General features: G+C 40.1%; 36 protein-coding genes and 3 tRNA genes. 36 read left to right on the top strand and 3 right to left on the bottom strand.

The annotated features are described in order from the left end of the window. The 15 genes from Q7O55_RS06280 to Q7O55_RS06210 all read left to right on the top strand — a co-directional run. On the top strand, nt 1-2,066 hold a 2,066-nt coding region (locus tag Q7O55_RS06280; protein ID WP_303929270.1), incomplete at its 5' end, for a hemagglutinin repeat-containing protein. Between the two features lie 12 nt (nt 2,067-2,078). Continuing rightward, the gene (locus tag Q7O55_RS06275; RefSeq protein WP_303929268.1) at nt 2,079-2,456 is read left to right on the top strand and encodes a hypothetical protein; all 378 of its coding nucleotides are present in this window, start codon (nt 2,079-2,081) and stop codon (nt 2,454-2,456) included. A gap of 149 nt (nt 2,457-2,605) precedes the next feature. Next, entirely contained in the window at nt 2,606-3,373 is a 768-nt protein-coding gene (locus tag Q7O55_RS06270) for a M48 family metallopeptidase (RefSeq protein WP_369691712.1), read from the top strand. 12 nt (nt 3,374-3,385) lie between these two features. Next, nucleotides 3,386-6,793, top strand: a complete 3,408-nt coding sequence (locus Q7O55_RS06265; protein WP_303929265.1) for a DNA polymerase III subunit alpha — start codon at nt 3,386-3,388, stop codon at nt 6,791-6,793. Between the two features lie 170 nt (nt 6,794-6,963). After that, nucleotides 6,964-8,712, top strand: coding sequence for a pyruvate kinase (pyk, locus tag Q7O55_RS06260; protein WP_303929263.1), 1,749 nt, complete (start codon nt 6,964-6,966; stop codon nt 8,710-8,712). A 35-nt stretch (nt 8,713-8,747) separates the two neighbouring features. Beyond that, complete coding sequence (locus Q7O55_RS06255; RefSeq protein WP_303929261.1) at nt 8,748-9,491, top strand: Bax inhibitor-1/YccA family protein; 744 nt, start codon at nt 8,748-8,750, stop codon at nt 9,489-9,491. Nucleotides 9,492-9,504: 13 nt separating this feature from the next. Further along, the gene (locus Q7O55_RS06250; RefSeq protein WP_303929259.1) at nt 9,505-10,416 is read left to right on the top strand and encodes a LysR family transcriptional regulator; all 912 of its coding nucleotides are present in this window, start codon (nt 9,505-9,507) and stop codon (nt 10,414-10,416) included. 394 nt (nt 10,417-10,810) lie between these two features. Beyond that, entirely contained in the window at nt 10,811-12,214 is a 1,404-nt protein-coding gene (locus Q7O55_RS06245; RefSeq protein WP_303929257.1) for a DASS family sodium-coupled anion symporter, read from the top strand. A gap of 103 nt (nt 12,215-12,317) precedes the next feature. After that, nucleotides 12,318-12,587: a citrate lyase acyl carrier protein gene (citD, locus tag Q7O55_RS06240; RefSeq protein WP_004696923.1), complete on the top strand. Its 270-nt coding sequence runs from the start codon at nt 12,318-12,320 to the stop codon at nt 12,585-12,587. After that, on the top strand, nt 12,587-13,552 hold the full coding sequence (locus Q7O55_RS06235) for a CoA ester lyase (protein WP_303929255.1): 966 nt from the start codon (nt 12,587-12,589) through the stop codon (nt 13,550-13,552). Before citD ends, Q7O55_RS06235 begins: the two co-directional genes overlap by 1 nt. Next, a complete protein-coding gene (citF, locus tag Q7O55_RS06230; RefSeq protein WP_303929252.1) occupies nt 13,542-15,089 on the top strand; it encodes a citrate lyase subunit alpha in 1,548 nt (515 codons plus the stop codon). The genes Q7O55_RS06235 and citF overlap by 11 nt, the downstream gene beginning before the upstream one ends. 249 nt (nt 15,090-15,338) lie before the next feature. Next, complete coding sequence (locus tag Q7O55_RS06225) at nt 15,339-15,845, top strand: hypothetical protein (protein ID WP_303929250.1); 507 nt, start codon at nt 15,339-15,341, stop codon at nt 15,843-15,845. Nucleotides 15,846-16,002: 157 nt separating this feature from the next. After that, on the top strand, nt 16,003-16,878 hold the full coding sequence (locus Q7O55_RS06220; protein ID WP_303929248.1) for a DUF4261 domain-containing protein: 876 nt from the start codon (nt 16,003-16,005) through the stop codon (nt 16,876-16,878). A gap of 188 nt (nt 16,879-17,066) precedes the next feature. Continuing rightward, nucleotides 17,067-18,380: an MFS transporter gene (locus Q7O55_RS06215; protein ID WP_105086977.1), complete on the top strand. Its 1,314-nt coding sequence runs from the start codon at nt 17,067-17,069 to the stop codon at nt 18,378-18,380. Nucleotides 18,381-18,526: 146 nt separating this feature from the next. After that, the gene (locus tag Q7O55_RS06210; RefSeq protein WP_303929245.1) at nt 18,527-19,144 is read left to right on the top strand and encodes an SAP domain-containing protein; all 618 of its coding nucleotides are present in this window, start codon (nt 18,527-18,529) and stop codon (nt 19,142-19,144) included. 149 nt (nt 19,145-19,293) lie between these two features. On the opposite strand, the gene Q7O55_RS06205 is transcribed toward Q7O55_RS06210, so the two are convergent. Beyond that, nucleotides 19,294-19,722, bottom strand: a complete 429-nt coding sequence (locus Q7O55_RS06205) for a hypothetical protein (RefSeq protein WP_038125714.1) — start codon at nt 19,720-19,722, stop codon at nt 19,294-19,296. Further along, the gene (locus Q7O55_RS06200; protein ID WP_008602616.1) at nt 19,722-20,645 is read right to left on the bottom strand and encodes a LysR family transcriptional regulator; all 924 of its coding nucleotides are present in this window, start codon (nt 20,643-20,645) and stop codon (nt 19,722-19,724) included. Before Q7O55_RS06200 ends, Q7O55_RS06205 begins: the two co-directional genes overlap by 1 nt. Nucleotides 20,646-21,031: 386 nt before the next feature. Here Q7O55_RS06200 and nifJ point away from each other — a divergent pair, with 386 nt between their 5' ends. The 3 genes from nifJ to Q7O55_RS06185 all read left to right on the top strand — a co-directional run bounded on the left by nifJ (nt 21,032) and on the right by Q7O55_RS06185 (nt 27,767). Further along, nucleotides 21,032-24,568: a pyruvate:ferredoxin (flavodoxin) oxidoreductase gene (gene nifJ / locus Q7O55_RS06195; protein ID WP_303929242.1), complete on the top strand. Its 3,537-nt coding sequence runs from the start codon at nt 21,032-21,034 to the stop codon at nt 24,566-24,568. Between the two features lie 196 nt (nt 24,569-24,764). Continuing rightward, nucleotides 24,765-26,381 carry a methyltransferase regulatory domain-containing protein gene (locus Q7O55_RS06190; RefSeq protein ID WP_303929240.1) on the top strand — a complete coding sequence of 539 codons (1,617 nt, stop codon included), beginning with the start codon at nt 24,765-24,767 and terminating at the stop codon, nt 26,379-26,381. A 357-nt stretch (nt 26,382-26,738) separates the two neighbouring features. Next, nucleotides 26,739-27,767 carry a YafY family protein gene (locus tag Q7O55_RS06185; protein ID WP_303929238.1) on the top strand — a complete coding sequence of 343 codons (1,029 nt, stop codon included), beginning with the start codon at nt 26,739-26,741 and terminating at the stop codon, nt 27,765-27,767. Nucleotides 27,768-27,813: 46 nt separating this feature from the next. On the opposite strand, the gene putP is transcribed toward Q7O55_RS06185, so the two are convergent. Beyond that, complete coding sequence (gene putP, locus Q7O55_RS06180; protein WP_303929236.1) at nt 27,814-29,301, bottom strand: sodium/proline symporter PutP; 1,488 nt, start codon at nt 29,299-29,301, stop codon at nt 27,814-27,816. A 323-nt stretch (nt 29,302-29,624) separates the two neighbouring features. Between putP and recQ the strand changes: the two genes are divergently transcribed. The 18 genes from recQ to Q7O55_RS06090 all read left to right on the top strand — a co-directional run bounded on the left by recQ (nt 29,625) and on the right by Q7O55_RS06090 (nt 48,625). Then, the gene (gene recQ / locus Q7O55_RS06175; protein ID WP_303929234.1) at nt 29,625-31,493 is read left to right on the top strand and encodes a DNA helicase RecQ; all 1,869 of its coding nucleotides are present in this window, start codon (nt 29,625-29,627) and stop codon (nt 31,491-31,493) included. 126 nt (nt 31,494-31,619) lie between these two features. After that, nucleotides 31,620-32,411 carry a thymidylate synthase gene (locus Q7O55_RS06170; RefSeq protein WP_303929232.1) on the top strand — a complete coding sequence of 264 codons (792 nt, stop codon included), beginning with the start codon at nt 31,620-31,622 and terminating at the stop codon, nt 32,409-32,411. 21 nt (nt 32,412-32,432) lie between these two features. Then, nucleotides 32,433-32,927 (top strand): dihydrofolate reductase, encoded by a 495-nt coding sequence (locus tag Q7O55_RS06165; protein WP_303929230.1) that lies wholly within the window; start codon nt 32,433-32,435, stop codon nt 32,925-32,927. Continuing rightward, entirely contained in the window at nt 32,924-35,236 is a 2,313-nt protein-coding gene (locus Q7O55_RS06160; RefSeq protein WP_303929228.1) for a Tex family protein, read from the top strand. Before Q7O55_RS06165 ends, Q7O55_RS06160 begins: the two co-directional genes overlap by 4 nt. Before the next feature lie 261 nt (nt 35,237-35,497). After that, nucleotides 35,498-36,982, top strand: a complete 1,485-nt coding sequence (locus Q7O55_RS06155) for an aldehyde dehydrogenase family protein (RefSeq protein ID WP_303929227.1) — start codon at nt 35,498-35,500, stop codon at nt 36,980-36,982. 154 nt (nt 36,983-37,136) lie between these two features. Then, nucleotides 37,137-38,684, top strand: a complete 1,548-nt coding sequence (locus Q7O55_RS06150) for a DEAD/DEAH box helicase (RefSeq protein WP_303929225.1) — start codon at nt 37,137-37,139, stop codon at nt 38,682-38,684. Between the two features lie 170 nt (nt 38,685-38,854). Continuing rightward, entirely contained in the window at nt 38,855-39,274 is a 420-nt protein-coding gene (locus tag Q7O55_RS06145; RefSeq protein ID WP_004695325.1) for a Fur family transcriptional regulator, read from the top strand. 200 nt (nt 39,275-39,474) lie between these two features. After that, on the top strand, nt 39,475-40,311 hold the full coding sequence (locus tag Q7O55_RS06140; RefSeq protein WP_303929223.1) for a deoxyribonuclease IV: 837 nt from the start codon (nt 39,475-39,477) through the stop codon (nt 40,309-40,311). 234 nt (nt 40,312-40,545) lie between these two features. Beyond that, complete coding sequence (locus tag Q7O55_RS06135) at nt 40,546-41,907, top strand: exonuclease SbcCD subunit D (RefSeq protein ID WP_303929222.1); 1,362 nt, start codon at nt 40,546-40,548, stop codon at nt 41,905-41,907. Then, nucleotides 41,908-44,991, top strand: coding sequence for an SMC family ATPase (locus Q7O55_RS06130; RefSeq protein WP_303929220.1), 3,084 nt, complete (start codon nt 41,908-41,910; stop codon nt 44,989-44,991). It begins immediately after the preceding gene. Nucleotides 44,992-45,083: 92 nt separating this feature from the next. Next, a complete protein-coding gene (locus Q7O55_RS06125; RefSeq protein WP_303929219.1) occupies nt 45,084-45,458 on the top strand; it encodes a VOC family protein in 375 nt (124 codons plus the stop codon). After that, nucleotides 45,458-46,165, top strand: a complete 708-nt coding sequence (locus Q7O55_RS06120) for a tRNA threonylcarbamoyladenosine dehydratase (protein ID WP_303929217.1) — start codon at nt 45,458-45,460, stop codon at nt 46,163-46,165. Before Q7O55_RS06125 ends, Q7O55_RS06120 begins: the two co-directional genes overlap by 1 nt. Then, nucleotides 46,162-46,596: a peptidylprolyl isomerase gene (locus tag Q7O55_RS06115; RefSeq protein ID WP_303929214.1), complete on the top strand. Its 435-nt coding sequence runs from the start codon at nt 46,162-46,164 to the stop codon at nt 46,594-46,596. Before Q7O55_RS06120 ends, Q7O55_RS06115 begins: the two co-directional genes overlap by 4 nt. Nucleotides 46,597-46,600: 4 nt before the next feature. Further along, nucleotides 46,601-47,230 (top strand): hypothetical protein, encoded by a 630-nt coding sequence (locus Q7O55_RS06110; RefSeq protein WP_302498681.1) that lies wholly within the window; start codon nt 46,601-46,603, stop codon nt 47,228-47,230. An 82-nt stretch (nt 47,231-47,312) separates the two neighbouring features. After that, nucleotides 47,313-48,152, top strand: a complete 840-nt coding sequence (speE, locus tag Q7O55_RS06105) for a polyamine aminopropyltransferase (RefSeq protein WP_303929213.1) — start codon at nt 47,313-47,315, stop codon at nt 48,150-48,152. Between the two features lie 218 nt (nt 48,153-48,370). Next, nucleotides 48,371-48,446: transfer RNA gene (locus tag Q7O55_RS06100), tRNA-His, on the top strand. Nucleotides 48,447-48,470: 24 nt separating this feature from the next. After that, nucleotides 48,471-48,545 (top strand) — tRNA-Gln (locus tag Q7O55_RS06095). A gap of 4 nt (nt 48,546-48,549) precedes the next feature. Further along, nucleotides 48,550-48,625: transfer RNA gene (locus Q7O55_RS06090), tRNA-Lys, on the top strand. Nucleotides 48,626-48,855: the final 230 nt, after the last annotated feature.

Genomic DNA, 48,855 nt, shown 5'->3' with positions numbered 1-48,855 from the left:
GTGGTGCATTAGCTGATAGTGTAACGAATGCAACGCGAACTATTAAACAAGCTGGTGGCCGTGATGACAAACGTTTAGCAGCACTTGAACTTAACGAAGCTCGGAAACAGTTACAAGATGGATATGAAGCTGTAGATAGTGCTTTACATGGAGCCAAAATACGAGATGCAGTGACTGGTAAAGTTGAAAAAGTAGATGGTAAAGCTAAACGAGGTCCAAAAAATATTGATAATGCTATTAATTTATCTGTATCAATTGGTAACACATCACAGAAACAAGGTCAAACTGTAGATACCGCAACTTATAAGGGAGGCGCTGTTATTAGTGACAGCGATGTTCGTATAACAGCTCGTGATGCTAAGAAAAATGGTATTAGCCTTACTGGTGAAAACATATCTGCTCAATCTATTAGTTTGGCTAGCGCTAGCGATATTAATATAGAGGCTAGTAAGAATACAGTAGATGTGAAAAATGACTATAAGAGTTCTGGTTGGAGTGCAGGCGCGAGTATTAGTTTAACTGGTGGTGGACTTCTCGATATTAATGCGAGTGCTCATATGGCACGACAAAATGGAGATACCCATCAAGAAAGTTATGTGCCAACAAAAATTAAAGCTGCTAAATTAGTACAACTTAAGGCTAAACGAGATACGAATATTATTGGCTCTACTGTAGTGGGTAAAAAGGTAGAGGTAGATACAGGTCGTGATTTACATATTCAAAGTTTGCAAGATGTAGATAACTTTAAAGAACATAGTAAATCTGCTGGGTTCTCTGTTTCTTCTAAACCAACATTTAAGGATCCAACTGGCAGTATAAATGCTAGTGTAGGACGAATTGATAGCAAATGGAAAAGCGTAACTCAACAAGCTGGTATTCTTGCTGGAGAAGAAGGCTATGACATTAATGTAGGTAACAGTACTACATTAGAAGGTGCTCTAATTAAAAGTAACGCTCCGAAAGCTAAGAATAAATTGACTACAAAATCTCTAGAGATGAAAGATATCCAAAACGAAGCTGAATATACATATAGTAAGAATGGTATTGGCTATAACTACTATGGTAGTAAAAAGAAACTCGAAGAGATGAAGACCAAGGATAAAAAAGGCTATGATAAAATTTATAACAGTATTGGTCTCGTTCCAAACTTAGGTGTAGGCTCTAAAGGTAAAGCAAGCTCTACTACTCAATCTGCTATCTCTAATGGTATACTAACTGTAGATGGTAAAGAAATTGATACTAAAACTATCAATACGAATACCGAAAATACATTACATCAATTAGATAAGATTTTTGATAAAAAGAAAATTGAAGAACGTCAGGAGCTAGCACGTTTATTCTCTAAAAACGCATTTGAACAACTACATAACTGGCAACCAACAACCAAAGATGGTAAAGTAGCTAAATCTATTGCACATGGCATCATTGGTGAGGTCACAGCTCGTATGGCTGGTAATGCACCTGGTAGCGGATTTAAAGCTACTATGACTAATGAGATGTTAATTAGCGAAATTAATAAAGTGGCTAAACATGATCCAGCTGTAGCACAATGGTTGAGTGCTGCCGTAGGCGGAGTTGTTAATAAGGCTAGTGGTGAAAATATAAACGTAGGAGCGGGAGTTTCATCTTATGCGACTAAGTGGAATGAAAACGATAAAAGCATAGGTGAAATTTGGGCTGATAAGAGTTTTAATGTAGTTAATGTAGGACAAGCTGCTACTGCGGGAGCGTTAGATTTTAAATCCGGTGTTGGTGCCGGTTCAGTATTAAATGCAGGGGCTACAATTTTAGAAGATAGTAATCTTGATAAGTATTCAATGCGAGATGCTAGAGCACGTGTTTTAGAGGATATTGTAGCAGTTCCTACTTCTATTGGTGCCGGTGTGTATGCTTCTGAACTTGGCACGCCTGCAGCCGGTGTTGCTGTATCACATACTATTGATCAAGGTGTTAATGCTTATCAGGATGTTTATCATCCTCCTAAAAATGCAGAGGAAAGACAAGCAGATAATATTGCGTATACGGATGAAGTTATTCAAAATGGTTTTGATGGTTTAAAAGATTAGTGAGGAGGGATTATGAACGCTGGGCGTGTTTTATGTAGTATTTTAATTGGTATGTATGCAATATATATTATACGGAATAATACAATAACTATTGCAGGCGCAAATACTAAGAGAAGCCTTGTTCTTACGATGATACAATTATGTCAATTATTAATGATTGAACTAATGGTTATTTTTGGGGGGATAATTTTACATAGTTTTTCTATTTTTTCGTTGATACTTGCGGGCCTTCTTTGGATAGAAATGTTTGCACTAAAGCAAAATCTGAATGAATATTTTATGTGCCAAGAGGGGAAAAGTTATAGTATTAGTATTATAGGTAAAGGTCGAATTGCTGTGTCTGTAGGACAGAGTATCCTTTTAATCTTTCTTGGAATCTGGAGTTGGTAAAATTTAATAAGCGCTAAAGTTAATAATGTAATATTTTAGTATTTACAGCAGATAGTTGATTATCTTTAATCAGCTATCTGTTATTTTTTATTATTTTATCTATATCGAATAATTCCTATTAAAATCACCAGATTTCTACGTTTTTATGAGTGTTTTATGATAAAATAAAAAGTATGAATACTTCAACAACTAGGTCTATTACCTATAATGGCGACAGAATTGAATATGAGTTAACCATCAAGTGTGTGAAGAACATGAATATGCGCATCACGAGGGATGGTGTGATCCATGTGTCGGCGAATGGGTATGTGCCGGATTATAGGGTGGACAAGTTTGTCATCGAGAATATGCCCTTCATTGAGCGGGCTCGTTACAAGATTGATGCATTGAATGCCAAGCGCGTCGATGCGTTGCAGTATGTGAATGGTGAAAGTTTATCCATCCTCGGCATTCCAGTTACGTTGCGCCTAGTTGAGCAGGATGGAAAGCCACATATCGGCTTCGATGGAAAAGCCATCCTTACCATGGTAGTACCTCGTGGTACGACCTTTGAAGCGAAGCATAAATTGATGCAGAGTTATTGGCGTAATTTAGGGGAGAAGGTTTTTGTCCATTGGGCGAAGGTCGTATATCAACGCTTTCACAAGCAAGGTATTGATGTGCCTATGCCAACCATAAAACAGCAGTGTATGAAGAGCCGTTGGGGTTCTTGTACCCCAGCAAAGCAGCTCATCAAGATGAATACCCGATTATTAGAGGGTCCACAGGCGTATATTGAGTACGTTATGGTTCATGAGTTTGCTCATTTTAAATATTTAGACCATTCCAAGAACTTTCACAATCTCGTGGCACAGTTTTTGCCAGATTGGAAGGCTCGTAAGAAGTCCTTGAACGTGTATTTTGCTCATCGCCCTTAAAGGAGGTGTACCATGCAGCCATTTGTACATTTACATAGTCATACAGAGTTTAGTTTGCTGGACGGCATCAGTCGTTTGCCTGACATGGTACGTCGTGCGAAGGAGTTAAATCAGCCGGCTCTTGCCATTACAGATCATGGCAATATGTACGCTGCTATTTATTTCTATAAAGAGTGTATGGCTCAAGGCATTAAGCCTATTATCGGTTGTGAGGTGTATGTAACGGAAAATAGCCGATTCGATCGTCCCGAAGGTCGCAGCCGTGAAAGATTAAAGCATCTCATCCTATTGGCTGAGACCATGGAAGGGTATCGTAATCTTGTTAAAATCGTATCGAAAGCATCTACGGAAGGCATGTTATATCGCCCACGTGCAGACCGCGATCTATTGCGTCAATATAGCAAGGGGATTATTGCCCTCAGTGCTTGTATTCAAGGAGAAATCCCTCAGTATATCTTGCAAGATAATATGGAGGGCGCGAAGCGTTCCATCGAATGGTATATTGAGACGTACGGTAAGGATAATTTCTTCTTAGAAATCCAAAATCACGGGTTACCAGAAGAAGCAAAGGCCCAAGAGGAGCTCATTAAGCTCAGCAAAGAGTATGGTCTTGGTATCGTAGCATCTAATGATTTCCATTATGTCTTAAAAGAGGATGCAGACGCTCAGGATATTAAGGTTTGTATTTCTACAGGCCGCCGTCGTGCCGAAGTGGACCGCTTAAAGTTCCCTAATGATGAGTTTTATTTGAAATCTGGGGATGAGATGGCTCAGTTGTTCTCTCATATTCCTGGGGCCATTGAAAACACATTAAAAATTGCAGACCGCTGTAACGTAGAATTCAACTTCGACGAACATCACTTGCCACACTTTGATGTACCAGAAGGGGAAACGTCTAAAACGTATTTACGTAAGGTTTGTGAACGAGAAATTCCACGCCTTTATGGTGAAACGTCTGAAGAGTTACAAAAGCGTCTCGACTATGAGTTAGATGTTATCGGTACGATGGGTTTTGAGGATTACTTCCTCATCGTGTGGGATTATGTGCGGTATGCCCGTGAGCACGATATCTTAGTAGGACCAGGCCGTGGTTCTGCGGCAGGTTCTGTAGTAGCGTACCTTTTAGGTATTACAGGTCTCGATCCACTAAAATACGATTTGCTCTTTGAACGATTCTTGAATCCAGAACGGGTAAGCATGCCCGATATCGATATTGACTTCTGCTATGAAAAGCGTGGTCAAGCCATCGAATATGTGACGAGAAAATACGGTCAAGCTCGTGTATCTCAGATTATTACCTTTGGTACAGAGGCAGCGCGCGCCGTTATTCGTGACGTAGGTCGTGTACTAGACTTGCCACTAGCCGAAGTAAACCGCATCGCTAAGATGATTCCTAACGAACTGGGGATTACCTTAGATAAGGCTCTACAAGGCAAAGAGTTAAAAGCTTTATACGAAGCCGATCCAAATGTTAAAGAGTTATTTGATTTTGGTAAAAAGCTAGAAGGCATAGCGCGAAATTCGTCCACTCATGCGGCGGGCGTTGTAATTTCTGCAGATCCTTTAGATGACCATGTACCGGTACAAAATGCCAACGATGAAGGCTTTGTAACGCAGTACGATAAGGACAATATCGAGGAGTTAGGCCTCTTAAAGATGGACTTCTTGGGCCTCCGTACCTTGACCGTTATGGGGGATGCCTTAAAGCTCATCAAGGCGAACCGTGGCATTGACCTCGACTTAGATGCTATCCCACTTGATGATAAGGCGGCTTGCGACCTCCTCACAAAGGGCGACACCTCTGGTGTATTCCAGCTCGAATCGGAAGGTATTACGAAGCTTGTAATGGATCTTAAGCCTGAGCATTTTGAGGACTTAATCCCGTTGGTAGCCTTGTACCGTCCAGGTCCATTAGGCTCTGGCATGGTGGCGGATTTTATCGATCGACGTCATGGTAAAAAAGAGGTTACCTACTTACATCCAATTTTGGAACCTATATTGAAAGATACCTTCGGGGTAATCTTATACCAAGAACAGGTTATGCAGATTGCCTCCGCCATGGGGGGATTCTCCCTTGGTCAAGCGGATTTGATGCGCCGTGCGATGGGTAAGAAAAAGGAATCTGTCTTAAAAGCACAGCGGGAGTCCTTTATTCAAGGCTCCGTAGCAAACGGTATTACCGAGTCCGTTGCGAATGAAGTATTCGACTTGCTCGTATACTTCGCTGGCTACGGCTTTAATAAATCACATAGTGCGGCGTATGCGTATATCGCGTACCAAACGGCGTATTTGAAAGCCCACTATTTCCCAGAGTTTATGGCCGCAACCATGACTAGTTTCATGCAGAATATGCAGAAATTGACTTATTATATCAATGCCTGCAAGAAGCACAATGTTAAGGTACTAGGCCCAGACATTAACTATTCTGAGCGCAGCTTCGCCGTGCAAGACGATGCTATTCGTTTCGGCCTTGGCGGCATCAAGAACGTAGGGGATAATGCCATCGATCGCTTGATTCGCGAGCGCAATGAGCATGGTCTGTATACGGATATCGTGGACTTCTGCAAACGGGTAGATAATCGAGTTGTGAATAAACGACTTCTTGAAAGTCTCATCCGTTGCGGCGCTATGGATGGTTTCCAGGAAAACCGGAATCAGTTGTTGCACATGTATGAAAGCGCACAAGCTGTTGGTGCTAAAGAGCAAAAAGATGCTGCTATGGGCACCATGAGTCTCTTTGGCGATATGGAAGAATCTGTCGATTTCATTCCTGTTCCCAATGTGGAGGATTTATCGGAAGACGATAAGTTAAAGGATGAAAAGGAATATACTGGCTTTTACATTACGGGGCATCCATTGCAAGGATATGCGAAGGAGTTGGAAGGCCTCTTTGAATTAGGGGCTCTCGTAGAAAATCCAGAGCAATACGATGGTCAAACCATTACCTTTGGGGGGCTCATTGAAAATAAATCTGACCGCATGACAAAGCGCAATGAGGTTATGTCCATTCTTCGCATCGAAGACTATTCTGGTGCGGCTAATGTAGTAGCATTCCCGAAGGTCTTTAGTCAAAGCCAACAATTCCTTGCGGTCGATATGATCGTTAAGGTAAAAGGCCGGGTTGATGCGGATGAAAAGGGTGTGCAAATTATTGCAGACCGTATTACTCCATTAAAGGTAAACTATAATCAGGCAAAACAGGTAGCAATCCATATTTATAGTCAATATGATACTCCAGAAAATAGTGAAGCCTTAAAACGTGTGCTAGTAAATACAGCAGGTTCCGTGCCAGCATCGTTATATTTACACCGTCAACGGAAACGCATTAATTTACCACCGAATATGTGCTTTGACCCTAGTGATGAATCCATCAAGGCTATTGAAGCTATTCTAGGCGAAGGCTCCGTAGAGGTACAGTAAACATATAAGATTAACACACGTGTGGCATGTAATAAGCATATACTTGATACAATAAGTGTATAAACGGTGTGGAAAAACATATGTTGCGTGGGGCATAGATAGCTTTCACCAACATTGATATAATAAGAAATGAACTATCCTATCTAGGGATTGCTTTCATAGGAGGGATTATGAAACGTACAAAAATTGTATGTACTGTAGGTCCAGGAACGGATAAATTTGGTATCTTGGAAGATATGATGCGGGCGGGCATGAACGTAGCTCGTTTTAACTTTTCCCACGGATCCCATGAAGAGCAAGCAGAACGCATGCAAATGGTGCGCGATGCGGCTATGATTGTGAATAAACCAATCGCATTATTGCTCGACACAAAAGGGCCTGAGGTTCGTCTTGGGTTATTTAAAGAGGGCAAGGTATTCCTCGAAGCAGGTCAACAATTTACGTTGACTACAGATGATGTGGAAGGTACAAAAGAGCTTAGCTCCGTGAACTACAAAGGTCTTGCAGGCGATGTGTCCGTAGGGGATAAAGTCCTCTTGGCTGATGGGCTTGTAACACTTATTATCGATGCTATCGAAGGTAATAATATCGTTACAACTGTTCAAAACAGCGGAGAAATCGGTAACCGCAAGCGCGTAGCCGTACCAGGTGTAGCACTAAGCTTGCCACCCGTATCTGAACAGGATGAAGCGGACTTGCGCTTTGGCTGTCAACAAGGGGTAGACTTTGTGGCCGCATCCTTTATGCAACGTGGCAAAGACATTGTAGCTATTCGCCGTATTCTTGAGTCTGAGAAAAAAGACATCAAGATTATCGCAAAAATTGAAAACGCAGAAGGCGTTAAAAATATCGATGAAATCTTGGAAGTAGCTGATGGCCTCATGGTTGCGCGTGGCGATCTCGGTGTAGAAATTCCTGCAGAAGAAGTGCCAGTACTTCAAAAGATGATGATTGAAAAATGTAATGACTTGGGGAAACCTGTTATTACGGCGACACAAATGCTCGAGTCTATGATTCAAAACCCACGTCCAACACGGGCGGAAGCAAGTGACGTAGCCAACGCCATTTTGGATGGTACCGATGCGATTATGTTGTCTGGCGAAACAGCCAATGGTTCCTATCCTGTAGAAGCTGTTGCAACCATGACTCGCATTGCAGAGGTAACGGAGAAGGCTGCAATTTATGATAGCTATAGCCGCGCTCGTGAGGATGAAGAAATGACTACCACAAGCGCCGTATGTTTGGCTAGCGTGCGCGTAGCTCAAAACCTCGGGGCCGCAGCTATTTTGACATGTACTGAATCTGGTCACACCGCACTTAGTGTGGCTCGTCATCGTCCAGATTGTAAAATCATCGCTGTTACACCTCATGAGGAAACTATCCGTCGCATGCAATTATGCTGGGGCGTAGAGGCTATTAAGGGGCATGAAATCATTAACTCCGATGAAATGGTTAAGCAAGCCATTACTGGTGCTCTTGGCACTGGCGCCATCGAGTCTGGTGACCTCGTAGTTGTTACTGCTGGTGTGCCATCTGGTGCCACAGGCACGACCAATATGATTCGCGTTCACATTGCAGGTCGAGTGCTCCTGTCTGGTAATGGTATTTTACGCAAATCCGTTACAGGTAATGTGTACATTGCGGCTAATCATAAGGGCAATTATGAAAGCTTTAAAGACGGCGATATCCTCGTGGTAGGTACAATGGAGCCTGAGTTGATGGTCATTGCCAAACGTGCTGGCGGTATCATCGCAGTAGAAGATGGTTATACATCGGACAGTGCTATCGCGGGCATTACGTATGGTATTCCTGTTATCTTAGGCGCTAAAAATGCCCATGAAGTGCTCCTCGAAGGTCAAGAAGTGACTATCGATGGAGAACGTGGTAAGGTATTTGCGGGCATTGCCAATGCTCGATAATCGCTATGAGTGATAATTAAATAAGGAGGAATAGTATGAATCCATATAATGTAACAGGACCTACTGCAGCTGAGGTTGCACAGGTTGAAAGTATCGTATCCCAACGATTAAAAGGCTCTTTCTTGTGGATGGTTGTAGGTTTGCTTACAACCATCGGTATTGGCTTTGCCGCATTAGCGAATCCAAACTGGTTACGTTTTGCGTATCAAAACTTTAATATCATTTTATTAGTAGAGCTTGGTGTGGTATTCCTATTTAGTGCTCGTGCATATTCTGCTAATATAATGACGTTACGTGGTATGTTCTTCCTCTATAGTGCTTTGAATGGTCTCACATTGACCTTGGTATCTTTGCGATATGATGTGTTTGATGTAGTTATTCCAGCCTTAGTAGGTACGTTAGCATTCTTTATTGGCTTTGCTGTGGTAGGGGCTACAACTAAGCGTAATTTATCATCCCTTACACCATATGTATTGGCTGCCTTAATTGGTATGATTATCGTATCTGTGGTCATGATGGGGGCCCGCTTCTTTAACTGGACTGTACTCAGTGGCTCTAGTGATACTGTTAGTTTAGTTCTAGGTTATGTAGGTGTTGTAGTATTCTCTATCTTTACAGCTATCGATGTGAACCGCATTAAAAATAATGTGACACAAGTGGCGCTCATGGAGGATGAAACAATTTTAGACCGCATTGAAATCACTGGTGCTTTGAGCCTATATTTAGATTTCATTAACTTATTCTTATCCTTATTACGCATCTTTGGTAATAAGCGATAACAAAGGAGTTTGTATGGACGATAGAGAATGGCAAACCTTTGTTACTGTTGTCGATGAAGGCAATATTACAAGGGCTGCAGAAAAATTATTTTTATCGCAACCAGCGTTGAGCTATCGGTTGCGCCATATAGAAAAAGCCTTGGGCCATTCTCTGTTGTTGCGAACTGCTGAAGGGATTGCCCTCACGGCACAAGGCGAAATTTTCTATGATTACTGCAAGCGAATGATGCAAGAACAAGAGGCCTTGGAGAATGCTATGAATTCCGCTTCTGGCAAGATTCAAGGGACATTGAAAATTGCGTCATCTATTAACTTTGCAGACTATGAACTACCAGCCTTATTGAGATCTTTCCGAGAACAATATCCAGATGTTCACATTCAAGTGAAGACTGCTTTCAGCCATCAAGTGGTAAAAATGTTTAATACCGGTGACTGTATGGTCGCCTTTGCTCGTGGTGGTTATGATGTGTCTGGCAAGTCTGAATTGTTACTAGCAGAACCATATTGTTTAGTATATAAAGAATTAGTGCCACCTGAATCCTTGGTAAAAGTACCATTCATTAAATATCAAACAGATGCATCGGTGGCAAATATTATCGAAACTTGGTGTGCAGAACATTTTGATGAGCCTCCAAGTGTGGCGATGGATGTAAACTCTATGAGTACTTGTCGCCATTTTGTTCGTGCTGGCCTTGGTTGGTCTATCTTGACCTATATGGGACTTGGATCTTGTAAGGATAAAGATATCTATGTGAGTCCATTGCGTAGCAAAGATGGTGAATACATCACCCGTGATACGAATATGGTGTACACAAAAGATGCGGAAAATTTGGTTGTAGTAAAAACGTTTATCGAATATGTTCGTCATTATTACAAAGAACATACCGTAGTGGATGACAGTATATTTAGAGAATATAAAGCATAGGACGCATTATAATAGAGTATATCTATGAGATTTTCTAACTGTTTATCCATGCTGTTTCAGCATTGGACTTTTTCGATATAATAACTCATAATATAGATTAAGATTAATATAGTACCATGTAAGTGCATGTATATCCCCTTTGGGGAGGTATACATGCATTTTTTTCATTTGAAACTACAATTCTATGCTTAAAATGCATAAAAAGTATGATTAGTAGATATAAAAGTTTTTATAACCCCTATAAAGGTAATCTATTATTCATATTTCTTTTAAACATATATAATGAGTGTAGACAAAAAATCCTAGAGTTCAATAGATGATAGTCGCGTATTAAGAATTTCTGGGGTAGTGTTAGGATGATATATATGCCTATGTTTTTAAGAAAGGAATAAACATGGAAAGATTCTTAAAACTAGCACTTATTGTGCTAATCCCTGTTATCCTCTGGTTTACAACTCCACCAGAAGGACTCACTGATACGGCGTGGCGCCTTTTAGGCTTCTACATTGCAGGTATCGTAGGTTTGATTTTAAAACCATACCCAATTCAAATTATTTTATTAGCTGTATTATCTGCATCTGCATTATTCTTAGACAATGCAAAAGATATCTTGGTAGGTTATGGCTCCACAGCATTGTGGATGATTATCGCTGCATTCTCCTTGAGCGTTGCATTTGGTAAAACTGGTCTTGGTCACCGCATTGCTTACCATTTGATTAATGCATTCGGTTCTACTGTATTACGTCTTGGTTATGTAACAGCACTTCTTGATTTAGTATTATCTCCAGCAACACCTTCTAATACAGCACGTGCAGCTGGTATCGTATATCCAATCAATTTATCCATTGCTGAATCCATCGGTTCTTATCCTGGTGATACTGCTAAACGCGGTGGTTCCTTCATCTTGATGAATGGCTATTTCGTAACAAAAATTACATCCTTCATGTTCTTAACAGCTATGGCTCCGAACGTGTTGGCATTAGACTTTGTTACTAAAATTACTGGTCTAAACATGACTTGGGCTGAATGGGCTTTGGCTTTAGCTCTTCCTGGTTTTGTAATGTTGATCTTCGTACCACTTGTAGGTTACTGGATCGATCGTCCTGAAGCAGTAAAAATTGACAATAAAAAATTAGCTGCTGACGGTCTTGCAGAATTAGGACCTATGAAAACGTCTGAAAAAATCTTGGCTGTTGTATTTATTTTTGCTCTTATCGGTTGGGCATTGCCTTCCATCGGTTTTGACTTGAGTCCAACAGCAGTAGCTTTAGTAGCTATGACTATTGTATTCTTTGCTGGTATCATCACTTGGGATGATATGGTTCAAACTAAAGCTGTTTGGAACACATTCATCTGGTTTGGTGCTATCCTTGGTTTATCCACTGCTTTGACAAAAGCTAAATTCTTTGCTTGGCTTGCAGCATACATGCAAGCAAACTTGGCACTTGATGTGTCTCCGCTCATCGTTGTATTGATTCTTTCTGGTATCAGCGTTGTAATTCGTTACTTGTTCGCTTCCAGTACTGCATACATTGCGTCTATGCTTCCAGTATTCTTAACTGTAGGTATGGCATCAGGTGTAGACCCAGCTATGTTTGGACTTGTATTGCTTGCAACAAATGCGTTTGGTGGTCTCGTAACTCACTACGGTGCATCCCCTGGTCCAATCATCTACTCTGCAGGTTATAACAACTTGAAAGATTGGTGGACTGCTGGTGCTATCTTAGCGGTATTGAGTTGGATTCTACTCTTCGTAGTAGGTATCCCTTGGTGGACTTTCATCGGTATGATTGGCTAATCATACAATCTTATAATCATTATTGTTTTAACAGCACGGACCAGACATTCGCGACACGTCTGGTCTTTGCCATTTGATATATTTATTAGTGAAAGGATGCAACATGGCACAATTAGTAAAAGCTGCACAAGCTGGCTTCGATGAAAAAAATGATGCATTAGTAACGGTTGAACCGATTGCTAGCGGTATCGAAATTGAATTAACATCCAAAGTTATCCGCCAATACGGCGACCAAATTAAATCCGTTATCTTGAACACAGTGAAAGAAGCTGGTTATGATGGCGTAAAAGTAATCGTACAAGATAAAAATGCTTGGGATTACACAATTAAAGCTCGCGTATTAGGTGCATTGGAAAGGGGGAGCAAAGCATAATGGCTAACGATAAAACATTCCTAGAAGTTAAAACAAACCCATTAACAGAGGCTGCTAAAAAACGCTTGTCTCGTTCCATGATGTTTGTACCGGGTAATACACCTAAAATGATTAACAGTGCAGATATTCACGGTGCTGACTCCATCATGATCGATATCGAAGATTCCGTGCCAATTACAGAAAAAGACACAGCTCGTCTTTTAACTGCAGAAGCATTGAAATCCCGTAAATTCCGTGCAGAAACAGTTGTTCGTATCAACCATCCTACACAAACTCCTTATGGCTATGACGATCTTGATGTCATCGTTCCAGCTAAACCTGATATGATTCGTTTACCTAAAACTGAAGATGTTTCTGAAGTTGAAATCGTAGCGAAGAAGATTGAAGAAGTGGAAAAAGCTAACGGTTGGCCGGAAGGTACAATCAACATTATCGTGGCTATTGAATCCGTCCGCGGCTTATATAATGTTCGTGAAATCTGCCATGGCCCTCGCGTAGTTGCTATCGCTCTTGGCGCTGAAGACTATCGTGCAGATCTTCGCACAGGTAAACATAAACCAGCTGTTGAATTGTTGTTCGCTCGTCAAACAATCCTTCATGCAGCGCGTGAAGCAGGTATCCGCGTAATCGATACTGTATTCTCCGACGTGAAAGACGCACAAGGCTTCCGCGAAGAAGTTGAATTCATTAAAGCTTTGGGCTATGATGGCAAATCTTGTATCCACCCAAGCCAAATCAAAATTATCCACGAAGTATTCACTCCTGACGAAAAAGAAATCGCTCATTCCGTTAAGGTATTGAACAGCTATGCAGATGCATTGCGCAACAATAAAGGCGTAATCTCCGTAGATGGTAAAATGATCGATGGTCCTATCGTAGTTCGTGCACAACGCGTAGTTGATAAAGCACGTGCAGCAGGCATTAAAGTTGAATTAGAGGAAGGAGCAGAATACGATGTTAAATAAAGTAGGTCGCGATATCCCGACAAATATCCCAGCACTAGAAGGTCGCGAAGTATATCAAGGTGAACTCGCTATTGAACCTAAAGCTCATCGCACAGGTAAACCTGTACATATGAGCCGTGTTGGTACTAATAAAGTACTTGCTTCCATCGATGAAGCAATCGAAAAAGCTGGCGTAAAAGATGGCATGACTTTGTCCTTCCATCATCATTTACGCAACGGCGACTATGTAATGAAAATGGTTATGGAACGCGTTCAAGCAAAAGGCATTAAAGATATTACAATTGCGTCTTCTTCCTTGTCCCCATGCCATGAATTCTTGGTAGAAATGATTCAAGACGGTACTGTAACAGCTATCGAAACATCTGGCTTGCGCGATCGTCTTGGTAAATTCTTAACTCAAAACCCAGGCGTATTGAAACGCCCTGTAGTGATTCGTTCCCATGGTGGCCGTGCTCGTGCTATCGAATCTGGCGAAGTTCATATCGACGTAGCTTTCATGGGTGCACCTACAGCTGATCCACGTGGTAATGCTACTGGTCGTATGGGTAAATCCGCATGTGGTGCACTTGGCTATGCTAAAGTTGACTCCCACTATGCAGACACAACTGTTATCATCACTGATAATTTGGTTGATTATGTACACAACTATGCAATCCCTCAAACTGATGTAGATTATGTTGTTGAGGTTGAAAGCATCGGTGATCCAGAAGGTATCGCTTCTGGTGCAGTAGGTTTCACTAAAAACCCTATCCAAATTAAAATTGCTGAACTAGCTGGTGAATTTCTTGATCAAGCAGGCATCATTAAAGATGGTTTCGTATTCCAATTGGGCGCTGGTGGTGCTCCATTGACAGTTGCAAAATTCATCGCTGAAAAACTTCGCAAACGCGGTGAAGTAGGTGGCTTCGCTATCGGTGGTGCTACTGGCATCTTGACTGGGATGCTTGAAGAAGGCTTGATTCGTGCCATTTACGATACTCAAACATTCGATACAACTGCAGCTGCATCTTTGGATAAAAACCCTGCACACATCGAAATGTCCGCTTCCATGTACGCTAACCCATGGACAGACTGTACTACAAACTACCTAGATGTAGTATTCCTTGGTGCTACTGAAATCGACCTTGATTTTAACGTAAACGTGATGACTGACTCCAACGGTGTATTGATGGGCGCTTCTGGCGGTCACTCCGATACAGCAGCAGGTGCTAAATGCACAGTTATTACTTGCCCATTAATCCGTGGCCGTTTGCCAATGATCCGTGACAAAGTTGCAACTGTAATTACACCAGGCTCCTCTGTTGACGTACTCGTTACTGAATATGGTATTGCAATCAACCCAGCTCGTACTGATTTGATTGAACGCTTCAAAGATAGCAACTTGCCTATCTACACAATTGAAGAATTACAACAATTAGCATTTGACTTAGTAGGTAAACCACAAGATATCCCTGTATCCGACAAAGACGAAGATATCGTGGCAATCGTAGAATACCGCGATGGTTCTATCCTTGACGTGGTTCGTAAACCTCTATAATTGACTAGGGCTTGGATTCCGGTAGAGTCCGTTTGGATTCCGCTGTCAACTCACGATCCCATGCTAATAAGTTAATACAAAGACCCGCTCCATGAGTTCGAGGACCATGGAGTGGGTCTTTTTGAATTTATGCGTTGTTTTATTATTAACTTTAAAGATAGAAATAAAGTCTAATGTGGCAAATATGGTACATGATTATAGTTATACTTTTACTATAAGAAGATTGGAGCCCTTTAGGAGGTAGTTTTTATGTATCGTTGTATTGCCAATTTAGAGATTGATCTAGATGGGTTAGGTGAGTTTTATAGTGAGCTAGACGAATATGAAATGCTAAGTATGTACCAAATAATATCAGCGTGGTTACAGGATGATTTAGATGGGCCTAATCCAGAAAATACGGTGTTTGGTGTATCAGAGTATGCCTTAAACTGGATATCTGTATTACCTGGAGATATTTCTTATCGTAACCTATTTGATATGGGAAGTTGCAAGGTCGGTAATCGTTATGAAAGTATTGATTATTTATATGCAAAATTTCTACAAACATTAGAGAATAGTAAACAGCTTGAACCTGAATATGAATCCCTATGTTTAAATCATATAAACGTGATGTCACAGCATATAGAAATAACTCTAACCTGTAGTCAAAATATAGACTTTATATTATTTATAAAACATTGGTTACGTAATTGTAGTACTTATAAACATCCGATATACTATAAAGTAAAGGATGTATATTATGTGAAATTTAGTTGATGCTCATATAGATAATATACATATTATTTCTCCGGATGAACTTTATAGTTGGGCGAAAGAAAAAATAGAAGGTAATAGCTTTTTAATCCCTGAGGGTATTGTAAAATGGTATAAATTAATACATTCATCAAAAAATAGTTAAAAATTAGGAGAGCGTATGAGCCAAGTATTTCAACAGGATTTGACTGACACTTCAGTTCGTCCCGGTGGTTTATTTTTTATCGAGTTATTGATGGCGGAGCATTGTGATATGCCTGACCGCGATACAATGGTAGAGGTACTCACAAAGCATTTAGGTCCTATCGATTGTTTTGATTACCGTCGTGATTCCGCAGGTTTTGCACCTCAGAATTATAAGGTCCATTACGAGGATACTGATGCAGATATTTCACCGATGTTAATGGTGACGGATTGTGAGAAAATCGATAAACCCGTATTAGATGATTTTGAACGTAGTCAGGTGTGGGATTGTCCTAATGTGGATGAGGTGTTAGCAGAGTGTCAATATAGGGTGTTTGCTACGGATATGTTAGCTTCTGGTTTAGAGGCCAAAGAACGTGCAGATATGCTTGTAAGATATGTAGATGCATTGCTAGAGTTATATCCGTCTTGTAAAGCCGTTGTATTTGGACCGTCTCATAAGCTTTTAAGTCGTGAATCGATAGAAAATCATTCAGATAAAGCGGTAACTCGTTTTATTTATTATGCTGTAAATGTGCGTTATTTTAGTATTCAAGGTACCAATGATATGATGGTAGATTCTGTGGGTATGAGTACATTATTTTTACCTGATTTACAGTATCACTTTCACGGTGTAGATCCTAATCATGTAGTATTTCATGCTTATAATGTGTTGAATTACATTTTCGAACATGATAATCCAATAGGTGATGGGGAAACCATTGCGGGGTTACAAAATGGCGAGATGAATCAGGATATTCAGTGGAAAGTACAATATGAGGATTCTCTAATTCAATCGGTTCGAGAGGTTCTAGATATTAATATGGGTGAATACGCGTCTGGAACTCGGTAGTATAATTTGGTAATTGTTATTAAATATGAAAGCACCTTATGTAGTGTTTATGATCTCTTAATAGAGATGTATTGACACTATATAAGGTGCTTTTATTTTCTATTTTTCATATAATTCCATTGACAGAGGACGTTTGTTCTTTTAAGATGGTAAAGTATGTAATATTTTAATAAGTAGAAAGGAATTATATGAACTCATCTACACTAGAGCCTCAAAGTGGGGATATCAATTTCAGAGATTTTACGAAACGTCGTATGCTTCACGTAGTCTTACCATTGTTTATTGTTTCTATTATTGCCTTCCTGGATCGCGTTAACATTGCTTATGCAGGCTTGACTATGAAGGAGAATTTACCATGGTTGACGCCAGAAGTATTTGGTATGGGGGCAGGCATTTTCTTTATTGGTTATGTTTTGTTTGAAGTGCCTGCATCTTTAATTGCAGCTCGTTGTAATGCTATGCATTGGGTGGCGCGTATCATGTTTAGTTGGGGTCTCGTATGTATTCTTATGACGACGATGACCACTGAGTTGGAATTTTATGTTTATCGATTTTTACTTGGTCTATGTGAGGCTTCTTTATATCCTGTAATTTATTCATTACTCATTCCAAATTGGTTCTTGCCAAAGGAGCGCGCGAAGGCAATCTCCTTGATGTTGACATCTTTATTGTTCTCTAACATCATTGGTGGGCCATTGGCAGGTATTTTATTGGATACAACGTTCTTTGGTCTACATGGTTGGCGTACACTCTTTATCGTTGAAGCTATTCCTGCTGTGATCTTTGCGTTCATTTTCGCATTCTGGATGAAAGAGCGTCCTGAACATGCATCTTGGGTAACTGATGTAGAAAAGGTATATATTAAAGCCGAGCTTGAAAAAGAAGAGCAACAAAAGCAAGCCGTAAAGAAATATACTATTTGGCAAGCGTTAAAAGACCCAAAAGTATTGCGTTTAGCGTTAATCTATTTCTTGTGGGTTATTGGTTTCTGGGGCTTTAGTTTTTGGATGCCTCAAGTTCTTAAAAGCTTATCTGGATGGCCACCAAGCGTGGTAGCGTGGTCTATTGCTATTCCAATGACAGCAGCCTTACTTGTACAAATATACTGTGGTTACTCTTCTGAAAAGCGCAATGAAAAACGTTGGCACGTTGCTACTACATTGTTCATTGGTACTATTGGTTTCTTAGCAACACCACACAGTCCATCTCCAGAAGTTAGCTTATTCTTTATATGCTTAACTGCAGTAGGTGTTTACGGTGGTATGGGTGTATGGTGGACCATGCCAACAACCTTCTTATCTGGCGCTGCTGCAGCGGGGGCGATGGGACTCATTAACTCTTCAGGTAACATGGGGGGCTGGGTAGGTCCATATATGCTTGGATTCATCAATGGTCACACTGGTAGCTTTGCTTATGGTTACTATGTAATGGGGGCTTGTATGTTCCTTGCTGGTCTATTAATTTTGACACTTCCAAAATCTATGGAGCATAAAGAGGATTAAGTAGAGCTATATTATAGATAACTAGATTATAGACAACTTAATAGGAAAATATTTAACGAATGCTTCAATGGTGTGATTTTGGATACTATTCAATTTTATGTTACAATTTACAAAATAGTATTATTTAAACTTGAGGAGACAGAATATTGAAAGAGTGTAGACCTAAGTTTGATGAAATTACATCATTTGATGAATTTAATAAATATTATTGGTATCGTGATGAACTTTCACAAATATGTAAATCATTAGGATTAGAATATAGGGGAACAAAACAAGAACTCAATTATATTATTGAGCAGTACTTTAAAGGCGATTTAATTAAAAAATCATCAATAAAAAATAGAAGAAGGCAAGTGGAAACTATTACTTTAGATACACCATTACTTGAATGTAATTTTTCCTTTAATACGAAGTTTAGAGAATATTTCTCTGATTTAATAGGTGTTTCACGATTTAAATTTAATGCTGATATGGCTACTGCCTGGAGAAAAGTAAAAAGTGAAAAAAATACAAGCTTTACAATTGGAGATTTGCTGAAAGTATATTATGGTGAATCAGATTATGCAAAGTATGATAATTCGGTTTGTCAATGGAATCAATTTTATAAGGATTTTTGTGCAGATGAATGTAGTTGCAATTATTCGAATAAATTAAAAGTAGCATCTATTATTTGGAAAGAAGTTAGAGATTCAGAAAATGAAAAAATTTATTCAAATAATCTTTTAACTGAATATGCATATAAATTAGAAGCGTATCGCAAGTAGAAGCAATTCGTCATTGCAGAGACGTATGGGAAAACTAGCAATTAAATCTATCAAATAATAACGATAAAAGCACCTTATATCCTATGAGAAGTGTCATTTGTGATGACTTTTGTAGGTATGTAAGGTGCTTTTATTTATTCCTGATTTCTTTATTGATTTTGTTTTGTTACATCAGGCACTTTCCCAGGATTCATATCGAGGTTTAGATCTGTGGATTTGAATGGGCGTGGGTTTGCCTCTGGTGGTTGTACTTTGAGCTCTGGATGCAACCATTGCAGTTGTTTTAGTTCCCAGTCGTACTTGGCACCGTCATTTTGTAGTTGACGAATATCTTTTAGGATTTCGTCTAGTTGATCACTATGCTTATTAGCCATCCCTTCAAGAATGTAAAGACGACCTGCTACACTGTCGATGGTAGAGCCATCGTGGTCTTCATCGACACGCCATTGTAATTCAGAGATTTGTATTTGCTGGAATATGATAACGATAACCAGCACAATGATAACGCCCCACATGGGAGCTTCTTTAGCTTTCAAAAGGGCTCGCAATTTAGATGCGAGCCCAGATGGTTTGTTCATTATTGACGATCCTCGAGTTGTAATCCAGGTAATGGTAATTTGGAGTTTACAAAGTCTAACCACAAGCGAGAAGCGTGGGAGAGGTAATGACCCTTTTTCCAAATTACATAGAGGGTATGAATGATTTCAGGTACGAGAGGTCTTACGACAACCTTAGAACCAACCTCTGTATTTTCACCTACCTCAGGGCAGAGGCGAGATGGTAATAATGCGATAGCAAGGTTTGCACTAACCGTTTGTAACATGAGATCACGTTGGCTTGTTTCAAATACGATGTGCGGTTGGAAGCCGGTGTGTTTACAAGCTTTGATGATTTCATCATGTAAGTTGAAATCGTCTTTATGCAATACAAAGGATTCATCAGCTAGCATTTCTAGACGAATTTCTTTTTCTTTTGCTAAAGGGCTAGATTTTGGAATGATAACGGACAGTGGGTCACTCGTAAGGTAGAAAGATTCAAATTCTTTAGGGTTTGGTTTAGTACAGATGATGCCAATATCAATTAAACCTTCCTGAACGCTAATCTCAACCTTTTTAGAACCTTGTTCGTAGAGTTCCAATTCGATTTGTGGATATACTTTTTTAAATTCACCTAATAACTGGGCAAAAATGGGAGCATCCGTAATTGGTGGAATACCAATTCTGATGGAACCTTGCTCCAAACGAAATTCGTTTTCAAAATCAGTTTTTAGATGTTCAAACATAAACACAACGCGTTTAGCGTGGGTTAAGAAGATGGTACCCCCATCAGTAAGTTCTACAGATTTAGCATTACGCATGAAGAGAACAACACCAAGTTCGTCTTCTAAAGCTTTAATTGTACGGCTGATTGCAGATTGGGAGATGTGTAAATTCCTTGCAGCCTTACTAAAGCTTTTTTGATCAGCTACTTCAACGAAGTATTTCAAATGATGAAAATCCATAATTAACCCCCTAAAAATAAAACTTGGTTATAGGACGTGACCTAACTAAATGAGAATAGTTATTACTGTAATGCAATTAGCTATTACTTTATGTAAAGCATGGATAGCAATATTGGCAAAGCGACAGTCACTGTATGTGTTGCGTTGATAGGGCCCAGCACGTTATAATTAGCATATAGGGCTATATCAAGTTATGATATTAGGAATTATGGTTGTGCCCATCACAAAAAAGTATGCTCACACATAATGCCATATTATATATAACATATATATTATTGCATTATTTTTTCATGTGCGCAAGTTTGTAATGGTTGTTATTCCTAAACATAATGATAGATTAAGCAAGTGTTCTATTTTTGCTAAATGCTTAAGGAGGCAATAATCACATGAGTCGTAAATTTAAAACTATGGACGGCAACCAAGCGGCTGCTCACGTTTCTTATGGTTTTACAGAAGTTGCTGCGATTTATCCAATCACTCCATCTTCTCCAATGCCAGAACACATTGATGAATGGGCTGCATCTGGTCGAAAAAACATCTTCGGCAACACTGTTCAAGTTGTAGAAATGCAATCTGAAGCAGGTGCTGCTGCTGCAACCCACGGTTCTTTACAAGCTGGTGCATTAACAACAACCTTCACATCTTCCCAAGGTTTGTTATTGATGCTTCCTAACTTATATAAAGTAGCAGGTGAATTACTTCCAGGTGTATTCCAAGTAGCTGCTCGTGCATTGGCTGCACATGCTTTGGCTATTTTTGGTGACCATCAAGACGTAATGGCTGCTCGTGCAGCTGGTTGTGCTATGTTAGCTGAATCCTCTGTACAAGAAGTAATGGACTTGTCCGCGGTAGCTCACTTGACAGCTATTAAAACTCGCGTACCTTTCATCAACTTCTTTGACGGTTTCCGTACATCCCACGAAATTCAAAAAATTCAAATCTGGGACTATGAAGATTTAAAACCATTGGTTGACATGGATGCTGTTAAAGCGTTCCGTAAAAATGCTTTAAATCCAGATGCTCCTGTGACTCGTGGTACTGCAGAAAATCCTGACGTTTACTTCCAACATCGTGAAGCATCCAACAAATTCTACTTGAACGTTCCTGACGTTGTAGAACACTACATGAACGAAGTTAATAAATTGGCAGGTACTAACTACCAATTGTTCAACTACCATGGTGCTCCTGATGCTACTGATGTTGTTGTAACTATGGGTTCTTCCGCTCAAGTTGTAGAATCCACTGTGGATTACCTCAACAAATTGGGTCGCAAAGTTGGTTTTATCAACGTTCATTTGTTCCGCCCATTCGCAACAGATCGTTTGTTGAAAGCTCTTCCTAAAACTGTAGAACGCATTGCAGTTCTTGACCGTACTAAAGAGCCAGGTGCTTTGGCTGAACCATTGTTCTTAGACGTACAAGCAGCTGTAGTTGACGGTGGCCGTAATGTAAAAGTTATCGCTGGTCGTTATGGTTTGAGCTCCAAAGACGTTATCCCTGCAGACATCGTTGCTGTATTCGATAATTTAGCTGCTGAAAATGGTAAGAAATTCTTCACATTGGGTATCAATGATGATGTTACATTCTTGTCCTTAGATCGTGCTGAAGGCGTAGAAGTTGAAACTCCTGGTTTGACTGAATGTAAATTCTGGGGCTTTGGTTCTGACGGTACAGTTGGTGCGAATAAATCTGCTATCAAAATCATCGGTGACCACACTGATATGTATGCTCAAGCATACTTTGACTACGACTCCAAAAAATCTGGTGGCGTAACAATGTCTCACCTTCGTTTTGGTAAAAACCCAATCAACTTGCCTTACTTGATTACTGAACCTCAATTCGTAGCATGTCACCGTCAATCTTATGTACATGAATACGACTTGATTCGCGGCATCAAAAAAGGCGGTACATTCTTGTTGAACTGTACTTGGTCTCCTGAAGAATTGGATGAACATTTACCTGCTAAATTACGTCGTCAAATCGCAGAAAAAGAATTGAACTTCTACATCATCAATGCTGCGAAAATCGCTTCCGAAATTGGTTTGGGCGGTCGTATCAACATGGTGACACAAGCTGCATTCTTCAAATTGACTGAAATCATCCCTGTAGATGATGCTGTTAAATACCTTAAAGAATCCGTAGTAACTTCTTACGGTAAAAAAGGTCAAAATATCGTTGACATGAACAATGCCGCTATCGATCAAGGTGTTAACGCTTTGGTAAAAGTAGATGTTCCTGCTAGCTGGAAAGACGCTGTTGATAATGGCAATCATGCAGCTAAACCTGGTTGCGAATCTTGCCCATCTTTCGTTCAAAATATTGCACAACCAATCAATGCACAAGCTGGTTATGATCTTCCTGTATCCACATTCTCTGGCTATGAAGATGGTACATTACCTGCTGGTACTGCTAAATTCGAAAAACGCGGTCCTGCATTGTTCGTTCCAAAATGGTTGCCTGAAAATTGTATTCAATGTAACCAATGTTCCTTCGTATGTCCACATGCTACAATTCGCCCAATTTTGGCAACTGAAGCAGAAGTGGCTGCAGCTCCAGAACATTTCGATACAATCCCTGCATTGGGTGCTAAAGATCTTCAATTCCGTATTGCTGTATCCCCACTAGATTGCTTGGGTTGCGGTAACTGTGTTGATATTTGTCCAGCTCCTAAGGGCAAAGCTATCGTGATGACATCCATCGATACTGAAATCGAACAAGCTGAAGCTTGGAACTATGGTGTTAACCTTCCTGTAAAAGAAAATCCTATGAAGAAGGAAACTGTTAAAGGTTCCCAATTTGAACAACCATTGTTCGAATTCTCCGGTGCTTGCGCAGGTTGTGGTGAAACTCCTTACGCTAAATTGTTAACTCAATTGTTCGGTGACCGTATGATGATTGCCAATGCAACTGGTTGTTCCTCTATTTGGGGCGCTTCCATGCCTGCATCTCCATACACAACTAACCAACAAGGTCATGGTCCTTCTTGGGCAAACTCCTTGTTCGAAGATAATGCTGAGTATGGTTATGGTATGTACATCGGCGTTAAGAAAATTCGTCAACAATTAGTAGAATTGGCTTCTAAAGCAGTTGAAACTGCTACTGGCGAATTGAAAGAAGCTTTGGAACAATGGATTGAATTCGCTAACCTTGGTGCAGCTACTCGCCAACGTTCCGAACGTCTAGTGGCAGCTATCGAAGCTGAAGGCGCTACAACTCCTGAATTGAAAGAAATTCTTGAGAAAAAACAATTCTTAATCAAACGTTCCCACTGGATCTTCGGTGGTGACGGTTGGGCATACGATATCGGCTTCGGCGGTGTTGACCATGTATTAGCTTCTGGAGAAGACATCAACATCTTTGTATTCGATACAGAAGTATATTCCAACACTGGTGGTCAAGCTTCCAAATCCACTAATGTAGCAGCAGTTGCACAATTCGCAGCTTCTGGTAAACGTACTAAGAAGAAAGACCTTGGCATGATGGCTATGTCTTATGGTTATGTATACGTAGCACAAGTAGCTATGGGTGCAGATAAAAACCAATTGATGAAAGCTGTTGCAGAAGCTGAAGCATATCCAGGTCCATCCTTGATTATCGCTTACAGCCCATGTATCAACCATGGTATCAAAGCTGGTATGGGTAAAGCTCAAGAAGAACAACGTAAAGCTGTTGCAGCTGGTTATTGGGATCTTTACAGATATAACCCTCAACTTAAAGAAGAAGGTAAAAATCCATTCTCCTTGGATTCCAAAGAACCAACTGAAAGCTTCCAAGACTTCCTTAAAGGTGAAGTTCGTTACGCTTCCTTGGCTAAAGCCGCTCCAGATGTGGCAGAAGAATTGTTCGCTAAAACTGAACAAGACGCTAAAGAACGTCGCTTAAGCTATGTTCGCTTACAAAAAGGTTTTGAAGACGTAAAATAATTCGTTATTTAACGACTGAGAACTATATGAGGCACCCTTTCAAGGGTGCCTCTTTTGTATGTAATACTATATAGCTAAATGTGTTAATATCATATTATTTAGGTAATAACCGCTTTAAATGTAGGTAATATACTAGTAATTTGGTATAATGATAAATAACAATGTATATTTCATAAAGTTAAACATAGAGGTACATATGGCTAAGGATAATTCACAAATAGCAATGGAAGACATGCAGCAAACGATATATAAAGAGTTAGGCTATAAATCCTATCCATTTCCTTTTACAACGCCGGCCTATTTAGAAGCATATGGTGCTCTTGTAGGGCTAAATACTCCACCTGCGAAGACAGCTCGTGTTCTTGAACTAGGCGCTACTTATGGCGGTAATATTATTTCTCAAGCTGTATTTAACCCAGAGGCGACCTTTGTAGGCATTGAACTTTCACAAGACCAAGTAGAGAAGGGCAATCAAATTATTTGTGATGCAAAATTAGAGAATGTATCCTTGGTGCAAGGAGATATTTTGAATTTTGACGAATCTATGGGGACTTTCGATTATATTATTGCACATGGATTCTACTCTTGGATCAATGATGAAATGAAGGATAAGCTGCTCAATATTATTTCTAATCATTTGGCGGATAATGGTATTGCCTATGTGTCTTACAATACGTATCCAGGTTGGCATACCATGGAAGAAGTACGTCAGCTCATGCTGTTTGCTAATCGTGGCCAAGATAAGTTGACCCATAAGGAAAAGGTGTTGCGCGGTAAGACCGTAGGCAGTCTTGTGGGTGCTCAGATTCTTAACTATGATAACCTTAAAGAACGAAATAGTAAATTCCTTGGTGCATTGCGCTCTGTAATGCAAAAGGATGACTATTATGTAGGTCATGACCATCTAGAGCCGCATAATGATCCGTGCTATTTCTATCAATTTAATGATCATTTGAAAGCGCATAATCTTGCTTATGTATGCGATGCAGACCTTACACTATCTATGGTTCGTACCTATGATGAAAGTATAGCAGCTAAACTTGAGCAACTGGCTCCTAATAACCAAGCGGATCAAGAACAATATTTAGATTTTATACTAGATACGACATTCCGCAAGTCAATTATTTGTAAAGCTAGCTTTGCAAATAATATCAACTTTGCTGTTGCGAATCCGGCTGAAGTGAATACAATTCCTGTACGTACTATTGTAAATAGCTTTGTTTTCCAAATTCTCTTTGATGAGGAAGCACTGGAAATGTTTGAAAATGAGCTCGTAAGAGATACGTTCCAAGCAATAATTAAAGATGGTGGCACTTTCAATATGATTGAAGCCCTCGCTATTTTGAAAGCGGCTCATGAGGCGGCTCATGCATCTGATGATGAATTAGAACCTGCTGTATGTAGTTTATATCGAGCTGTAGTAGAGCATATGGTACGCGGAGGTATTCGCTTCTATAAAACATTCCCTGTAAAAGAAGAGTATATGGAGGGCTTGTCTTATATACCTGCCCGTTTTACAAACTTTGTAAAAGCTATTGTGAATGGTGGTAGTGAATATATGTATGGAGCAGATATGTTTAATGATGCTATTGGTGATATTTCTGAAGAGGATTTATTATTTATGGAGTTGTTGAACAAACCAAAAGCGAAATCCACGGTAATTAAAAAGATTAAAGATGCTCTCTTTAGTGCAGATCAGTCTCAACCTACAAAGCATCAAAATGCCATGGCTGAAGCTTTTTATAATGAATTAACAACGCGTATGGAACAATTGGGCTTTATTAGAAGTAAGAAAACAGGTAGTATTTCCTAATTGAGCTCGTTATTTGATTGTATTGCTATGAAGTTGTATTATATTCATTTTGATTTCATAGTTAAAATAAAAACCCGTTACACTTATAATATTTATATGTATTAAGTGTTAACGGGTTTTATTTAATACAATTAAATTTACTTTTATTTTATATTTATTACTTTTAGTTATTTTATATTGCTGAAAAAGTATAGTAAATCGATAATTTTAATGAGGAAAAAATGAACCGTTCATGAAAATATGGTATAATGTGTTTGGGTATTTTGTAAATATCATCCGATGTGTTGTGGATGATTCTATAAATTGTATTAGTTGATAAAGTTGTATTAATTGTGTTATTTGTAAAAGGAGTCTTTTATGGCATCTAAAAAGGCAGTTCTAGTATACATACTGGAAATCCTGAAAGACGAAACAGATGCTAATCATACGTTATCTCAAGAGGAGATTCGCAGTATATTAGCCGAACGGTACGAGGTATCCGTCGATCGGAAAACCTTAGGCCGTCATTTAAATGATTTATATGAATCTGGAGATTTTAGTATTCAATGTGAAGAGTCTGCTGTGGGAGCAGATGGCACAATCCGACGTACTGATTTCTATATGATTCATACTTTTGAAGATTCTGAATTGCGATTATTGATTGATGGTATATTGGCATCTCGCCATATTACTGCATCTCAACGTAAAGATTTAATCGGGCGTGTTGCAAAATTGGGTAGTTCCTATTTTAAGCCTCATGGTATTGATATTGAAAGTACTACAGGGTACCTTCATAGAAGCCAGGATTTATTCCTTAACATTGATCTCATAGAAGAAGCAATACAAAAGGGTAGAAAAATTTCGTTGGCCTATTGCCAACCAGATGTGGATAAGCGATTACATATTAATCTTGGGCCAGATCATAAGGAACGGAAGTATGTATTTAATCCATTCCAACTAGTAATGAATCGAGGACATTATTACTTGGTAGGAAACCACGAAAATTATGATGACATGTCTACATTACGCATTGATCGAATTGCACATATTACGGTGCTAAATGAACGTAGAAAACCGTTACGGGAGATAAAGGGATACCAACAACAACGCACCTTTAACGTGTCACAATACGTAAAGGAACATATTTATATGTTCGGTGGTGAATCTATTACTGTTACTTTTAAAGCTAGACGTTCCATCGTAAATCAAATTTTAGATTGGTTCGATGGCAATGTAGAGTTTACAAATATAACAGCTGATAATGTTGTATGTCGTGTACGTGTTAATCATGACGCCTTTAAATATTGGGCGCTCCAATATATGCAAAGTGTAAAGGTGCTTACTCCAGCTTCTTTAGTGACAGAAGTAAAAGCCGCAATTGAGGAAGGTTTACACCAATACTCATAAATAAAAGCTAGTTGATCGGTGAATCAACTAGCTTTTTTATGTTTTCTTATAGAATATGCATTTTTTCTGCTTCTCTATAGTCTTTTAGAACCGGTCGTGGAGGCAATTTACCTATGAGGCTCACAATATAGATTGCGATAGAAGAGAGGATGAAACCTGGTACAATTTCGTATAGGCCAAGGAATCCAAATTGTTTCCAAAAGAGTACTGTCAAACCACCTACAACAATACCAGCGATACAGCCGTGACGCGTCATGCGCTTCCAGAATAGGGAGAATAAGATTGCCGGGCCGAAGGCTGCGCCGAAGCCTGCCCAAGCATAGGCTACCATCGTCAAGATATAGCTGTCTGGATCCATAGCCATATAGATGGCAATCAATGCCACTAGAAGCACTACAATACGGCTTACTAATACAAGCTCTTTATCGCTTGCTTTTGGATGGATGATATTAGCATAGAAGTCGTTAGAAATAGCAGAAGCTGTTACTAACAACTGTGCTGAAGCGGTACTCATGATGGCTGCCAATACGGCGGACCAGATAAGCCCTGCTATAAATGGAGTAAAGAGCCGTTCAGTCATGATGAGGAATATTGTTTCCGCATCAGTGCCTACTAACTTATCTGGCAGCATGTAAACATGACCGATGAGACCTACAGCAATAGCTGCCATAAGGGATAAGATAACCCATACCATGGCGATGTTCGTAGATTTCTTAAGTTCTTTCGCATCAGAGATAGCCATGAATCTAACTAGGATGTGAGGTTGACCAAAGTAGCCAAGCCCCCAACCAAGAGAAGAAATTAGGGCGATAGCCCAAGTAAACCAATCAGATGGATTACCAAACAAGCTAAGTCCTTGTGGAAACTCATGTTGGATGAGTTGGAATGTTTCAATAGGGCCACCCATGTACATGGCTGCTGTAATTGGTACTGCCAAGATGGCAAAGAACATTAATGCGCCTTGAATACAGTCTGTCCAAGATACGGCGAGGAATCCACCAAGAAAGGTATAGAATACGACGATACCGGCGGTGATGAAGAGGGATACTGTGTAATCTAGACCAAAGATGGTATTGAACAATTTGCCCCCTGCTACGAAGCCTGATGATGTATAAATCAAGAAGAAAATCAAGATAAATAAGGCGGAAATGACAGCTACCGAATGAGACTGATCGTGGAAACGATTCTTCAAATAATCCGGTAATGTCAAGCTATCACTGGCTACCTCTGTATGATTACGCAAGCGCCTAGAAACGAATTTCCAGTTCGCCCAAGTACCTAATGTAAGGCCTACGGCAATCCACACACCAGAAATCCCCGTAGTATACGCTAGACCCGGCACACCCATGAGCATCCAACCACTCATATCTGATGCCTCTGCACTGAGTGCTGTGATCCATGGTCCTAGTTGTCGGCCTCCGAGGATGTAATCACCAATGCTGTTTGATTTGCGATAGTAGTAGACCCCGATATACATCATGAGTCCTAGGTATAAGGCAAAGGCGATAATAATCATTAAGTTGTCATGTGTCATGCCTATATAAGACCTCCTTAGGTTCTAGTTATATTCTATAGTATAGTAAATAATTTTTATTGTACCACATATTAGTACTTTAGAGGGTAAAAAATTGGTGATATCAACAAGATTCTTATACCAATTTAGTCCATATACTTTAGAGATACGCATTAGATTGTTACTTATGAAATCATATACTAATGAGTCCCATACCGAACGAAATATGATAAAATAAAAGAATGAAAAAACGATATTTCGTATTGGGTGTACGTAATATCCTTTAGTAGTAACCGTAATCACTGTATAGTATTTATATTTCTGGAACGCGAAAGGAGGGCCTTATGGAACAACAAGTAGGCACTGAGGATGAAGTACCTAAATCGCATCAAGTTGTGACGAAACAACAAGCGTTGCGCATGTTGGAGACCTACTTTGGGTATACCTCCTTTAGACCGGCTCAAGAGGCTCCTATTGCATCCTTGTTGCGGAATAAAGATGTAATTGGAATCATGCCGACAGGGGCAGGGAAGTCTATCTGTTTCCAGATTCCTGCGCTTTGTAAGCCGGGCTTGACTATTGTGTTTTCTCCGCTTATTTCTCTTATGAAAGACCAAGTGGATGGTCTTTTAGTACAGAATATACCAGCGGCACTTATCAATAGTACGCTTACCCAAGCAGAGTTTAATAAGACTATGTACGAGGTACGTAGTGGCAAAATTAAACTCTTATATATTGCGCCAGAGCGGTTGAGTTCTAATTTCTTTTGTAATGTACTGCGAGCGTTACCGATTGCTCAAGTCATTGTAGATGAGGCTCACTGTATTTCTGAGTGGGGCCATGATTTTAGACCGTCTTATCGCCTTATCGGTGAGTGGCTCAATTCATTGCCAAAGAGACCTATCGTGGGGGCTTTCACTGCGACGGCGACGAAATATGTAGAAAATGATATAAAAAAATTATTAGGTCTAGATACGGCTAATGTATACGTGACGGGTTTTGATCGGCCTAATTTATCGTTCTCTGTCATCCGCACACCGAAGCGGATGGATTACGTTGTCCATTATGTGCGAGAGCATGCCAATGAAAATGGTATTATTTATTGTGCAACGCGCAAGGATGTAGATCGAGTCTATGAAAATCTAACCCGTGCGGGCATTAAGGCGGGGCATTATCATGGGGGTCTCAACGACGAGATACGCCGTGATATGCAAAATGCCTATGCAGACGATAAATTACATGTTATGGTGGCGACGAATGCCTTTGGTATGGGCATTGATAAAAGCAATGTACGCTATGTGCTACATTATCAAATGCCGCGTAATATGGAGTCCTATTATCAGGAGGCAGGACGAGCTGGCCGTGATGGGGCACCTGCTGAATGTATCTTGCTTTATAGTGGGCAGGATGTGCAGGTTCATAAGTATTTAATTGAACAGTCCATTGAAACGCCTGAGCGACAAGATGTGGAGTTACGCAAATTGCAGTCCATGATTGATTACTGTTTCTGTAGTAATTGCTTGCGTAAATATATGCTTAATTACTTTGGTGAAAGCACCGTTTGGACTACTTGTGATAATTGTAGCTCTTGTAAGGGTTCTGCTGATAAGGTCAATGTTACGAAAGAAGCAAAAGCTATTTTCCGTGCCATCATGGGCACCGATGAGCGATATGGGGCATCAATGATAACCTCTATCGTCCGTGGTGAGCGAACGGATCGGATTATGCGTGCTGGTCATGATGCATTGCCTGTCTTTGGCTTACTGAGCAATGTAGATGAAAAATCTATTAAAGGACTTATTCAACAGTTTGTAGCATCTGGCTACTTACGCAGTTCAACGGGAAAATATCCTGTGTTATCCTTGACGGCTGGTGCTGAGGAAGTATTAGCAGGTCGTAAAGAGGTAGAGGAAATCAGACAACATGTGTCTGTGCCTTCTCGCAACAGTAAATCTGCTACCTCTGTGGCCCGAGGAAAATCTAGTCTTACATCGGGCGGTTTATTTGAACATTTGCGGCAACATCGCAAGCGCTTGGCTGAAGAAGCGGGCCTTAGACCGTATCTTATCTTCCCTGATACAGTACTCATAGATTTGGCAAATTTACGACCTACAACATTAGGTGAGTTTGGCAATGTTAAAGGCTTAGGGGAAGCAAAATTGAAAAAATATGGACTTACCTTTTTGCAGGCCATTGCAGAATATAAGGGATAATAAATTTTACTGTATATATGGTAGTGCCATATATTTTTTAGTATGATAGTACTATATATTTTAGTAAGATTAGCAAGATATACGTTAGTATTATTTGGCTTATTATAAATAGATTTAGGGGGATATATGAGCTTAGCAGATACACAATACCTCGGTATTATTGAAAATATTTTAGATCATGGTATTTATGGTCAAAACCGTACAGGAATCGCAACGTACAAATTGCCTCAACAAATCATGCAATTTGATTTGCAAGAGGAATTCCCGATTTTGACTACAAAATTTGTAGCTTTCAAAACGGCTGTAAAAGAATTACTTTGGATTTGGCAAATGCAGTCCAATGACGTACGCAAATTGCAAGAAATGAATGTGCGCGTATGGGATGAGTGGATGCGTGAGGATGGTACTATTGGTAAAGCATACGGCTACCAAATTGCGAAGTATAAGCAATTAGACAAGCTCATCAAAACTATTAAAGAAGATCCTGATAGTCGCCGAATGATTGTAACCCTTTGGAATATTGAAGATTTAGATGACATGGCGTTGCAACCATGTGCGTATGAAACCTTATGGGATGTAGGGGATGGTTACTTGAACTGCATGCTCATCCAACGCAGTGGTGACATGGGGCTTGGCGTTCCGTTTAACACGGCTCAATATGCGGCATTACAATGTATGATTGCTCAAGTAACCGGTCTAAAACCAGGTAAATTTACACATGTCATCAATAATGCCCACATCTATGAAAATCACGTAGATGCATTGCGTGAGCAATTAGCACGTCGCGATCAAGCGTTGCCTGCTCCAAAAATTATCATGAATCCTGAGGTAAAAGACTTCTATGACTTCACACCAGAGGACGTTACTTTAGATGGTTATGAGCATCTTGGTAAATTATCCATGACTGTTGCCGTATAGTATTAACCGAAAGAGGGCAGTATGTTAGCATTAATCGTAGCCGTAGCACATAATCGTGTAATTGGTAAAGATAATACCTTGATTTGGCATTTGCCAAATGATTTGAAATTCTTTAAGGAAAAAACAACAGGCCATGTTATCATCATGGGCCGTAAGACCTTTGAAAGCTTACCGTTCTTGTTGCCAAATCGTGAGCATTGGGTAATTACTCGTGATAAAGGCTTTGACGCACCGGAAGGTGTTAAGATTTTCCATAGCCCTAAGGCGGCTGCTGAAGCAGCACGTGCTCTTGATGCGGCTTACGTTATCGGTGGCGCTCAAGTATACGAGGCTTTTCTACCTTACGTAGATACTATGTATATCACTGAAGTAGACCACGAATTTGATGGGGATGCATTTTTCCCTGAGTTTTCTGAGGATGCTTTCACCATTGAATCCGTAGTAGATGGCGTGGTGGATGAAAAGAACAAATATCCTCATCGTTTTGTAACCTATCGCGGAAAGGCAGCTAAATGAGTGAAAGAATGTTTGCCCTTATCGGCAGTGAATTAAATGTTAAGCCAAAGCAGGTGCAAGCTGCCGTAGAATTGTTGGACGAAGGCAATACGGTGCCATTTATTGCGCGGTATCGTAAGGAGGTAACGGGCGAATTGCAAGATGAGCAATTGCGCACCATTGAAGAACGCATTAAATATTTGCGCAACTTGGAAACACGTCGCCAAGAAATCATTGCATCTATTACAGAGCAAGAAAAGATGACCGACGAGTTGATGAAGTCCTTAGAAGCGGCAACAAAGCTTCAAGAGTTAGAGGATTTGTATTTACCGTACCGTCCTAAGAAACGTACGCGCGCCATGATTGCCCGTGAACGTGGCTTGGAGCCGTTAGCGGAAATGATCCTTAACGATACAGTTATCTCTGGTGATCCGTTAGAGATCGCAAAAGAATACATAACAGAAGAGGTTCCTACGCCAGAGGATGCAATTCAAGGTGCTTCTGATATCGTAGCGGAAATCGTCAGCGATAGTGCAGACTTCCGGGTGTACTTGCGTAAGAAGATGTGGAATGAAGGCTTTATTCAAGCTGAATTGAGCGGTGAAGAGGAAGAACAACAACAATTCTTGCAATACGCTGAATATGCTGAGCCAGTTCGTCAAATGCTATCACATCGTATCTTGGCGGTAAATCGCGGCGAAAAATTAGGTGCTTTAAAACTAGCACTAACTGTACCAGGTGACACCTATGTCGCTTATATGGTTCAAAAGTTAGAGAAAAATCCGAAGTCTATCTTCGCAGAGTATAAAGCGGCGGCTGTAGCCGATGCGTACAAACGTCTTATTTTCCCAGCTTTAGAGCGTGAAATCCGCAATGAATTGACGGAAAATGCCGATGAGCAAGCTATCAAGGTGTTCGGTGTGAATCTCAAAAATCTATTGTTACAACCGCCACTGGCAGGGCATGTTATCATGGGCCTCGATCCAGGTTACCGCACCGGTTGTAAGATGGCTATCATCGATCAACAAGGCAATGTGCTCGATTACGGTGCTTACTACTTAACAAATAGTGAAAAGCTTCGCAAGGAAGCTCAAAAGGTATTGGCTGATAAAATCCGTAAGTTTAAGGTTACTCTTTTATCCATTGGTAATGGTACTGCATCCTACGAAACAGAGCAATTTACATCTACTATGATTGAAGAGGAAAAATTAGATTGCCACTATATCATCACTAATGAAGCGGGCGCATCTGTGTACTCAGCATCTAAATTGGCTATCGATGAGTTACCTGATTTAGATGTTACCATTCGAGGTGCCGTATCTATTGCACGCCGTGTACAAGATCCATTGGCTGAATCTGTTAAAATCGATCCTAAATCTATCGGCGTAGGTCAATACCAACATGATGTAAATCAAAAACAATTGACACATACCTTAGACCAAGTAGTCGAAACTGTAGTAAACCACGTTGGGGTAGAGCTAAATACTGCATCTCCAGCTATCTTGCAACATGTTGCAGGCATTTCTAGTGCGGTGGCTAAAAATATTGTTGCATACCGTCAAGAGAATGGTGTGTTTAAAAGCCGTAAGGAATTGCTAAAAGTGCCTCGTTTAGGCCCTGCAGCCTTTACACAATGTGCTGGTTTCTTGCGCTTACAACACGGTAAAAATCCACTGGATAATACATCCGTTCATCCAGAGTCTTATGAATTGGCAGAGCGCATCATTGGTGAATTAGGCTTTACCTTAAAAGACTTACAAGATAAATCTCAATTAGAAGCATTGCAAGTAAAATTACCTCTTGTAGATGCCGATAAAATGGCTGCCAAGCTTGATGCGGGCGTGCCGACTGTTCGAGATATCTTGGCGGCTCTTGCTAAACCAGGTCGCGACCCTCGTGAAGATTTACCGGCTCCATTGACCAGAAAACACGTAGTGAGTCTTGAAGATATCAAGGTCGGTACCGTTGTAAAAGGTACTGTTCATAACGTAGTTGATTTCGGAGCTTTTGTAGACTTTGGGCTTAAAACGAATGGTCTATTACATCGCAGCGAGCTTTGCAATAGCCGTCAACATCCATCTGATGTGCTTGCTGTAGGTGATATTATCGAAGCTCAAATCATTTCTGTTGACGTAAAGCGCAATCGCATCGGTCTGTCTGTAAAAGCATTACAACCAGAAAAACCAAAGAATAACGATAATAACTGTAATAGAAATAATAATGGTCAGCGTCGAAATAATGATAACCGAAATAACAACCGTAATAATGGCGGACGTCAAAATGATAATCGCCATAATGGCTCTCTTAATAATGGGGATCGTCGAAACTGATAATTTCTTAGAAGACTAGTTAATCTACATTAATAGATTTTAAATGATAGTCATTCTTGACTAAAAATCATTATACCCAAAACCGCACCCTCTATGGTTTTAGAGGGTGCGGTTTTTCTATATAGCTAAAAACTATGTATATTAATGCAGAACAGATATATCGAAAATAATATATCTGATTGAAAAAATTAGATATATGGAGTATGATGAAACCATAGAGGGGAAATTCCTAAATCATATTCTTAAAGAGGAGGTAATGCAATGAGCTTGAACCTTAAAGAAAGATATGGACTTTTAATTAATAATGAATGGGTAAAGGCATCTGACGGTGCTGAATTTAAAGTATATAACCCTGCTAATGGCGAACAACTTGCCATCTGTGCAGAGGCTACCAATAGTGATGTTGATAAAGCTGTAGAGGCTGCAACAGAAGCTTTCAAAACATGGAAACATGTATCTCAAGTAGAACGTGCTGATTATTTGTTAAAAATTGCGGATGCTATCGATGCGCATAAAGAACATTTGGCACAAGTTGAAACATACGACAATGGTAAACCTATCCGTGAAACATTGAACGTGGATATTCCACTTGGGGCGGACCATTTCCGTTACTTTGCAGGCGTGCTTCGCTCCGAAGAAGGTTCTGCACAAGTATTTGATGAAAATACATTGAGCCTTATCGTGCGCGAACCAATTGGCGTTGTAGGTCAAGTTGTGCCTTGGAACTTCCCATTCCTAATGGCAGCTTGGAAATTGGCACCAGCTCTTGCAGCAGGATGTACAGTTGTTATCAAACCTTCTAGCCATACATCTCTTAGTCTTTTAGTATTAGGCGATATTTTGAAAGAAATCTTGCCTCCAGGTGTTGTAAACATCATCACTGGTAAAGGCTCTAAATCCGGTCAATATATCCTTGATCATCCTGGTTTTAGTAAACTTGCTTTCACAGGCTCTACAGAGGTAGGTCTAGATGTATATAAAGCAGCATCTGAACGTTTGATTCCTGCGACTTTGGAATTAGGTGGTAAATCAGCGAATATCTTCTTTGAAGATGCAAACTGGAAACAAGCTCTTGACGGGGCAATGCTCGGTATTCTTTTTAACCAAGGTCAAGTATGCTGCGCTGGTTCCCGTATCTTCGTACAAGATACAATTTACGATAAATTCGTAGCTGAACTTGCTGCACTATTTGATAAGGTGAAAGTTGGTTTACCTTGGGATTCATCTACTCAACTTGGCTCCTTGATTTACGAAGACCAAGTTAATAAAGTGTTGAGTTATGTAGACCTTGCAAAAGAAGAAGGAGCTCGCATTGTAGCTGGTGGTGTGCGTGTTACTGATGGCGAACTTGGTAAAGGTTGCTTTGTAAGACCTACACTTATTGTAGATGCTACAAATGATATGCGCGTAGCTCGCGAAGAAATCTTCGGCCCTGTAGCTGTTGTCATCAAATTCCACAGCGAAGAAGAAGTTATTGAACAAGCAAATGACAGCTTATACGGCCTTGACGGTGGCGTATTTACTCAAAACATCAACCGTGCTATCCGCGTAGCTCGCAGTATCGAAACAGGGCGTATGTGGGTAAATACATACAACTCAATCCCTGCAGGCGCTCCGTTTGGCGGTTACAAACAATCCGGTATCGGCCGTGAAACTCACAAAGTTATCCTTGAGCACTACACTCAAATGAAAAACATCATCGTAAACTTGAGCGATAAACCATCTGGTTTCTACGATTTAGATTAATAACCTATAAACTTCTTCGATGAACTATAACAACAAAAGGTGTCTCTTATGAGGCACCTTTTGTTGTTATTATAGTAGGTAGCTTTCACCATCAAAATATGTTATACTATTTAAATGCGCATAGTTCGTGCGCGATAGGAGGAAACACATTTAGATGTTAGAAAAATTTGAACAATTAATGATTAGCGAACCTGTTCTAAGAGCGTTAAACGATATGGGCTTTGAAGAGCCTACGCCAATTCAACAGGAAGCTATCCCAGTAGCCATGAGCGGTAAGGACATGATCGGTCAAGCTCAAACAGGTACTGGTAAGACAGCAGCATTTGGCTTGCCTGTATTGGAACGCGTAGACGGTAATGAGCGTCACGTTCAAGTAGTTATTTTATCCCCTACACGAGAATTAGCTATTCAAGTAGCTGAAGAGCTTAATAAAATGGCTCAGTACACGAATATCACGGCACTACCAATCTACGGTGGGCAAGATATTAATCGTCAGTTCCGTGCCTTGAAAAAGAACCCGCAAATCATCGTTGCCACTCCAGGCCGATTGATGGACCATATGGACCGTGGTTCTATCCGTTTTGATCATGTGAAAGTCGTGGTATTGGACGAAGCCGACGAAATGTTAAATATGGGCTTTGTTGATGATATCAATAAAATTTTAGGGGCTATCCCAGAAGACCATCAAACTTTGTTGTTCTCTGCAACTATGCCTAAAGCTATCCAACAATTAGCTGAAACATATTTGACAGAGCCAACATTGATTCGCATGAAACCGACTCAAGTGACGATGGACTTGATTGAACAATATTATATCGAAGTGCAAGACCGTCAAAAATTTGATGTTCTTTGCCGCTTGTTTGATATCCAAACACCTGAACTTGCTATTATCTTCACACGTACGAAACGCCGTGTTGATGAAGTAACAGAAGGTCTTAAGAAACGTGGTTACATGGCGGAAGGCATCCATGGTGATTTGTCTCAACAAAAACGGGACAGCGTAATTCGTCAATTCCGCGAAGGTACCATCGATATTCTCGTGGCCACAGATGTGGCAGCTCGAGGTCTTGATATTTCTGGCGTATCTCATGTATATAACTATGATATGCCTCAAGATCCTGAAAGCTACACACACCGCGTAGGTCGTACAGGTCGTGCCGGTAAAGCAGGTCAAGCTTTCACGTTCGTTATTCCTCGTGAAATGGAGCATTTACATGCTATTGAGCGTTTAACAAAACGTAAAATCTCACGTCGTCGTGCACCGTCCTTAGGTGAAGTTCTTGAAGGTCAACAACGTTTGGCAATTGAAAGCCTCGTTGAAATGACAGATAATTTAGAAGCATTAGCGCCTTTCAAAACTAGTGCTGAGGAATTGTTGAATGATACAGACTCCGTAACACTTTTGGCGGCAGCTCTTAAATTGTTAACAAAAGAACCAGATACTACTCCTGTAAATATTACAGAAGAAAAACCATTGCGCGTACGCCGTCGTCGTGAAAGTGGTCGTAGTGATCGCCGCCGTCGTGATGGTGATCGTCGTCGTGACGACCGCCCACGTCGCAGCCGAGATGATCGTAAGAGTGATCGTCGCAACGACCGTAAAGGTGACCGCCGCAGAGATGATCGTAAATCTGATCGTCCACGTGGTGAGAAAAAAACTCGTCATCAAGGTGAAGGTTTCAAGCCTTACTTTAAAGACTAATAAGATGTGGATTGTTTTTGGCAATCCACATTTTTTATTACTTAATAGCTAATACTATTTATCTTGATAAGTATTGAGAATTTTGATATAATAAATAATAATTATTTCTTGTAAACGGTCGATAATGGCCTATGCCTTATAGATTTCCAAGTGGAGAAAGGTAGATTATTATGGATATCGCACAAATTTTGCGTAGCCAGGGGTTTAAAGTAACCCCACAACGTATTGCGATTTATGATGCATTGCGTGGTCATCATGATCATCCAACCGCTGAAATGTTGTATCATACGTTGCGCCCAGAACATCCAAGCATGAGCTTGGCTACAGTGTACAAGACGATGGAGATTTTTGAAAAAATCGGTCTTGTTAAAATTCTAGAAGTTGGTGATGAGCGCGCTCATTACGATTGGGATACACAAGCTCATTCCCATATCCGTTGCATCCGTTGTAATAAGGTAGAGGATATGATGGGCATTGATTTGAAAGCTATCAAAACGATTGCTGATCAAGGTAGCGAATATCAAATCACAGGTCAACATATTACCTTCGAAGGTGTTTGCCCTGAGTGCGCAAAAAAAGAAAGTCATTAATAGATAACCCCTGTTGTTGAAGGGCTCCTTCACGGCAGGGGTTATATTAGTTATTGTATATCTTGTATCTTATATCTTATATCTATTAGTGTTATAGAATAGCTATAAATAGATATAAGCATAATACAATAGATATTAGAGTTAAGCATTTTCTAATTATAAAATTGTAGAAATCGTATAATCATATATAAAGGAGTATTATGTTTGTAATAGGCAGTCACTTATCAATTAGCAAAGGTTATTTACATATGGGCAAGGAAGCTACTAAAATTGGGGGTAATACCTTCCAATACTTTACGCGTAACCCTCGTGGAGGGGGCATGCGAGCTCTCGATGTTGAGGATATGAATAACCTTAGTGCATATATGAAAGAACACAACTTTGGTACCTTGTTGGCACATGCACCGTATACCTATAACCCATGTGCCGCCAAAGAGGATTTACGCGCTTTTGCGAAGCAGTCTATGATGGAAGATTTAGAGCGCATGGAATATTTGCCAGGTCAAATGTATAACTTTCACCCTGGTAGCCACGTAAAGCAAGGCGTAGATCAAGGTATTGAATACATTGTAGAGTGCTTGAATGAAATCTTATTCCCAGGCATGAAGACAACAGTCCTCTTGGAAGTAATGGCTGGTAAGGGTACAGAAATTGGTTCCCGTTTTGAAGAGATTGCGCGCATTATCGATGGCGTAAAGCTAAAAGAGTACATGGGTGTGTGCGTTGATACTTGCCACATTCATGAAGGTGGTTATGATATCGTAAACAATCTTGATGGCGTTATTGACGAATTCGATCGAATTGTAGGTCTTGATCGCTTGAAAGCCATTCATTTAAATGACTCTAAAAATCCTATAGGTGCTCATAAAGATCGTCATGAAAAGATTGGGGAAGGACATATTGGTATCGATGCTATTGCTCGCGTTGTAACACATCCTAAATTGACGAACCTGCCATTCTACTTGGAAACGCCAAATGAATTAGAAGGATACGTAAAAGAAATTGCTATGTTGCGCTCTATCGTAGAGAATAAATAATTAAATCACAGATGTTAATTTAGTTATATAATAAATATGTAGAATACTTGATGCTATACTAGTTATTGCAAATACATTAAGTTATTAAAACTATTGAAACTATCAAAACTATTAAATCTATTTAAACTATATAACGTTATTGAACTTCCATAAAGTTATGGGACTAAGCATTTGTTTTTGCATTTAAATAGATACATTGTGTAAGGTGTAGGGAGAACTGGAAAGGGGGACGAAATGCGTTTTTTACATACTGCCGATTGGCATTTAGGGCGTATTTTTTATGGCCAGTACTTAACAGAAGACCAAGCTCATGTATTGGAACATCAGTTCTTTAATATTTTGAAAGATGAAAACATTGATGGCATATTGCTCGCAGGGGATATTTTTGATAGAGCGGTGCCACCCATTGAAGCTATCGAACTGTGGGACTCCATAATTACTCGTCTCGCTATGGACTACAAGGTGCCTCTCTTTGTGGTGAGCGGTAATCACGATGGGGCGGAACGTCTTGAAGTGGGGCGCTCCATGTTGGGACAATCGGGTATTCATATTTGGGGCTCTCCTCATCACGCTTTAAAACCTTTTGAATTTGAAGGGACAGATGGCAAGGTGGCAATTTGTCCTATGCCTTTTAGTGAACCTCGGCGCATAGGGGAGGCTTTGGGTTTAAGTTCTGCTAATACTGTTTTAGCAACTGTTCAAAATCTGGAGAGTGTAGAAACTAAGACTAAAGCAAAGTCAAAACGGTCTAAATCAAAGGAGTCATTTCAAGATATTATAGAAGGCTCTTTATTTGCTGATGTAGAGGCTACTAATGCAGAATCTACCGATACTGAAATTGCTGACATAGTAACACAGTGTTATGAAGAAAACTGCGAAAGTGCTTTGAATCTGCATAATTATGACCAAATGTATCAGGCTTGGAGCGACTACTTGTATAAACAAGTGCCCAAGGGAATGCGTAGAATCGCCATTAGCCATGCTTTTGTTATGGGCGGTGAAGTAGGGGGCTCAGAGCGTACCTTGTCTGTAGGTGGCAGTGAACAGGTAAATCCTCAAGTCTTTAAAGACTTTCACTATACTGCCTTGGGACATTTACATGGACCCCAACGAATGGGTGCTGATCATATTCGCTATAGTGGCTCTCCATTAAAGTATTCCTTTGATGAACATATGCAGAAGAAGTCTTTCACCATCATTGATATGGATACAAAGGGGAACGTAGATATTAGTACAATTCCTGTAGAGGTGAAGCGAGATGTAGTCATTTTGGAAGGATATTTTGAAGACCTGTTAAATGATAAAGCATTACAGGCTAAACATAGGGATGATTATGTGCAAGCTCGTTTACTTGATACGATGCCGGTTATGGATGGAATGGCTAAATTGCGACAGGTTTATCATCGTTGTATGACCATTGATCTAGTTGGTCGCGTGGTAAGACCAATAGTAGAGATGGGCGATGCGGTTTTTAAAGAATTAAATGAACGTGATCTATTTAATCAGTTTGCAGAAACTGTGTGGAAGGAACCTTTAACAGAGCAAGAACAGCAATATATCAACTCTGTATGGGACCGAATTCTTAAGGAGGACTAAATGAAGCCTATATCATTAACTATAGAAGCCTTTGGTCCGTATCGTGATTCGGTCACATTGGACTTTAACGAGCTCCAAGACCATTCCATGTTTCTCATCGCTGGCCCTACAGGGGCAGGGAAAACATCAATCTTAGATGCCATGGTGTATGCCTTGTATGGTGAGCCGAGTGGGGAAGTACGTAAAACAGATGCTATTCGCAGCGACTTTGCAGAACCTCATCGCATGACTCGTGTTGATTTCTCCTTTGCTATTGGCGATGCACAATATCGTGTTGAACGGTTACCGAAACAGATGGTAGCAAAGAAACGTGGTACAGGGATGCGTGAGCAGAATGCTAGCGCTACTGTATATGAAAAGAAAGATGGTGAGTGGAAGGTTATTGCTACCTCTGTTGCCGCTATTCGCGATACCATTCAGCAAATTATAGGCTTTCGCAAGGATCAGTTCTTACAAGTTGTGCTATTACCTCAAGGGGAATTCCGAAAGTTGCTAGTTGCCTCTACGAGTGAACGTGAGGAATTACTGCATACACTCTTTAAAACGGAACTATATCGGAAATTACAAGAAGCACTCAAGACTGCCTATGATGAAGCAAAGGCAGGTATTGAAGAAAAGCTAACAAAGCAAACTGCCTTCATACAGTCCATCCCTCATGATGAAGTAACTCCAATGGTAACCATTGAGCATGTGCGTGGGTTACTAGCAAATCGGGGCCCACAAAGAGAAGCTCTTGTTATAGATCGAGATGAGGCAGTAACCGTGGTAGAACAGTTTAATGTGCTTCGAAATCAATGGTCTTTATATAATCAGGCTCAACAATCTCTTGCTGAGGCTACTTCGAAACTTGACTTGGTGAAAACCAGGGAAACTGAGCGCGTAAACCTAAGTGAAAAGGTTCAGTTCCTTAACTCTTTGGCACCAACGCATGAATTATATAAACAATATATTGAGAAACAGGCTGTATTAAAAACTTTAGAACAGGCTCTTTCAGATGCGGAAGAACGTGTGAAACTGGCAACTCAACATGAGGCTAAATGTTTAGAGGTTTATAGTGGTTTAGAAGGTCAAGCTGAAAGTATACAAGCTAAGAGAACTACCTTAGCTCAATTTCAGCAACAAGCGAAGAAGTTTGACGAGTTAGATGTATTGAAAAAGGAATTCTCCACATTACATAGTAGTTTAGAAGAATTTGATAGTAAAAAAAGCGAAGATGCCTTAGCAAAACAACGGGAGCTTGTAAAAACTTTAGAAGCTGATTTAGAAGCTTTGCGTAAACAGTTACAAAATAATAACAAATCCTTAGAGAATATTACTGTTATTCAAGGGCAACTAAATGATTTACATAGATATTCTGAATTAATAGAGGAAATTAGTAAGGTACAAAAAGAAATCGATGATAAAGGTCAAACGTTAGCGTCTTTAGATGAAACAGTGCAGGTTTCAAAGGTACATCTTGAACGATTAGAGCATCTAATGCAAGAAGGACGCGCCTTTGAGCTAGTTCATTTAGTTGTAGATAATGAGCCTTGTCCGGTCTGTGGCTCTACAGATCATCCTCGGTTAGCCGCTAAGCCAGAGATTTATCCGACTAAGGATGAAATTGAAGAGGCTCGTACAGCCCGTGACATAGCACTACAAAAGCAAGCTAGCGAAGTGGGACAACAGAAAACCTTAGTTACTCGTCTTGATGAGTTAACTAAGCAAGTAGATGCACAAGTTTCTACGCTAAAGTTATCTATGGATGATTTTTCTGAGAAAAAATTTGCATCTGTTCAACAGGATTTGTTGGCTAAAATGGAGCAACTCACAGCTTTACGAGGTAAGTCTGAATTGTTAAGTAAAACTATAGCTAACAAGGAGCATAAGTTAAAAGTAGCTAGAGATAAGTTTGCAACTTTAGAGCTTGCCTATAATGAATTACTTGAAAATCTACACGACCTGGAGATTCGTATTAGCTCAGTACAAGCTAACATTGATGCTCTATCTAAAACATTACCAACCACAAATATAGCTGTGTGGCAAAAACAGCTAGAGTCATTGGATAGTGATATTACGGTCTACGATGAGCAGGTGAAAGTTGGTAAAACTAATTTAGATGCTGCTCGAGAACAGTTGAATGCCAAACGCGGACGCTTAGAAACTTTGTCCTCTCAAGTAAAAGAAGAAACAAAAAATCTCAATTTGATGTATGAGAACTATACACAGTCATTACAAACTATTTCTTTAGCAGAAGATGATTTTGTAGAGTCTTTACGTGATATTAAAGAGATAGAGACCTATAGAACACAGCTGCATACTTTGGATGAAGCCTTTAATAAAGCACAAGCTGTATATGATGCGGCGTTAAAGATCACAGAAACTGTTGTTAAGCCAAGTGAGACTGTTTCCGATGAAATCTATGCTACAGCAGTAGCGCATCGAGATACACTAGTAGGTAATCTAGCGGCATGGGATAAAGAAACAAAGCATATCGAAACTACGCTCAACTCATTAGAAGAACTTGAAACTGCTATGGGCGAGGCTCGTGAAAAGGTGAAGTTCTTAAGTCGATTAAATGATCTCGCTAATGGTGGGGAGCAAGGCTTTAAAAATGTTACCTTTGAGCGTTATGTATTGGGGGCTATCTTAGATGAGGTCGTATATGCAGCCAATTTACGACTTCAGAAGATGAGTCGCAACAGATATTCCTTGGAAAGATCTGACTATACAGGTGGTGGTCGTGGCAAGCAAGGCCTTGATTTGGCAGTTATGGATGCTTTCACGGGGCAATCTAGACCGGCAAATACCTTGTCGGGTGGCGAAACATTTCTGGCCTCTATGGCGCTTGCCTTGGGATTAGCGGATGTTATTCAAAGTTATGCTGGTGGTATCCATATGGATACGATGTTCATCGATGAAGGCTTTGGCACGCTTGATCCAGATACATTGGAACTAGCTATGGAAACATTGGTACAATTGCAATCTTCTGGGCGCCTTATCGGTATGATTTCCCATGTGCCTGAGTTAAAATCGCGCATACCTGCTCATTTAGAAGTTATTCGCGGTGACGATGGTAGTACGGCAAAATTTGTTATTAACTAGATATCATTAACTAGATATAGATTTGCCAAATGTGTTACTATAAAAAGAGGAGAATTCCTACAAAAACATCCTGTATTTACGAAGGGGGTTCTATGAAGTTTTCGTTTGCTCATAATAATATAAATGTTAAAGACCTTGATAAAAGTCTAGCATTCTATAAAGAGGCGTTATTGCTCGAGGAGTCTCGTCGTTTGGAAGACCCAAGCGGTGCTTTCACTCTAGTATATTTAAAAAGTCCTTATACAGCACATGAATTAGAACTTACATGGTTGCGTGACTGGGATCGCCCTTATAATTTAGGCGACAATGAATTCCATTTAGCGTTTTACATAGATGACTATGAAGCAGCTCTTAAAAAGCATAAAGAAATGGGCGTTGTTGCTTATGAAAATGTTGATATGGGCATTTATTTTATAGCGGATCCAGATGGATATTGGACAGAAATCATTCCGGCGGGGAAATATTAATGGAATATATGTTAACCCGTTTAGAGTGGTTGGTTGGTCCCAATAAAATCCAAACATTAAAGGACACGTCTATTGCACTCTTTGGTGTCGGTGGCGTAGGTGGTGGTGCCCTTGAGGCGTTAGTGCGAGCTGGTGTGGGGCGCATCGTCATTATTGATGGTGACTCCGTAGCGCCTAGCAATTTGAACCGCCAAATGATTACGACTCATGATACGATTGGGGCACGTAAGGTAGAGGTGGCAAAGGCGCGAGCTCTTTCCATTAATCCTGATGTGGTGATAGAAACCCATGATATTATGTATACTGAGGAAATCTATCCTGGATTTATTCAAAGCTTGAACGTTGATTATGTTATCGATGCCATTGATATGGTAACGGCGAAACTTAATATCATTGAGGTTTGTCAACGTGAAAGCATCCCTGTTATTTCTTGTATGGGCGGTGGTAATCGCTTTTACCCAGAAAAGCTTATGATTGCTGATATCAATAAGTCTCATACATGTCCTTTGGCACGCGTTATGCGTAGGGAACTCAAAAAACGGGGTATTAAAAAACAATTAGTTTTATTTTCTACAGAAAAACCGACAAAACCACAGTTCCGAGGTCAAGCAACAAGCCCTGGTACATGTAGTTTTGTGCCCCCAGTGGCAGGTTTTATATTAGCAGCACATGTATTGCGTACAATTTTGGAGGTACCTGAACAATGAAAAAAGCAAAAATCCATATGGCTGACGGCGGCGATATCGTAATTGAATTATTCGAAAAAGAAGCACCTGGAACAGTGCAAAACTTTGTAGACTTAATTAATAAAGGCTTTTACAATGGTCTTCGTTTCCATCGTGTAATCCCTGATTTCGTAGCGCAAGGTGGCTGCCCTAATGGTAATGGTACAGGAGGCCCTGGCTATACAATTAAAGACGAACTAGTTGGCAATCCTCATAAACATGAGCGTGGTGCCTTGTCTATGGCTCACCGTGGGCCTAATACTGGGGGCAGTCAATTCTTTATCGTATACGAACCACAACCTCATTTAGATGGTGTGCATACCGTATTTGGTAAAGTCATTGAAGGTATGGATGTAGTTGATGGTATCCAACAAGGTGCTATCATGGAAACTGTAGAAGTAATCGAAGGTTAATCTCATGAATGAAGTATCTATTAAACATCCAGAATGGCTATATATCGATGTAAATGGTAAAACATCATATGGGTATGACCAAGAGTGGTTCACTGATGAGTGGCAACGCTTGTCTGGTTGTGGTCCTACATCGGCATCACAAGTATTGGGCTATTCGCTATTTAGGGATGGCTTATTAGATCTAGAAACCACATCCGACCAAAGCCTTGCGTTAGAACGAATGAACTTAGTTTGGAAATATGTAAAACCACGTTTTGGTGGCGGTGTTTATAAAACGCAATGGATGGAACGAGGACTTATACGTTTGTTAGAGGACGAAGGATTGTCTTATGATGTGCATATGCTAAATGTATCACCTTTCTGTGCATCACGCGTAGAGGTGGAGGCTGCAGCTCAATTTATTCATGATGCCTTGGCACAAGATGTGCCTGTAGCATTTTTGAATCGTCATAAAGGGAAAGAAAGGGCTCTCTATACATGGCATTGGGTTCCTATTCACAAGATGTTTATGGATGGCGATGATATCCGCTGTGGCATCTTTGATGAAGGTGAAATTCGTGATTTTTCTTTGGCAAATTGGATGAAAGACACTATTTTAGGTGGTGGATTCTGTTACATTAGCCGTAAAGAGTAAGTAGCAGAGCAATTAAAGTAATATACATACGCATCGCAGTAATCTGCGATGCGTATGTAGTATAAATAGTAGGAGGTACTACATGAGTCAATGGATTACTGAGGAACAAACCTCTCATTTACGTCTAAGCGCTGAAGCGGAAGAAGTGCTTTACTCTGGGAAATCTGAGTTCCAAAAAATTGAAGTTTTTAAATCAAAAGAGTATGGTATGATGCTCGCTTTAGATGGCGTGTTCCAAACATCTGAGCGTGAAGAGTTTATCTATCATGAAATGATGAGTCATATTCCTTTGTTCTTACATCCTAATCCTGAGCGTGTCTTGATTATCGGTGGTGGTGATGGTGGCGTAGCTAGAGAATGTGTACGTCATGACTGCGTAAAAGAAGTAACGATGGTTGAAATTGATGGTAAAGTTGTGGAGCTAGCAAAACAATATCTACCAACTATTGCTAAAGCTATGATTGAAAACCACCCTAAATTGACTGTAAAAATTGGTGATGGTATTGGTTTCATGGCAGAAGCAGAAGATTATTATGATGTAATTATCGTGGACTGTTCCGATCCAATCGGTCCTGGTGAAGGCTTGTTTACAGAAGAATTTTATAAGAATACATTAAAAGCTTTGAAAGCTGATGGCTTGTTTGTACAACAAACAGAATCTCCGATGTTACACCAACCATTAGTGGAAAAAGTATTTGGTTATGTTAATAGCCATTTTCCAATTGCGCGCTTATATACAGCTTTCATTCCAATCTATCCTGCAGGGATGCATTGTTTTACCTTGGGGTCTAAAACATTTGATCCTCTAACATGGATTCCAAACCGAGAACAAAACTTTGAAACTAAGTACTATAATGCAGACATTCAAAAAGCTGCTTTTGCATTGCCAAATTTTGTAAAAAATTATTTGCCAAGTAAGTAAATAATATGTATAATGGGGAAGCGCTGTTTGTGAAACGAAAGTTTCCGATAGTGCTTCCTTATTTATATGAGGATTAAAGGGCTTATATTAGAGATGACACAATTAAAATTTTCGTTTGTAAAAATTAATGAAATTGAGAAAAAGGTGTTGACACAAATCTCTAGAAAAGATATAATTCTCTTTGTTACGAAGACAATGTCTTCGATACCTACAAGGTGGTGGGTATGGTGAAGCGGTTAACACGGCGGATTGTGGCTCCGTTACGCGTGGGTTCGATCCCCACTACTCACCCCATAACCTACACATCGTAATCACTGTAGGGGTGTCGCCAAGTGGTAAGGCAACGGACTTTGACTCCGTTATGCGCTGGTTCGATCCCAGCCACCCCTGCCAACATGACTCACTAGCTCAGTTGGCAGAGCACCTGACTTTTAATCAGGGTGTCCCGCGTTCGAGTCGCGGGTGAGTCACCAAATTAAAACTCACAAACTTCGGTTTGTGAGTTTTCTATCTCTATTTTTAGAGATTTTGGTTATGATTGTGAGTATAAAATTTAATCAAAAATCGGTTGAAAAATCTTTGGAAAAGAGGTTGACGATTTAAGGTTAGATTGATATACTATACAAGTCGTTAGGCGTAGAACTGACGTAACAGATCTTTGAAAACTGAACAATGATAGGTAATCAATCGAAATGATTGAACA

Source organism: Veillonella parvula (assembly GCF_945949885.1).
In the GTDB taxonomy this organism is placed as follows: Bacteria; Bacillota; Negativicutes; order Veillonellales; family Veillonellaceae; genus Veillonella; species Veillonella parvula_B.
Note: the sequence above shows the minus strand (reverse complement) of the source record. Positions and strands in the feature narration are given on the sequence as shown.

Bases quoted from the DNA above. Each gene is read 5' to 3' on its own strand.
- Q7O55_RS06275 (WP_303929268.1), top strand. From the start codon at position 2,079: ATGAACGCTGGGCGTGTTTTATGTAGTATTTTAATTGGTATGTATGCA.
- Q7O55_RS06220 (WP_303929248.1), top strand. From the start codon at position 16,003: ATGAGCCAAGTATTTCAACAGGATTTGACTGACACTTCAGTTCGTCCC.
- Q7O55_RS06170 (WP_303929232.1), top strand. From the start codon at position 31,620: ATGAGCTTAGCAGATACACAATACCTCGGTATTATTGAAAATATTTTA.
- Q7O55_RS06255 (WP_303929261.1), top strand. From the start codon at position 8,748: ATGAATCCATATAATGTAACAGGACCTACTGCAGCTGAGGTTGCACAG.
- putP (WP_303929236.1), bottom strand. From the start codon at position 29,301: ATGACACATGACAACTTAATGATTATTATCGCCTTTGCCTTATACCTA.
- speE (WP_303929213.1), top strand. From the start codon at position 47,313: ATGAGTCAATGGATTACTGAGGAACAAACCTCTCATTTACGTCTAAGC.
- Q7O55_RS06215 (WP_105086977.1), top strand. From the start codon at position 17,067: ATGAACTCATCTACACTAGAGCCTCAAAGTGGGGATATCAATTTCAGA.
- Q7O55_RS06165 (WP_303929230.1), top strand. From the start codon at position 32,433: ATGTTAGCATTAATCGTAGCCGTAGCACATAATCGTGTAATTGGTAAA.
- Q7O55_RS06120 (WP_303929217.1), top strand. From the start codon at position 45,458: ATGGAATATATGTTAACCCGTTTAGAGTGGTTGGTTGGTCCCAATAAA.
- Q7O55_RS06155 (WP_303929227.1), top strand. From the start codon at position 35,498: ATGAGCTTGAACCTTAAAGAAAGATATGGACTTTTAATTAATAATGAA.
- Q7O55_RS06150 (WP_303929225.1), top strand. From the start codon at position 37,137: ATGTTAGAAAAATTTGAACAATTAATGATTAGCGAACCTGTTCTAAGA.
- recQ (WP_303929234.1), top strand. From the start codon at position 29,625: ATGGAACAACAAGTAGGCACTGAGGATGAAGTACCTAAATCGCATCAA.
- Q7O55_RS06160 (WP_303929228.1), top strand. From the start codon at position 32,924: ATGAGTGAAAGAATGTTTGCCCTTATCGGCAGTGAATTAAATGTTAAG.
- Q7O55_RS06115 (WP_303929214.1), top strand. From the start codon at position 46,162: ATGAAAAAAGCAAAAATCCATATGGCTGACGGCGGCGATATCGTAATT.
- pyk (WP_303929263.1), top strand. From the start codon at position 6,964: ATGAAACGTACAAAAATTGTATGTACTGTAGGTCCAGGAACGGATAAA.
- Q7O55_RS06245 (WP_303929257.1), top strand. From the start codon at position 10,811: ATGGAAAGATTCTTAAAACTAGCACTTATTGTGCTAATCCCTGTTATC.
- Q7O55_RS06125 (WP_303929219.1), top strand. From the start codon at position 45,084: ATGAAGTTTTCGTTTGCTCATAATAATATAAATGTTAAAGACCTTGAT.
- Q7O55_RS06190 (WP_303929240.1), top strand. From the start codon at position 24,765: ATGGCTAAGGATAATTCACAAATAGCAATGGAAGACATGCAGCAAACG.
- Q7O55_RS06140 (WP_303929223.1), top strand. From the start codon at position 39,475: ATGTTTGTAATAGGCAGTCACTTATCAATTAGCAAAGGTTATTTACAT.
- Q7O55_RS06225 (WP_303929250.1), top strand. From the start codon at position 15,339: ATGTATCGTTGTATTGCCAATTTAGAGATTGATCTAGATGGGTTAGGT.
- Q7O55_RS06250 (WP_303929259.1), top strand. From the start codon at position 9,505: ATGGACGATAGAGAATGGCAAACCTTTGTTACTGTTGTCGATGAAGGC.
- Q7O55_RS06130 (WP_303929220.1), top strand. From the start codon at position 41,908: ATGAAGCCTATATCATTAACTATAGAAGCCTTTGGTCCGTATCGTGAT.
- Q7O55_RS06205 (WP_038125714.1), bottom strand. From the start codon at position 19,722: ATGAACAAACCATCTGGGCTCGCATCTAAATTGCGAGCCCTTTTGAAA.
- citF (WP_303929252.1), top strand. From the start codon at position 13,542: ATGTTAAATAAAGTAGGTCGCGATATCCCGACAAATATCCCAGCACTA.
- Q7O55_RS06235 (WP_303929255.1), top strand. From the start codon at position 12,587: ATGGCTAACGATAAAACATTCCTAGAAGTTAAAACAAACCCATTAACA.
- Q7O55_RS06265 (WP_303929265.1), top strand. From the start codon at position 3,386: ATGCAGCCATTTGTACATTTACATAGTCATACAGAGTTTAGTTTGCTG.
- Q7O55_RS06145 (WP_004695325.1), top strand. From the start codon at position 38,855: ATGGATATCGCACAAATTTTGCGTAGCCAGGGGTTTAAAGTAACCCCA.
- citD (WP_004696923.1), top strand. From the start codon at position 12,318: ATGGCACAATTAGTAAAAGCTGCACAAGCTGGCTTCGATGAAAAAAAT.
- nifJ (WP_303929242.1), top strand. From the start codon at position 21,032: ATGAGTCGTAAATTTAAAACTATGGACGGCAACCAAGCGGCTGCTCAC.
- Q7O55_RS06135 (WP_303929222.1), top strand. From the start codon at position 40,546: ATGCGTTTTTTACATACTGCCGATTGGCATTTAGGGCGTATTTTTTAT.
- Q7O55_RS06200 (WP_008602616.1), bottom strand. From the start codon at position 20,645: ATGGATTTTCATCATTTGAAATACTTCGTTGAAGTAGCTGATCAAAAA.
- Q7O55_RS06185 (WP_303929238.1), top strand. From the start codon at position 26,739: ATGGCATCTAAAAAGGCAGTTCTAGTATACATACTGGAAATCCTGAAA.
- Q7O55_RS06110 (WP_302498681.1), top strand. From the start codon at position 46,601: ATGAATGAAGTATCTATTAAACATCCAGAATGGCTATATATCGATGTA.